The organism is Streptomyces spongiicola (assembly GCF_003122365.1).
GTDB classification, from domain to species: domain Bacteria; phylum Actinomycetota; class Actinomycetes; order Streptomycetales; family Streptomycetaceae; genus Streptomyces; species Streptomyces spongiicola.
Genome location: NZ_CP029254.1, coordinates 3,420,344 through 3,477,677 on the forward strand (window position 1 = coordinate 3,420,344; position 57,334 = coordinate 3,477,677).

The 57,334-nt window shown below is 70.5% G+C and carries 52 protein-coding genes, 3 tRNA genes and 1 pseudogene (2 of these 56 cut by a window edge); 35 read left to right on the forward strand and 21 right to left on the reverse strand.

Translation table 11 applies throughout. The features are described from left to right. Nucleotides 1-854: the 3' portion of a M28 family metallopeptidase gene (locus DDQ41_RS15025; protein ID WP_109294949.1), read on the forward strand. The gene continues 688 nt to the left of window position 1, outside the view; 854 of the gene's 1,542 nt are visible here — the last part of the coding sequence; the start codon falls outside the window, past its left edge; its stop codon occupies nt 852-854. Nucleotides 855-1,076: 222 nt separating this feature from the next. Here the strand turns inward: DDQ41_RS15025 and DDQ41_RS15030 are convergent, their stop codons facing one another. Next, entirely contained in the window at nt 1,077-2,726 is a 1,650-nt protein-coding gene (locus DDQ41_RS15030; protein WP_109294950.1) for a helicase HerA-like domain-containing protein, read from the reverse strand. Between the two features lie 109 nt (nt 2,727-2,835). Here DDQ41_RS15030 and DDQ41_RS15035 point away from each other — a divergent pair, with 109 nt between their 5' ends. After that, a complete protein-coding gene (locus DDQ41_RS15035; RefSeq protein WP_109294951.1) occupies nt 2,836-3,132 on the forward strand; it encodes a type II toxin-antitoxin system VapB family antitoxin in 297 nt (98 codons plus the stop codon). A 154-nt stretch (nt 3,133-3,286) separates the two neighbouring features. Further along, nucleotides 3,287-3,910 (forward strand): LytR C-terminal domain-containing protein, encoded by a 624-nt coding sequence (locus DDQ41_RS15040; protein WP_172607893.1) that lies wholly within the window; start codon nt 3,287-3,289, stop codon nt 3,908-3,910. 346 nt (nt 3,911-4,256) lie between these two features. On the opposite strand, the gene upp is transcribed toward DDQ41_RS15040, so the two are convergent. Continuing rightward, complete coding sequence (gene upp, locus DDQ41_RS15045; RefSeq protein WP_109294953.1) at nt 4,257-4,892, reverse strand: uracil phosphoribosyltransferase; 636 nt, start codon at nt 4,890-4,892, stop codon at nt 4,257-4,259. A gap of 87 nt (nt 4,893-4,979) precedes the next feature. On the opposite strand from upp, the gene DDQ41_RS15050 reads away from it, so the two are divergent. From DDQ41_RS15050 to DDQ41_RS15075, 7 genes and pseudogenes are all read left to right on the forward strand, one after another. Then, the gene (locus tag DDQ41_RS15050; protein WP_109297747.1) at nt 4,980-5,186 is read left to right on the forward strand and encodes a hypothetical protein; all 207 of its coding nucleotides are present in this window, start codon (nt 4,980-4,982) and stop codon (nt 5,184-5,186) included. A gap of 182 nt (nt 5,187-5,368) precedes the next feature. Next, nucleotides 5,369-5,884, forward strand: coding sequence for a tRNA adenosine deaminase-associated protein (locus DDQ41_RS15055; protein WP_109294954.1), 516 nt, complete (start codon nt 5,369-5,371; stop codon nt 5,882-5,884). A 35-nt stretch (nt 5,885-5,919) separates the two neighbouring features. Continuing rightward, nucleotides 5,920-6,342 (forward strand): annotated as a pseudogene (gene tadA, locus DDQ41_RS15060) (tRNA adenosine(34) deaminase TadA); the annotation flags it as partial. 201 nt (nt 6,343-6,543) lie between these two features. Further along, nucleotides 6,544-6,628: transfer RNA gene (locus DDQ41_RS15065), tRNA-Ser, on the forward strand. 297 nt (nt 6,629-6,925) lie between these two features. Further along, entirely contained in the window at nt 6,926-7,090 is a 165-nt protein-coding gene (locus DDQ41_RS31690) for a hypothetical protein (protein WP_167450258.1), read from the forward strand. Nucleotides 7,091-7,544: 454 nt separating this feature from the next. Further along, a complete protein-coding gene (locus DDQ41_RS15070; protein WP_394342142.1) occupies nt 7,545-8,372 on the forward strand; it encodes an RNA polymerase sigma factor SigF in 828 nt (275 codons plus the stop codon). A gap of 234 nt (nt 8,373-8,606) precedes the next feature. Next, nucleotides 8,607-9,545, forward strand: coding sequence for an RNA polymerase sigma factor SigF (locus DDQ41_RS15075; protein WP_109294957.1), 939 nt, complete (start codon nt 8,607-8,609; stop codon nt 9,543-9,545). A gap of 656 nt (nt 9,546-10,201) precedes the next feature. Here DDQ41_RS15075 and DDQ41_RS15085 read toward each other — a convergent pair. Further along, a complete protein-coding gene (locus DDQ41_RS15085; RefSeq protein ID WP_109294958.1) occupies nt 10,202-10,417 on the reverse strand; it encodes a hypothetical protein in 216 nt (71 codons plus the stop codon). Between the two features lie 223 nt (nt 10,418-10,640). Between DDQ41_RS15085 and DDQ41_RS15090 the strand changes: the two genes are divergently transcribed. Together DDQ41_RS15090 and DDQ41_RS15095 are read left to right on the forward strand one after the other, a co-directional pair. Continuing rightward, nucleotides 10,641-11,108 (forward strand): MarR family winged helix-turn-helix transcriptional regulator, encoded by a 468-nt coding sequence (locus DDQ41_RS15090; RefSeq protein WP_109294959.1) that lies wholly within the window; start codon nt 10,641-10,643, stop codon nt 11,106-11,108. A gap of 69 nt (nt 11,109-11,177) precedes the next feature. After that, nucleotides 11,178-13,769, forward strand: coding sequence for an MFS transporter (locus DDQ41_RS15095; RefSeq protein ID WP_109297748.1), 2,592 nt, complete (start codon nt 11,178-11,180; stop codon nt 13,767-13,769). 261 nt (nt 13,770-14,030) lie between these two features. Here the strand turns inward: DDQ41_RS15095 and DDQ41_RS15100 are convergent, their stop codons facing one another. The 6 genes from DDQ41_RS15100 to DDQ41_RS15125 all read right to left on the reverse strand — a co-directional run bounded on the left by DDQ41_RS15100 (nt 14,031) and on the right by DDQ41_RS15125 (nt 22,925). Next, entirely contained in the window at nt 14,031-16,289 is a 2,259-nt protein-coding gene (locus DDQ41_RS15100; RefSeq protein ID WP_109294960.1) for an ArnT family glycosyltransferase, read from the reverse strand. Next, nucleotides 16,286-18,055 (reverse strand): bifunctional glycosyltransferase family 2/GtrA family protein, encoded by a 1,770-nt coding sequence (locus DDQ41_RS15105; RefSeq protein ID WP_262508468.1) that lies wholly within the window; start codon nt 18,053-18,055, stop codon nt 16,286-16,288. The genes DDQ41_RS15100 and DDQ41_RS15105 overlap by 4 nt, the downstream gene beginning before the upstream one ends. Nucleotides 18,056-18,080: 25 nt before the next feature. Next, nucleotides 18,081-19,598 (reverse strand): sensor histidine kinase, encoded by a 1,518-nt coding sequence (locus DDQ41_RS15110; RefSeq protein WP_109297749.1) that lies wholly within the window; start codon nt 19,596-19,598, stop codon nt 18,081-18,083. A 192-nt stretch (nt 19,599-19,790) separates the two neighbouring features. Next, nucleotides 19,791-20,531: a response regulator transcription factor gene (locus DDQ41_RS15115; RefSeq protein WP_172607687.1), complete on the reverse strand. Its 741-nt coding sequence runs from the start codon at nt 20,529-20,531 to the stop codon at nt 19,791-19,793. A 117-nt stretch (nt 20,532-20,648) separates the two neighbouring features. After that, nucleotides 20,649-21,695 carry an amidohydrolase family protein gene (locus DDQ41_RS15120; RefSeq protein ID WP_109294962.1) on the reverse strand — a complete coding sequence of 349 codons (1,047 nt, stop codon included), beginning with the start codon at nt 21,693-21,695 and terminating at the stop codon, nt 20,649-20,651. A 324-nt stretch (nt 21,696-22,019) separates the two neighbouring features. Next, on the reverse strand, nt 22,020-22,925 hold the full coding sequence (locus DDQ41_RS15125; protein WP_109294963.1) for a DUF2797 domain-containing protein: 906 nt from the start codon (nt 22,923-22,925) through the stop codon (nt 22,020-22,022). A gap of 304 nt (nt 22,926-23,229) precedes the next feature. Here DDQ41_RS15125 and DDQ41_RS15130 point away from each other — a divergent pair, with 304 nt between their 5' ends. Further along, nucleotides 23,230-24,096: a GNAT family N-acetyltransferase gene (locus tag DDQ41_RS15130; protein WP_109294964.1), complete on the forward strand. Its 867-nt coding sequence runs from the start codon at nt 23,230-23,232 to the stop codon at nt 24,094-24,096. Nucleotides 24,097-24,603: 507 nt separating this feature from the next. Here DDQ41_RS15130 and DDQ41_RS15135 read toward each other — a convergent pair. After that, nucleotides 24,604-24,676, reverse strand: a tRNA-Arg gene (locus DDQ41_RS15135). A gap of 557 nt (nt 24,677-25,233) precedes the next feature. Further along, nucleotides 25,234-25,443, reverse strand: coding sequence for a helix-turn-helix transcriptional regulator (locus DDQ41_RS15140; RefSeq protein WP_017946204.1), 210 nt, complete (start codon nt 25,441-25,443; stop codon nt 25,234-25,236). 336 nt (nt 25,444-25,779) lie between these two features. On the opposite strand from DDQ41_RS15140, the gene DDQ41_RS31310 reads away from it, so the two are divergent. The 8 genes from DDQ41_RS31310 (at nt 25,780) to DDQ41_RS15165 (ending at nt 30,805) form a co-directional block, all read left to right on the forward strand. After that, a complete protein-coding gene (locus DDQ41_RS31310; protein ID WP_017946206.1) occupies nt 25,780-25,950 on the forward strand; it encodes a hypothetical protein in 171 nt (56 codons plus the stop codon). Next, nucleotides 25,947-26,366, forward strand: a complete 420-nt coding sequence (locus tag DDQ41_RS15145) for a hypothetical protein (protein ID WP_109294965.1) — start codon at nt 25,947-25,949, stop codon at nt 26,364-26,366. The genes DDQ41_RS31310 and DDQ41_RS15145 overlap by 4 nt, the downstream gene beginning before the upstream one ends. Then, a complete protein-coding gene (locus tag DDQ41_RS31315) occupies nt 26,366-26,521 on the forward strand; it encodes a hypothetical protein (protein WP_162602687.1) in 156 nt (51 codons plus the stop codon). The genes DDQ41_RS15145 and DDQ41_RS31315 overlap by 1 nt, the downstream gene beginning before the upstream one ends. Nucleotides 26,522-26,621: 100 nt before the next feature. Then, entirely contained in the window at nt 26,622-27,203 is a 582-nt protein-coding gene (locus DDQ41_RS15150; RefSeq protein WP_174720288.1) for a hypothetical protein, read from the forward strand. Then, nucleotides 27,200-28,270, forward strand: coding sequence for a hypothetical protein (locus DDQ41_RS15155; RefSeq protein ID WP_109294966.1), 1,071 nt, complete (start codon nt 27,200-27,202; stop codon nt 28,268-28,270). Before DDQ41_RS15150 ends, DDQ41_RS15155 begins: the two co-directional genes overlap by 4 nt. Further along, nucleotides 28,270-28,446, forward strand: coding sequence for a hypothetical protein (locus DDQ41_RS31695; RefSeq protein ID WP_167450259.1), 177 nt, complete (start codon nt 28,270-28,272; stop codon nt 28,444-28,446). The genes DDQ41_RS15155 and DDQ41_RS31695 overlap by 1 nt, the downstream gene beginning before the upstream one ends. Then, complete coding sequence (locus tag DDQ41_RS31320; protein WP_162602688.1) at nt 28,443-28,592, forward strand: hypothetical protein; 150 nt, start codon at nt 28,443-28,445, stop codon at nt 28,590-28,592. The genes DDQ41_RS31695 and DDQ41_RS31320 overlap by 4 nt, the downstream gene beginning before the upstream one ends. A gap of 89 nt (nt 28,593-28,681) precedes the next feature. Next, nucleotides 28,682-30,805 (forward strand): P-loop NTPase family protein, encoded by a 2,124-nt coding sequence (locus DDQ41_RS15165; RefSeq protein ID WP_109294968.1) that lies wholly within the window; start codon nt 28,682-28,684, stop codon nt 30,803-30,805. Nucleotides 30,806-31,063: 258 nt separating this feature from the next. Here the strand turns inward: DDQ41_RS15165 and DDQ41_RS15170 are convergent, their stop codons facing one another. Then, the gene (locus DDQ41_RS15170) at nt 31,064-31,375 is read right to left on the reverse strand and encodes a MazG-like family protein (protein ID WP_167450320.1); all 312 of its coding nucleotides are present in this window, start codon (nt 31,373-31,375) and stop codon (nt 31,064-31,066) included. A 161-nt stretch (nt 31,376-31,536) separates the two neighbouring features. Between DDQ41_RS15170 and DDQ41_RS15175 the strand changes: the two genes are divergently transcribed. From DDQ41_RS15175 to DDQ41_RS15200, 6 genes are all read left to right on the forward strand, one after another. After that, nucleotides 31,537-32,187, forward strand: a complete 651-nt coding sequence (locus DDQ41_RS15175) for an HAD family hydrolase (protein ID WP_017946215.1) — start codon at nt 31,537-31,539, stop codon at nt 32,185-32,187. 123 nt (nt 32,188-32,310) lie between these two features. Further along, nucleotides 32,311-33,510, forward strand: a complete 1,200-nt coding sequence (locus DDQ41_RS15180) for a helix-turn-helix domain-containing protein (RefSeq protein ID WP_017946216.1) — start codon at nt 32,311-32,313, stop codon at nt 33,508-33,510. A 144-nt stretch (nt 33,511-33,654) separates the two neighbouring features. Then, entirely contained in the window at nt 33,655-34,083 is a 429-nt protein-coding gene (locus DDQ41_RS15185) for a hypothetical protein (RefSeq protein WP_162602689.1), read from the forward strand. Between the two features lie 322 nt (nt 34,084-34,405). Further along, nucleotides 34,406-34,747 (forward strand): DUF6415 family natural product biosynthesis protein, encoded by a 342-nt coding sequence (locus DDQ41_RS15190; protein WP_162602690.1) that lies wholly within the window; start codon nt 34,406-34,408, stop codon nt 34,745-34,747. Continuing rightward, nucleotides 34,744-35,484, forward strand: coding sequence for a phytanoyl-CoA dioxygenase family protein (locus DDQ41_RS15195; protein ID WP_109294973.1), 741 nt, complete (start codon nt 34,744-34,746; stop codon nt 35,482-35,484). Before DDQ41_RS15190 ends, DDQ41_RS15195 begins: the two co-directional genes overlap by 4 nt. Continuing rightward, nucleotides 35,481-35,909 (forward strand): hypothetical protein, encoded by a 429-nt coding sequence (locus DDQ41_RS15200; protein ID WP_017946220.1) that lies wholly within the window; start codon nt 35,481-35,483, stop codon nt 35,907-35,909. The genes DDQ41_RS15195 and DDQ41_RS15200 overlap by 4 nt, the downstream gene beginning before the upstream one ends. Before the next feature lie 65 nt (nt 35,910-35,974). Here DDQ41_RS15200 and DDQ41_RS15205 read toward each other — a convergent pair whose 3' ends face one another. After that, nucleotides 35,975-37,225, reverse strand: coding sequence for an MFS transporter (locus DDQ41_RS15205; protein ID WP_109294974.1), 1,251 nt, complete (start codon nt 37,223-37,225; stop codon nt 35,975-35,977). A 108-nt stretch (nt 37,226-37,333) separates the two neighbouring features. Between DDQ41_RS15205 and DDQ41_RS15210 the strand changes: the two genes are divergently transcribed. Next, nucleotides 37,334-38,188, forward strand: coding sequence for a serine/threonine-protein kinase (locus DDQ41_RS15210; protein WP_109294975.1), 855 nt, complete (start codon nt 37,334-37,336; stop codon nt 38,186-38,188). A 63-nt stretch (nt 38,189-38,251) separates the two neighbouring features. After that, a complete protein-coding gene (locus DDQ41_RS15215; RefSeq protein WP_109294976.1) occupies nt 38,252-38,947 on the forward strand; it encodes a class I SAM-dependent methyltransferase in 696 nt (231 codons plus the stop codon). Between the two features lie 27 nt (nt 38,948-38,974). On the opposite strand, the gene DDQ41_RS15220 is transcribed toward DDQ41_RS15215, so the two are convergent. Beyond that, the gene (locus DDQ41_RS15220) at nt 38,975-39,298 is read right to left on the reverse strand and encodes a hypothetical protein (protein ID WP_017946224.1); all 324 of its coding nucleotides are present in this window, start codon (nt 39,296-39,298) and stop codon (nt 38,975-38,977) included. Nucleotides 39,299-39,507: 209 nt separating this feature from the next. After that, nucleotides 39,508-39,885: a hypothetical protein gene (locus DDQ41_RS15225; protein ID WP_017946225.1), complete on the reverse strand. Its 378-nt coding sequence runs from the start codon at nt 39,883-39,885 to the stop codon at nt 39,508-39,510. A 475-nt stretch (nt 39,886-40,360) separates the two neighbouring features. Here DDQ41_RS15225 and DDQ41_RS15230 point away from each other — a divergent pair, with 475 nt between their 5' ends. From DDQ41_RS15230 to DDQ41_RS15240, 3 genes are all read left to right on the forward strand, one after another. Continuing rightward, a complete protein-coding gene (locus DDQ41_RS15230) occupies nt 40,361-43,831 on the forward strand; it encodes a helicase-related protein (RefSeq protein WP_262508469.1) in 3,471 nt (1,156 codons plus the stop codon). A 79-nt stretch (nt 43,832-43,910) separates the two neighbouring features. Then, on the forward strand, nt 43,911-46,772 hold the full coding sequence (locus DDQ41_RS15235) for a DUF1156 domain-containing protein (RefSeq protein WP_262508470.1): 2,862 nt from the start codon (nt 43,911-43,913) through the stop codon (nt 46,770-46,772). Continuing rightward, a complete protein-coding gene (locus DDQ41_RS15240) occupies nt 46,772-50,185 on the forward strand; it encodes a Swt1 family HEPN domain-containing protein (protein ID WP_109294977.1) in 3,414 nt (1,137 codons plus the stop codon). The genes DDQ41_RS15235 and DDQ41_RS15240 overlap by 1 nt, the downstream gene beginning before the upstream one ends. A gap of 248 nt (nt 50,186-50,433) precedes the next feature. Here the strand turns inward: DDQ41_RS15240 and DDQ41_RS15245 are convergent, their stop codons facing one another. The 5 genes from DDQ41_RS15245 to DDQ41_RS33050 form a co-directional block, all read right to left on the reverse strand. Next, nucleotides 50,434-50,829 carry a hypothetical protein gene (locus DDQ41_RS15245; RefSeq protein ID WP_017946229.1) on the reverse strand — a complete coding sequence of 132 codons (396 nt, stop codon included), beginning with the start codon at nt 50,827-50,829 and terminating at the stop codon, nt 50,434-50,436. Between the two features lie 110 nt (nt 50,830-50,939). Next, a complete protein-coding gene (locus DDQ41_RS15250) occupies nt 50,940-52,544 on the reverse strand; it encodes a hypothetical protein (protein WP_109294978.1) in 1,605 nt (534 codons plus the stop codon). 211 nt (nt 52,545-52,755) lie between these two features. Beyond that, nucleotides 52,756-53,544, reverse strand: coding sequence for a BRO family protein (locus tag DDQ41_RS15255; RefSeq protein WP_109294979.1), 789 nt, complete (start codon nt 53,542-53,544; stop codon nt 52,756-52,758). Between the two features lie 72 nt (nt 53,545-53,616). Then, entirely contained in the window at nt 53,617-53,985 is a 369-nt protein-coding gene (locus DDQ41_RS15260; protein WP_109294980.1) for a MerR family transcriptional regulator, read from the reverse strand. Beyond that, nucleotides 53,985-54,251: a helix-turn-helix transcriptional regulator gene (locus DDQ41_RS33050; RefSeq protein WP_394342143.1), complete on the reverse strand. Its 267-nt coding sequence runs from the start codon at nt 54,249-54,251 to the stop codon at nt 53,985-53,987. The genes DDQ41_RS15260 and DDQ41_RS33050 overlap by 1 nt, the downstream gene beginning before the upstream one ends. 65 nt (nt 54,252-54,316) lie before the next feature. Here DDQ41_RS33050 and DDQ41_RS15270 point away from each other — a divergent pair, with 65 nt between their 5' ends. Further along, the gene (locus DDQ41_RS15270) at nt 54,317-55,087 is read left to right on the forward strand and encodes a hypothetical protein (protein ID WP_109294981.1); all 771 of its coding nucleotides are present in this window, start codon (nt 54,317-54,319) and stop codon (nt 55,085-55,087) included. Nucleotide 55,088: 1 nt separating this feature from the next. Further along, nucleotides 55,089-56,597, forward strand: coding sequence for a tyrosine-type recombinase/integrase (locus tag DDQ41_RS15275; protein WP_109294982.1), 1,509 nt, complete (start codon nt 55,089-55,091; stop codon nt 56,595-56,597). Nucleotides 56,598-56,660: 63 nt separating this feature from the next. Here DDQ41_RS15275 and DDQ41_RS15280 read toward each other — a convergent pair. Beyond that, nucleotides 56,661-56,751 (reverse strand) — tRNA-Ser (locus DDQ41_RS15280). 233 nt (nt 56,752-56,984) lie between these two features. On the opposite strand from DDQ41_RS15280, the gene DDQ41_RS15285 reads away from it, so the two are divergent. Beyond that, on the forward strand, nt 56,985-57,334 hold the 5' portion of the coding sequence (locus DDQ41_RS15285) for an SSI family serine proteinase inhibitor (RefSeq protein WP_109294983.1). It continues 187 nt past the right edge of the window; 350 of the gene's 537 nt are visible here — the first part of the coding sequence; its start codon is at nt 56,985-56,987; the stop codon falls past the right edge of the window.

Below are 57,334 nucleotides of genomic sequence, written 5' to 3' on the forward strand. Positions count from 1 at the left end.
CCGAGGACCTGGCCAAGGGCCCGGTGAGCATCGACTTCGAGATCCGCCAGCTCCAGGAGAAGCGCACCACGCGCAACGTCGTCGCGGAGACCCGGCGCGGAAACGCGGCCAACACCGTGATGCTGGGCGCCCACCTCGACTCCGTGACGGCCGGCCCCGGCATCAACGACAACGGTTCCGGCTCGGCCGGCCTGCTCGAGGTGGCCCTGGAGTTCGCCAAGGCCGAGAAGCGGCCCGCGAACAAGGTGCGGTTCGCCTGGTGGGGCGCCGAGGAGAACGGCCTGCTGGGCTCCGAGCACTACGTCGCGAACCTGAGCGACCTGGGCAAGAAGGAGATCAAGCTCTACCTGAACTTCGACATGATCGCGTCGCCGAACTACGGACTGTTCGTCTACGACGGCGACGACTCCGACGGCGTCGGCGCACCGGCCGGTCCGGAGGGTTCGGCCCAGCTGGAACGCGACATCAACGAGTTCATGGACCGCGTCGGCGCACCCCACGAGGGCACGGACTTCACGGGCCGCTCCGACTACGGCCCGTTCGTCGAGGCCGGCATCCCGTCCGGCGGCACGTTCACCGGCGCCGAGGGCATCAAGTCAGCCGCGCAGGTGGAGAAGTTCGGCGGCACGGCGGGCGTCGCCTACGACGCGTGCTACCACGCCGCGTGCGACGACATCAGCAACATCAGCATGAAGGCGTTCGACGTCAACATCGACGTCATCGCCAACGCCACCGGCACCTACGCACACGACCTGAGCTCGCTGCGCAAGCCGGTCGTCACCGTCCCCACGGACGGAGACACGGGCAGCGGTGGCGGTCTGCACGACGGCCACGACCACGAGGTCACCGAGTAGCGGCGGGGACTCCGTCCGCCGGGCCCGCTCCGCACGACCTGCGGGGCGGGCCCCACCCACGGCACCGGCGGGCCTCACCGAAGCCCGGCCGGCGCCACCACGTCCCCGCCCGCGCATCACGCCGCCCCCGTCCCCGCCCCGTCCCCGCCCCGTCCCCGCCCGCGTCACCCCGTCCCCACCGCGCGACAGGCCGCTTCCCGGCCCCTCCGGCCCCGCCCCCCACTACCGGCGGCGCCTGCGGGCCGTGCCGAAGAGGGAACGGGAGATCTCCCGCCCGAGCTGGGTGCCGACCGAGCGGGCCAGGGACGTGAACAGACCGCTGCCCATCCCCTGCCCGGCCGGGGAGTCCGCCCGCCGCGACGTTCGGGAGGCGGGTTCCGCACCGCGGGCGGCCTCTTCCGCCTCCCGCGCGGCCTCTTCCGCTTCTCGCGCGGCATCCGCCTCCCGAGCGGCACGCAACGCCGACTCCTCGGCCGCCTGCTGCTCCGCCGTCAGCCTCTCGTACGCCGACTCCCGGTCCACGGCCTGCGCGTAGCGCGGGTACAGCACGGAGGACCTCGCCGCGGCGTCCAGCCCGGTGTCGCCGAGCGGACCCATCAGCGACTGCGGTGCCCGCAGCCGTGTCACCGCGACGGGGGTCGGCGCGCCCGACTCGTTCAGCACCGTGACGACCGCCTCTCCCGTACCCAGCGAGGTGAGGACCTCCTCCAGGTCGTACGCGGAATCCGGAAAGGTCCGCACCGTCGCCTTCAGCGCCCTGGCGTCGTCCGGGGTGAACGCCCTCAGCGCGTGCTGCACCCGGTTGCCCAGCTGCCCCAGCACGTCACCGGGCACGTCGCTGGGGGTCTGCGTCACGAAGAAGACCCCGACGCCCTTCGAGCGGATCAGACGCACCGTCCGGGTGACCGCCTCCAGGAACGCCTTGGAGGCTCCGTTGAACAGCAGGTGCGCCTCGTCGAAGAAGAACACCAGCTTCGGCCTGCCGAGGTCGCCGACCTCCGGCAGATCCGCGTACAGGTCCGCGAGCAACCACATCAGGAAGGTGGAGAAGAGCCGCGGCCGGTCCTGCACCCCGGGGAGTTCCAGCACGGACACGACCCCGCGTCCGTCGGGCGCCGTCCGCAGCAGCTCGCCCGTGTCGAACTCCGGCTCGCCGAAGAAGTCGCTCGCACCCTGCTGCTCGAAGAGCGTGACGGCCCGCAGGATCACCCCGGCCGTGGCGGTGGACAGCCCGCCGATACCCTTCAGCTCCACCTTCCCCGGGTCCGACACCAGGAACGCGACCACGGCCCTCAGGTCCTTGAGGTCCACCAGCTCCAGGCCCTTGGCGTCGGCGTAGTGGAAGACCAGCCCGAGGGACTGCTCCTGCGTCCGGTTGAGCTGGAGCACCTTGGACAGCAGCATCGGCCCGAAGTCCGTGACGGTGGCGCGGACGGGGATGCCGTGGCCGATGCCGCCCAGCGCGTAGAACTCCGCGGGGAATCCCCCGGCATGCCAGTCCTGGCCCACCTGCGCGGCTCGCTCCTCCACCTTCTCCCCGCCCTGGCCGGGCGCGGCGATCCCGGAGAGGTCGCCCTTCATGTCGGCGAGGAAGACGGGGACACCGTTCGACGACAGCTGCTCCGCGAGGAGCTGGAGCGTCTTGGTCTTGCCGGTGCCGGTCGCGCCGGCGACCAGACCGTGGCGGTTGAGCATGCCGAGCGGGATCCTGACGGGAGCTCCGGGAAGGCACCGGCCGCCGTCCAGCAGCGCGCCCAGCTCGAGAGCGGGTCCGGGGAAGGCGTAGCCGGAGGCGATCTGCCGCAACCCGCCGGAGGGATCCGCCGGCCCGGACGGGTCCGCGGACGGCGTCGGCTGCTCGGGCTCAGTCATGACACGGCCCCCATCTTCCGGGTTTGCGAGGCTTTTGCGGGGTTTCACACAGCATCCCATCGGCACCGCCTGGCTGCGCCGACCGCCGCTCGCCCGGTAGGCTTTCCGTGTGATCTTCAAGCGCATCGGCAACGGGCGGCCGTATCCCGACCACGGCCGGGAAAGCACCCGGCAGTGGGCGGATGTAGCGCCGCGCCCGGTCCGCCTCGATCAGCTCGTGACCACCAAGGGCCAGCTGGACCTCGAGACCCTCCTCGCCGAGGACTCGACCTTCTACGGCGACCTCTTCGCCCATGTCGTGAAGTGGCAGGGCGACCTCTATCTCGAGGACGGGCTGCACCGCGCCGTGCGCGCGGCACTCCAGCAGCGGCAGGTGCTGCACGCCCGGGTGCTGGAGTTCGACTGACCCGGACCGACCGCCGCGCGCGACCCGTTCGGGCCCCTCAGCGCCCCCGTACGGCGCAGCCCCGCGACCCGTAAGGCGCTGCTTCACGTCCATACGGGCGCAAGCGGATGATCGTTAAGTAGGCATAGCCCGCGGACCGCACTACGCTGCGCCCATGAGCATGCTCACTCCCCCAGGCATGGGCGGAAAGTACCGCATCACGGGCAATGCGTATCCGCGTATGCGCCGTCCTCGTCGCCGCCGCAAGGTCGTGATCGCAGCCGTCGCAGCCGTGGCCGTCCTCGGCCTCGGCGGGTGGGGAACGCTGCAGCTCATCGACGCCTTCTCGGGCGATACCAGGAAGGCAGCCGCCAAGAGCCAGGCCGCGGCGTGCAAGCCCGGGGCCGCACCGTCCGCCGTGCCCGCGCCGCCCAGGCCCGCGCAGATCACCGTCAACGTCTACAACGCCACCCCGCGCAGCGGACTGGCCAAGGCCACCGCCGACGAACTCCAGAAGCGCGGCTTCAACATCGGCAAGGTGGGCAACGCGTCACCGGAGTACGACAAGAAGGTGCCCGGCGCCGGGCTGCTGCTGGGCGCGCCGGACGCCTACGAGGGACCTTTCGGCGTACTGGGCACCCAGCTCGCCGGCGCCCAGCTCAAAGCCGACACCCGCACCTCGGCCGACGTCGACCTGATCATCGGCACCGCCTTCAAGGAGCTGAACAGCAAGCCGGTCGCGGACAGGGCGCTCGCCGCGCTGGCCCAGCCCTCGCCGGCGCCGGGCGAGTGCAACTGAACCCGGACACACCGGGTGGGTCCGGCTCGGCCTGAACACCGGGCGGGTGCGGTCGCACCCTCCTCCCCGTCGAGGCGGGGACCTCCGCTCACCTCGCGCGACCGCTCCGGGAACGGATTCCGGGGACAGACGCGAGCACCCCGCACCCGGCGGCAGAGGTGCCCGAAGCCCCACGGACGGGGCCGCGGTCCGGGACCAGGACCGCGGCCGGGTGCCTCCCGGCGGCCGCCCGGCAGCGCGCTGCCCCCCGCCCGGCCCCCCTGCCCTGCCGGTTGCTCCGCCCTACTGGTTGCTCTGCTCTACTGCTCTGCCCTACTGGTTGCTCTGCCCTACTGCTCGGCAGGCCCTACTCCGCGGCGCCGTACATCCGATCTCCCGCGTCGCCCAGGCCGGGAACGATGTAGCCGTGCTCGTTGAGCCGCTCGTCGACGGAGGCCGTCACCACGGTCACCGGGGTGCCCGCGAGCTCGCGCTCCATCACCTCGACACCCTCCGGCGCCGCCAGCAGCACCACCGCCGTCACATCGTCGGCGCCGCGCTTGATCAGTTCCCGGATCGCTGCGACCAGCGTGCCGCCCGTGGCCAGCATCGGGTCGAGAACGTACACCTGGCGGCCCGAGAGGTCCTCCGGCATGCGCGTCGCGTACGTCGACGCCTCCAGGGTCTCCTCGTTGCGGATCATGCCGAGGAAGCCCACCTCGGCCGTCGGCAGCAGTCGGACCATGCCGTCGAGCATGCCGAGGCCGGCCCGCAGGATCGGCACCACCAGAGGCCGGGGGCGGGAGAGCTTCACCCCCGTGGTCGCCTCCACCGGCGTCCGGATGTCGATCTGCTCGGTGCGCACATCGCGCGTGGCCTCGTACGCGAGCAGGGTCACCAGCTCGTCGGCCAGGCGCCGGAAGGTCGGGGAGTCGGTGCGCCGGTCGCGCAGGGTGGTGAGCTTGTGCGCCACCAGGGGGTGGTCGACGACATGGATCCGCATGGACCCCACAGTATCCGGGGCTGGCGTGGACGCCCCCTCCGGAGGGAAGGTGGCACGTATCCTTCCAGCGCCGAGGTGGTGTGGCCGATGCGGGAGCGGGATCAGCAGGACCGGGAGCAGCGGCGGGAACCGCGGCCGGAAGAGGAGGAGACCGACGTCGAGCGAAGGCGGCGGCGCGCCCAGTTCCTCCGCGAGCTGCACGAGGCGAAGGCCCTGCGCGACCGCGTCCAGCCCAGGCGCGCCCGCGCGGCGCGGATGCGCCAGGCGATGCGCATGCGCTCCTTCCGCTGGTAGGTCCCGGTGTCCCCTGGACGGCCCCGTACGGCGCCGTCAGGTGGGCCCTCTCACTGAACGCGTGCACGACGCAAGGCCCGAAGACCTCTCGCTGAGCCGCTGTTTCTGCCACGATTCCGAGTGGGCGGGGCACGAGCAGCGCTCCGTCGGTCGTCACAACTCTGATCAGTGGGAGAGTCACGGTGTACTTCGCCGCACTGCTCGCGCGCACCGAAGACGGGTGGGTAGCGAGCGACACAGAGCTCGACGATGTGGAGTCCCTGTCGGATCTGGCCGACTTGGCCCGCGACGCCTCGGTGAACGAGGACACGGTGATCGCCTTCATCGAGCAGGAAGACACTTGGTTCGGCATCGTCCGGGTGGACGGCGAGGAGGATCCTCGCGTCTTCGTCTCGGACGCCGCCTCGGCAGCACGCTCCTCCTACGGTGCGATGCTCACGGACGAGCTGCTCGGCAAGGACGAGGAGGATGACGAGCTGGACTCGCTCGACCTCGACGGCACGGAGGACGGTGAGCCGGAGAGCGAGGACGAGCCGTCCGAGGACTCCGAAGCGGTCCCGGTCGGACCGCTCGGCGACTCGGATCTGCTCGCCGACCTCGGAATGTCCGCGAAGGAGCTCTGCGCGCTCAGCTCCGAGGCGCTCACCGAGATCGCCGACACCCTCGGCGCCTCCGAGATGCTGGAGGCCGTCCGCTAGTGACGGACCCCGTGCGGGCGCCGTGGGAGGCGCCGATGCGGCTCGCGCTGGAGGAGGCCGCACGCGCGCCGCTGACCGGGGACGTTCCGGTCGGTGCAGTCGTGCTGGCCGAGGACGGCGCGGTCCTGGCGACCGGCCGCAACGAACGGGAGCTGACCGGAGACCCCACCGGCCACGCCGAGGTGCTCGCGCTCCGGCGCGCGGCAGCGGCGCGCGGCAGCTGGCGGCTGACCGGCTGCACACTCGTGGTCACGCTGGAGCCGTGCACGATGTGCGCGGGTGCGCTGGTGCTGTCCCGGGTGGACCGGGTGGTCTACGGCGCCCGCGACGAGAAGGCGGGCGCGGCGGGCTCGCTCTGGGACGTCGTGCGGGACCGGCGCCTCAACCACCGACCGGAGGTGATCCAGGGAGTGCTGGAAGCGGAGTGCGCTCGGCAGCTCACGGCGTTCTTCCGGGACGCTCGCGGGGGTGCGGCGGAGACACTCGGCCCGCGGACACCGGGTTCTCAGGACCCCGGCCGACAGACCCCCGGCTCGCAGTCCGCCTGCCCGCAGACCCCCGGCCAGCGGGCCGCCGGACAGGGGCCGGGCAACGGCCTTCCGGAGCGCTGACCGATACCGATTTCGGAGCACGGCACACCTTGGGCTAAGCTCTCTCCCGGTAGCGTGTCCGAGCGGCCGAAGGAGCTCGCCTCGAAAGCGAGTGTGGCGCAAGTCACCGAGGGTTCAAATCCCTCCGCTACCGCTGACAGACGAGAGGGTGGTCCCGACAGGGCCGCCCTCTCGTGTTCTTGCGTCTCGGTTTCCGTCTCACTCCGGCGGTCTCACGCGTCGCGCCGAGCCTCCCGCCACGCGACCAGCGCCGCTCCTCGGTCCGGCAGGACAGCCGGCCATCGACTCCGACTCCGGCACCGACTCCGGCGCCGCTGGTGAGGGCGCCTCTCACGGCCGGGCGGACGACCCCCGCGGCGAGGTCCTCCGCTCCTGACCGCTCGGTTAGACTCACGCGTCCGCAGAGGGGCTGCAGGGGAGGCAGGGACTAGTGGTGCAAGCGAAGAAGATCGCTCTCTATGTGGTCGTCGTCTTCGTGCTGTACACGATCATCAACTCCCCGGACCGGGCGGCCGACCTCGTCGGGCTGGGCTTCGAGGGCATATCGAGCGCCGCGCAGGGCGTCGGCGAGTTCATGACGGAACTCGTCAACTAGTTCCGCGGAGAGTTCCGGCGGTGCCGGCGACTGCCAGGTTCCGGGGGGCCGCAGGCCCCGGGGGATTCCGGGGGATTCCAGCGGATTCCAGGGGGCTTCCGTTTCCGGCGTTTCCGGCGCTTCCGGGCGCTTCCGGTTCCGGACACGGCACCGCCTCGGCGGCCGCCCGGGCGACCCGCCCGAGGGCCGCAGACCGGCGGTGCGAGGTGTCCGCACACGGGTGACGGCCGCCGGAGAGCGCCGAGCCGCCTCCTCCGCCCCGGCCCTTCAGCCCCCACCGTAACGGTGAGGGGCTTTTTCACTTATGCACCAACTTGCCGTCAACACGATGTCATGGGGTGCTTGAACACAGTGGACCTGTGTTGTGATGCTATGACCGCTTTTGATGGCTGAGTTGACCCGGCGTTGACCCTTGGGGTTGACGCCGTTCGACCCGTGAAGGGGTGGCGTGACCGTGCCGGCCAGTACTGCGCCTCAAGTGCCACCCCAGAACGAGAGCGAGGGCCGGGCCAAGCAGAGCCGGGGCGCGGACACCAGGGCGCTGACCCAGCTGCTCTTCGCCCAGATGAAGGACCTGGAACCGGGTACGCCGGAGCACACCCGTGTCCGGGCCGCGCTGATCGAGGCCAATCTGCCGCTGGTGCGGTACGCGGCGGCACGCTTCCGCAGTCGCAACGAGCCGATGGAGGACGTCGTCCAGGTCGGCACGATCGGCCTCATCAACGCGATCGACCGCTTCGACCCCGAGCGGGGCGTGCAGTTCCCGACGTTCGCGATGCCGACCGTGGTCGGCGAGATCAAGCGGTACTTCCGCGACAACGTCCGGACCGTGCATGTGCCACGCCGGCTGCACGAGCTGTGGGTGCAGGTCAACGGCGCGACGGAGGACCTGACCACGGCGCACGGGCGGTCCCCCACGACGGCCGAGATCGCCGAGCGCCTGAAGATCTCCGAGGACGAGGTCCTCGCCTGCATCGAGGCGGGCCGGTCGTACCACGCGACGTCACTGGAGGCCGCACAGGAAGGCGACGGCCTGCCGGGCCTGCTGGACCGGCTGGGCTACGAGGACCCCGCGCTCGCCGGGGTCGAGCATCGCGACCTGGTGCGCCATCTCCTCGTACAGCTGCCCGAGCGCGAACAGCGGATCCTGCTGCTGCGCTACTACAGCAATCTGACGCAGTCCCAGATCAGCGCCGAGCTGGGAGTCTCGCAGATGCATGTGTCAAGACTCCTCGCCCGCAGCTTCGCGCGACTGAGATCCGCAAACAGGAACGAGGCATAACCGAATCGGGTAGACCCCTTTCAGCCCATTTCGAGGGGGACGAATGCCGTATACCCCCTTTTTCCTGCGCCGATCTGACGCTCTGTTGTCGACATGTCACTACAGCGCGTTGGCGACATGTGACATTCTGCGGGAACCGCGTTTGCCGCGGCCCCGCCTCCGGTATTCAGGTGGAGGCTGCGTTCCTCCGATGGTCGCGGCCGACGCGACCGTCCGCGACCTCCAGGGGGTGGCATGTCCGCAGAACAGGGCAGCTCGAAGGTGCTCACGCTCGCGCAGAGCGCTCCCTCGACCGACGCGCTCCCGGCGCCCGATCCGGTCTCCGGGCCCATGCCCGTGGACCTGTCAATGGACATGTCCACATCGGCGTCCGTGGACGTGTCCACGGACCTGCCAGCGGGTGCCACCGGGGCCCTCGACACCCGCACGCTCTCGCGCTCGCTGTTCCTGCGGCTGGCCGCCCTCGACGAGGACAGCCCCGAGCGTACGTACGTACGCGACACCCTGATCGAGCTCAACCTGCCGCTGGTGCGCTACGCGGCCGCACGCTTCCGCAGCCGCAACGAGCCGATGGAGGACATCGTCCAGGTCGGCACCATCGGCCTGATCAAGGCGATCGACCGCTTCGACTGCGAACGCGGCGTGGAGTTCCCGACGTTCGCGATGCCGACCGTGGTCGGCGAAATCAAGCGCTTCTTCCGGGACACCAGTTGGTCGGTTCGCGTGCCGCGCCGGCTCCAGGAGCTGCGGCTCGCGCTGACGAAGGCGAGCGACGAACTGGCCCAGAAGCTGGACCGCTCCCCGACCGTGCCCGAACTCGCCGCGGTACTGGGCGTGTCGGAGGAGGACGTGGTCGACGGCCTCGCCGTGGGCAACGCGTACACGGCGTCCTCGCTGGACTCGCCGTCGCCCGAGGACGACGGGGGCGAGGGCTCCCTCGCGGACCGCCTGGGCTACGAGGACGGCGCCCTGGAGGGCGTCGAGTACCGCGAGTCCCTGAAGCCGCTGCTGGCCAAACTCCCCCCGCGCGAACGGCAGATCATCATGCTGCGCTTCTTCGCCAATATGACGCAGTCTCAGATCGGTGAGGAGGTCGGCATCTCCCAGATGCACGTCTCCCGGCTGCTCACGCGGACGCTGGCCCAGCTTCGCGAGGGCCTGATCGCCGACTGACGTGCCGCCCAGGCGGTACGGACGTCACGGACGGCACGGACGTCAAGGACGTCACGTCCGTCACGGCCGTACCGTCCGCCTCGCGGTCAACCGCCGCTCCCCGCGGCGGGGTTCCGCTCCGGCCGGACGCCGGGCGGACTGTCCCGATGCGACGGCGGACGGCGACGGCGATGAATCGGTTACGGGCTGGCGGGGGCCGCGCTCCGACCGGGCGGGGTAGTCGCGGCCTCCGGGTCCGACCCCCCGCAACACCCGCCGTCACCGCCGCCGGACCCGTCGCCGCAACCGCCGCGCGTACCCGCCCTGCCGGTGGTCGCAGAGGTGCGGAGGTACGGAGGTACGGAGGCATCCCGCGGACGGGCGGTGGTGCGAGAACGCCGCCGTGCGGTTCCGCAATGACGGTGGCGCAGCGGCGCGTCCGGTCAGCGTGTCGTCCGGCACGCACCTCATCGGCGTGCTCGGCACCGACCGGGCGACGATCCGTTCCACCCGGGGTCTCCCGGCGCCCGGCGCCGCGGGTGCGGCGAGGACGGCGGCGTACCGGCTGTGCGTGGGCTCCTGGCGCGTGCCGCCGGGCATGCGTGTGGAGACCGCGGGACGTGCGGGCGGAGCACCCGTCCTGACCGGACGGACATCGCGCAGCCGGTTTCGGAGGCTCAGCCGAGCGCGAGCCAGACGACCGTACCGAGGATCGCGACGGCGGCCGCGATGCCGACGATGAGCCCGACCCGGGGTCCGGCCGGCGCGGGCGCGGCGGCGCCGCGGCCTCCGTGCTGCGGACCGCCGTCGTCGACGAAGGCGCGGAACATCTGCGTACTGCCCGCGGGGTCGTGGCCCTCGGGGCTCTGGGGCGCTTGGGGGTTGTGTGCCATGAGTCAGGACCCTAGCGAACCCGGGTGAGCCGCCCAAGTCCCGGTCGGCCGCACCCCGCGACATGCCCGCAGGACGTCCGTACGTCTCCCGCCGGAATGGCCGGATCGTGACCACTCACCCGCAAGGCCTTTGGGGTTCCTTCACCCCGAAGAGCACCTTTTCGTTTGCCTGCGGCAACCAACTGCTTCTATGGTTGCCCTAAGCAATAAGATGGGGGAGGTCGTGGCCGAACGGAGTCAGTACGAGGAGCTGGCCCGCCAGCTCAGCGCCATGGGCGCCGTGAAGCGGAGGGTCGCACGCCTGCTGCCGGCAGAGTGCCCGTCCGGCTCCGCCGCCGTGCTGGCCCTCCTGGACCGGTACGGGGAGATGCGGATCAGCCGGCTCGCCGAACTCCTCGCGGTCGACATGTCCGTCACCAGCCGCCATGTGGCGCATGTCGCCGGGTGCGGCTGGATAGAGCGGTCACCAGACCCGGACGACGGACGCTCGCGCATCCTGCGGCTCACCCCCGCGGGGGTGGCCCAGCTCGGCGAACTCAGCCGGCGCACGACCGATCTGTTCGCCCACCACCTCGAAGACTGGTCCGACGACGACGTCGGACAGCTGAACGCGCTGCTGGCCCGTCTCCGCGCATCCGTCGGGGACTGCCGGACCGCCCGCACGCCCGCCCACGGCATGTTGCGAAAGTAGCTCAGCCCGCCCGCAGGGCAGGAGGGACTCTCGCAACACGCCATGGGAGACAAGGAGACAGGGAAGTACATGGCTACGACCACACCGGCCGGTGTGCGGGGCGGCCACGCCGGACGCGCAGGCGACTCGGCCGCCGGGGACACCTCCGCCGCCGGGGACACGGCACCCGCGGGCACCTCCGCCTCCGCCTCCGCCTCCGCCTCCGAGGACGGTGCGCCGATGACGCACCGGCAGATCATGGAGGCTCTGTCCGGACTGCTGCTCGGCATGTTCGTCGCCATCCTGTCCTCGACCATCGTCTCCAACGCCCTGCCCGAGATCATCAGTGATCTCGGCGGCGGCCAGTCCGCCTACACCTGGGTGGTCACGGCGGCCCTGCTGGCGATGACCGCGACAACCCCGCTCTGGGGCAAGCTCGCCGACCTCCTCAGCAAGAAGCTGCTGGTCCAGGCAGCCCTCGTCATCTATGTGGCGGGTTCGGTGGCGGCCGGGTTCGCACAGGGCACCGGCACACTCATCGCCTGCCGCGTGGTGCAGGGCATCGGCGTCGGCGGCCTCACCGCCCTGGCGCAGGTGATCATGGCCGCGATGATCTCCCCGCGGGAGCGCGGCCGCTACAGCGGCTACCTCGGCGCGACATTCGCCGTCGCCACCGTCGGCGGCCCGCTGCTCGGCGGCGTCATCACCGACACGGAATGGCTCGGCTGGCGCTGGTGCTTCTACGCCGGAGTGCCGTTCGCGCTCGTCGCGCTGCTCGTGCTGCAGAAGACCCTCGAACTCCCCGTGGTGAAGCGGCAGGTGAAGGTCGACTGGGCGGGCGCCCTCTCCATCAGCGCCGCGGTCTCGCTGCTGCTGGTCTGGGTCACCTTCGCGGGTGACACATACCCGTGGCTGTCCTGGCAGACGTACGCCATGACCGGCGGGGCGGCGGTCCTGGGACTGGTCTTCCTGGTCGTCGAGTCCCGGGCGAGCGAACCGATCATCCCGCTGCGGCTGTTCCGCAACCGGACCATCACGCTGGCCTCCCTGGCGTCGCTCTTCGTGGGTGTCGCGATGTTCGCCGGCACGGTCTTCTTCAGCCAGTACTTCCAACTGGCCCGGGGCGAGTCGCCCACGATGTCCGGCGTCATGACCATCCCCATGATCGTGGGTCTGTTCGTCTCCTCGACGGTCAGCGGCCTGGTCATCACCAAGACCGGCAGGTGGAAGGCATGGCTGGTCAGCGGCGGTGTCCTGGTCACCGGCGGGCTCGGCCTGCTGGGCACGATCCGCTACGACACCGAGTACTGGCGCATCGCCGTCTTCATGGCCGTCATGGGTCTGGGCCTCGGCATGATGATGCAGAACCTGGTGCTCTGCACCCAGAACCAGGTTGCCCCGCAGGACCTGGGCGCGGCGTCCTCGGTCGTCACCTTCTTCCGGTCGCTGGGCGGTGCCGTGGGCGTCTCCGCGCTGGGCGCGGTGCTCGCCGACCGCGTCACCCGCTACGTCGAGGACGGCCTCGCCGAACTCGGCCCGGGCGGCGCGCCGACGGGCCGCGGCGGCACCGTCGGCGGAGGCATCCCCGACCTGGACGCGCTGCCCGCGCCGGTCCGCACCGTGGTCGAGAGCGCGTACGGGCACGGAGTCGCGGACGTGTTCCTGTACTCGGCACCGTTCGCGCTGCTGGCGTTCCTGGTGACCCTGTTCATCAAGGAGGTGGCACTCAGGGGAACGCCGGCCGCCACCCCGGACACCGCCGTACGGGAGACCGGTGGCACCGCTGCCGTGGGCACGGCGCCCGTGGGCACCGCTCCCGTGAGCACGGGGCCCGCCGTGGCCGGCGTGACCGCCGTGCACGGTGTGGTGTGGGGCCCGGACGGCGCGGCCGTCGGAGGAGCCGCCGTCACACTGCTCTCGCCAGCGGGCCGGCAACCGGCCCGCACGGTGGCGCGCGGCGACGGCTCGTACACCCTGGACGCTCCGGGATCGGGCCCGTATGTGCTGATCGCCTCGGCCGACGGCTTCCAGCCGCGGGCCTCCACCGTGGCCGTCGGGGACGAGCCCCTGACCCACGACGTCCTCCTCGCCGGTACGAACGGGCCGAGTCGGCCGAGTGAGCCGAGTGCACTGCCCGGCCCGACCGGCCCGACCGGCCCGACCGGCCCGGGCATCCTGAGCGGCACCGTGGTCTCGGCCCACGGCGGCGCGGCGGTCGAGGGGGCGACGGTCGTCGTCACCGATGCACGCGGGGATGTGCTGGCCGCCGACACCTCCGGCCCGGACGGGGGCTTCGCCTTCACCGGGCTGCCGTCCGGCGGGGTGACCGTCGCCGTGAGCGCCCCCGGCTTCCGGCCGCTGGCCCTCCCCTCGGAGGCCGGCGGCCAGGACGCCACCCGGCTCGGGGCGTTCCTGCTCCCGGGTGCCGTGATCCACGGCATCGTCCGGGCCGGAGACATGGGAAGCCCGCTCTCCGGCGCACGGGTGACGCTCCTCGACCCGGCGGGGAACGCGGTCGCGACCGCGGCCACCGGCGAGGACGGCGCGTACTCCTTCACCGACCTCGACGCGGGCGCGTACACCGTCATCTCGACCGGCTACCCACCGGTGGCGAGCACGCTCTCCGTGACCGGTGGCGGTGTACACGGCCACGACATCGCACTCGCCCACGCGGGCGAGTGACCCGACCCCCGGGCGCCGCTCCCAGCGGAGGCGGCGCCCGGGCCGGGCGGCGGGCGTGGGACGGCCCGCCGCCCCCTGCGGCCGGCTCCGGTTCCGGGTCCGGTGGCCGACGGCCCGTTCCGGCCACCGGCCACCGGCTCCCGCGTCCGGCAACCGCATCCCGCAACCGCGTCCGGCGTCCGGCGTCCGGCGTCCGGCGTCCTTCGGGAGCGGTGGCCACGGGCGGCCTCCGGACGCGGCCGACGGGTGCGCCGTACGGCGCTACTGCGGCGAGGTGAGGTCGTACAGGGTGGTGCCGCCCACGGTGACCTTCGTGAAGTTCGCCGCGACCCACTCCCGGATCTCCCCGGAGCTATCGCCACCAGGGCCCCGGCCCCGGGCGCCGCCGCCCTCCCCGCCGTCGATGAACCAGTGGATCTCACCATCGGCCGCATACTGCTGGAACTGGGCGAGCGTCGGAGACGGGTCGCTGCCGTTGAACCCGCCGATCGGCATGACGGGCAGTTCCGTGGCGAGTTGGTAGGAGGCGGCGTTCTGGGAGCCGACGGCCGCGGCCGCCCAGGTGTAGGCGGAGGCGTTCTCGGTCAGCCTGGAGACGACGGCGGAACCCACCTCCGGCCCGTTGAGCAGCCCCCCGGCCTGGCCGCCGCCGCCCGGCCCCTCGCCACCTGCCCGGCGACCCTGGCCACCGCCGGGCTGCCCGCCCTGGCCCTGGCCCCGCCCCTGGTCCATACCCTGCCTGGGTCCCTGCCCCTGGCCCTGCCCCTGGCCCGGTGCCTGGCCCTGCCCTTGCCCTTGCCCCTGACCGGGTCCCCGGCCGGGTCCCTGGCCCTGGCCGCCCGCCGCCCCGGGCGGCATCATCCCGCCGCCGGCCGCGAGGCCGCCCTCCGCCGAGGGACCGCCGCGGGCGCCGGTGCCACCGCCGGGACCACCGCCGGGACCGCCCCGTGCGGACGCGGGTCCGGCGACCACCAGCGAGCCCTGGTGCCCGGTGCCCAACGTGGTGAGGGTGTACGCCACGGGACCGGCCAGCGACGCCGCGAGCCCGAGGCCCGCCGCACCCAGCGCGAGCCGGTGCCCGAGCCGCCCGGCGGACAGCAGTCCCAGCACGGCCACGAGCGCCCCGACCAGCACCGCCCAACGCAGCCACGGCACGAAGTCCGGAGTGCGTCCGAGGAGGACCCACGCCCAGACGGCCGTCACCGCAACCGCCCCCGCCAGCACCGCACGGGCCGCGGGTCGGGCACGCTCCTCCCACAGCACGGTGATGCCCATGCCGATGAGCGCCGCGATGTACGGGGCGAGCGCCACCGTGTAGTACTCGTGGAAGATGCCGGCCATGAAGCTGAAGACCACGAGCGTCGTGACCAGGGCCCCGCCCCAGACGAGGAACGCCGCCCTCGCGGAGTCGGTCCTGCCGGCGCGCCGGGTCAGCACCAGGCCGGCCACGAGCAGGATCAGCGCGGCGGGCAGCAGCCAGGAGATCTGCCCCCCGACGCTGTCGCCGAACATCCGCCCGATACCGGTCTCACCCCAGCGGCTGCCCCCGGCCCCGCCGCCTCCGGCCCCACCACCTCCGACGCTGCCGGTCTCGTTGCCGTTGATACGGCCGAGGCCGTTGTAGCCGAAGGTGAGTTCGAGGAAGCTGTTGTTCTGGGAACCACCGATGTACGGGCGGGAGGAGGCCGGCCACAACTCCACGATCGCCACCCACCAGCCTCCGGACACGATCAGCGCCAAGCCCGCCAGGGCGAGTTGGCCGATCCTCCGCCGCACCGGCGCCGGCGCGCACACCGCGTACACGAGTGCGAGCGGCGGCAGGACGAGGAACGCCTGGAGGGTCTTGGTCAGGAAGGCGAAACCGACCGCGACACCCGCCGCCACCAGCCAGCCCGTGCGAGCCCCTTCGACAGCGCGCAGCACGCAGTACACGGCCACCGTCGTCAGCAGCGCCAGCAGCGCGTCAGGGTTGTTGAAGCGGAACATCAGGGCGGCGACGGGCGTCAGCGCCAGCACCGCACCCGCGATCAGCCCCGCCGCGGCGCCGAAGCGCCTGCGAACCGCCGCATGGAGGACGGCTACCGCCACCACCCCCATCAGCACCTCGGGCACCAGGATCTGCCAGGACCCCAGCCCGAACAACCGGACCGACAGCGCCATCGGCCAGAGCGCGGCGGGCGGTTTGTCGACGGTGATGGAGTTCGCGGCGTCGGACGAGCCGAAGAAGAACGCCTTCCAGCTCTCGCTGCCCGCCTGCACGGCGGCGGAGTAGAAGGAGTTGGCGTAGCCGGAGGCGCTGAGGTTGTACAGGTACAGCGCCCCGGTCAGCACCAGCAGCGCGATCAGGGCGGGCCGCGCCCACGCCGGGTCCGCGGCCCGGGCCCGTCGCGGCCGGGCGGCCCGGCCGCGACGCGGCCGCGTCCCCGGCGGTCCGGGCGGCTCAGGTGCTCCAAGTGCGCCAGGCGCTCCCGGCACCTCGTTCCCGGGGGTCGCGTGGTCGTCGCGCGGTGCGGTCGTCATCGTCGGTCCCCCGTGGTCATGCCGGTCGTACGGTCATCGGAAGTCATGTCGGTCCCGCCGTATGTGCAGGTCCCGCCATCCGCGTAGGCCCTGCCGTCCGCGTAGGTCCCACCGTCCGCGTAGGTCCCACCGTCCGTGTACGTCCCGCCGTACACACCGGCCCCACCGTCCGCGTAAGCCCCGCCGTCCGTGTACGTCCCGCCGTACACACCGGCCCCGCCGTCCGCGTAGGCCCCGCCGTCCGCGTAGGCCCCGCCATCCGTGTAGGTCCCGCCATCCGCGTAAGCCCCGCCGTCCGCGTAGGTCCCGCCGTACACACCGGCCCCACCGCTCATGCCCGTTGCTCCGTACGCGCCGGTTGTGCCGGTCGTCCCGGTGGTGCCGGCCATTCCGTTCACACCGGTCATACCGTTCACACCGGTCACAGCATTCGCATAGTTCAACCCACTCGCGCCATTGGCATTCTTCGTACGCTCCTCGGTTCCCGTCCCGGCAGCGTGCCGCGGCAGGTCCCGGCGGTCGGGGAAGACCCAGGCGCGGTAGAGCAGGAAGCGCAGCACGGTGGCCGCGAGGTTGGCCACGACCAGGACGGCCAGCTCGGTACCGCGGGAGGGGTCGCCCGCGGCGGCCTCCAGCGCGGCGAGGGAACCGCTGGTGAGCACGAGGCCGACGCCGAAGACCACCAGTCCCTGCGCCTGGTGGCGGACCGCCCGCTCGCGTCCGCGCACCCCGAAGGTGAGTCTGCGGTTCGCGGCCGTGTTGGCTACCGCCGACAGCAGCAGTGCGGCGGCGTTCGCCGTCTGGGGCCCGACACCTGTGCGGAACACCGAGTAGAGCAGCAGATAGAGCAGCGTCGACAGCGCCCCGACCGCGCAGAAGCCGAGCAGTTGCCGGGCCAGCCCGCCGGGGACCCCGGTGATCCGGCCGTCCCTCGGGTCGTCGCCGAACGGCCGGGCCAGCCGGTCCAGCGGCAGTGCCCCGACCGCCAGCGCCCGCCCGACCCGCAGCACGCCCTTCAGGTCGTCGACGGCCGTGCGGACGATGTGCACGCTGGAGTCCGGGTCGTCGACCCAGTCCACGGGGACCTCGTGGATCCGCAGTCCGGCGCGCTCGGCCAGCACCAGCAGTTCGGTGTCGAAGAACCAGCCGGTGTCCTCGACCATCGGCAGCAGGCGCTCGGCCACGTCCCGCCGTATCGCCTTGAACCCGCACTGCGCGTCGGAGAAGCGCGCGGCGAGCGAGCCGCGCAGGATCAGGTTGTACACCCGGGAGACGAACTCCCGCTTCGCCCCGCGCACCACCCGCGACGACCGGGTCAGCCGGGAGCCGATCGCCAGGTCCGAGTGCCCCGAGATCAGCGGCGCGACCAGGGGCAGCAGCGCCTTGAGGTCGGTGGACAGGTCCACGTCCATGTACGCCAGCACGGGCGCGTCGGACTCCGCCCACACGGTTCGCAGGGCACGGCCGCGCCCCTTCTGCTCCAGCCGGCGGAACCGCACCTCCGGCACGGAGGCCGCGAGGGCCGCCGCCACCCGGGGCGTGCGGTCGGTGCTCGCGTTGTCCGCGACGGTGATCCGGAAGCCGTAGGGGAAGGTACGGGCGAGATGGTCGTGGAGCCGGCGTACGCACGGCTCGAGGTCCTTCTCCTCGTTGAAGACGGGGATGACCACATCGAGCACGGGCGGGCCGGCCGCATCCACGGGCAGATGCTCCCGTGCCGGCAGGGTGCCCGTGGCGGTGGTGCCCGCCGGGGTGTCGGTTCGCATGCTCCGACTCTCGACGGGCCCGCTGTCACGGCCGTGTGCCGACGCTGTGCGGCGTCTGTGAGTCGCCCGGCTCCCGCACCAGCGCCAGCCGCACGGAGAAGACCGTGCGTCCGGGGGCGCTCGCCACGTCCACCGTCCCCCCGTGCGCCGTGACCACGGCGTGCACGATCGCCAGCCCGAGGCCGGTGCTTCCGGCATGGCGGGAACGCGAGGCGTCGCCGCGCGCGAAGCGCTCGAAGACATACGGCAGCAGTCCTGGGGGAATGCCGGGACCGTCGTCCCGGACCTCCAGTACGACCGCGCTCCGGCAATCCGTGGTCCGTACGGCCGCGGTGACGGTGGTGCCCGGCGGAGTGTGGGTGCGGGCGTTCGCCAGCAGGTTGACCAGTACCTGATGCAGCCGCTCGGGATCGGCCCGCACCACCGCCGGGTCGTCCGGCAGGTCCAGGCGCCAGACGTGGTCCGGACCCGCGGCCCGGGCGTCGCTCACCGCGTCGACGACCAGCGGGGACAGATCGGTGCTCTGGTACGCCAGGGGCCGTCCCGCGTCGAGGCGGGCCAGCAGCAGCAGATCCTCCACCAGCCCCGTCATCCGGGTGGCCTCCGACTCGATCCGGTCCAGTGCGTGCCGGGTGTCGGGGCCGGGCCGCTCCCGGCCGCGCCGGGTCAGCTCGGCATAGCCCCGGATGGACGCGAGCGGGGTCCGCAGCTCATGGCCGGCGTCCGCCACGAACTGCCGCACCCGGGTCTCGCTCTCCTGCCGCGCGTGCAGGGCCGAGTGGACGTGGTCGAGCATCCGGTTGAGCGCGGCGCCGACCCGGCCGACCTCGGTACCGGGGTCGGCCTCCGCGTCCGGTACCCGCTCGTACAGCGCCACCTCGCCTCTGTGCAGAGGGAGTTCGGACACCCGGGTGGCCGTCGCCGCGACCCTCCGCAGCGGGCGCAGCGCGACCCCGACGAGGGTGCCGCCGGCCAGTCCGGCGGCGGCCAGTCCGGCGGCGGTCACACAGATCTCGACGACGACGAGGGTGCCCAGGGTGCTGTGCACCTCGGCGAGGGGGACGCCGACGAGGAACGCGCCGTTGGCGCCCATCCGGTACTCCACGCGGTAGTCGCCGAGGCCCGGCACCTCCACGGTGTGCGGCTCCAGGTCGCGTGGGACGGCCGTGAGCGCGGCCCGCTCCGCCCCGGTCAGCGGCCGGTCCATGACCCGCGGGCCCAGTGCGTCCGACTCCTGCTGGACCGAGACGGCCCCGTCGCCGAGGGAACCGTCCACCGCGACCTGCACGCCGACCGTCCCGAGCGGTGCGCCGCCGCTCGTGACGAACCGCAGCGACCCCGGCGACCGCGGGCCACCGCCCGGCTCGCCCGGCGGCGGCCCGGCCGCCCGCTGCGCGACGCCCTGCAACTGCTCGTCCTTCTGTCCGTACAGATAGGTGCGCAGTGCGAGCGTGGTCACGGTGCCGATGACCGCCGCGACCACCGCGATGAGCGCCACCGCGGACACCACCAGCCTGGTCCGCAGGGACCATCCGCCGCTCACCCGGTGCACCTCCCGGCAGGCTCCGCCCCGTCGCCCCGCACCCCGGCACCCCGCACCCCGGCACTCCGACACCCCGCACCCTCACCGGGTCGGCCGAAGGCCCCGGCGGCCCGGAAGCGAGGGGGCGCGGCCGGCCTGCCGTCGCGCGCGCCGGACGACGTTTCCGGACGGGTCGGCGCCACCGCCCGGGCCCTACTCACCGGGCTTGATCAGATATCCCGCGCCACGCCTGGTGTGGATCATCGGGGTGCGTCCGGCGTCGATCTTGCGCCGCAGATAGGAGATGTAGAGCTCGACCACGTTGGCCTGCCCGCCGAAGTCGTACGACCACACCCGGTCCAGGATCTGGGCCTTGCTCAGCACCCGCCGGGGATTGCGCATCAGATAGCGCAGCAGCTCGAACTCCGTCGCCGTGAGGTGGATCGACGTGCCGTCGCGGGTCACCTCGTGGCTGTCCTCGTCGAGCGTCAGGTCACCGACGACCAGCAGCGACTCGTCGCGCGCGGCCGCCGCCCTCCCCGAGCGCCGGATGAGCCCGCGCAGCCGGGCCACGACCTCCTCCAGGCTGAACGGCTTGGTGACGTAGTCGTCACCGCCCGCGGTGAGACCGGCGATCCGGTCCTCGACGGCGTCCCTGGCCGTCAGGAACAGCACCGGCACGTCGGGGAGTTCGCGGCGCAGTCTGCCGAGGACCGTCAGCCCGTCCATGTCGGGCAGCATCACGTCGAGGATCACGGCGTCCGGCCGGAAAGCACGCGCCGCGCGCACGGCGCCCGCCCCGTCACCGGCGCTGCGCACCTCCCAGCCCTCGTAGCGCAGAGCCATCGACAGCAGCTCGGTGAGGGAGGACTCGTCGTCCACGACAAGCACCCGTACGGGGCTGCCGTCGGTCCTGCGCAGTTCGGTCCGTCCCCGGGACGTACTCGTCGTCATGCAGCCCACCCTGGACCGCGGCGGTAAGAAGGACCTTTCGCTTCCCTGTGAATTCGCTGAGAACCGTCACGGGACGGGAGACCCGAGAGCGTCACCGGACGGAAGACCCGAGGACCGTCACGGGACGGAGAACAGCGCGGCCGCGTTGCCGTGGCAGACCGCCCGCAGCCAGTCGTCGCCCATGTCCAGCCGCTCCAGTGCCCGAAGCTGGTGGAGATAGGGGTAGGGGATGTTGGGGAAGTCCGTCCCGAGCAGCACGCGGTCACCCAGGTCCGCCAGGCGTGCCCGCTCGGCCGCCGGGAACGGGCTGAGGCGCTCGCTGAAGTCGGTGAACGCCATCGTGGTGTCCAGGCGGACCTCCTCGTGGCGCTCGGCCAGGTCGAGGAAGTCCGTGTACTCGGGCATCCCCATGTGGGCGACGATCAGCGGCAGCCGGGGATGGCGGGCGAGGAGGCTCCCCACCGGTCCGGGCCCCGTGTGCTTGCCGGGCGCCGGCCCGGAACCGCAGTGCATCACGACCGGTACGCGCGCCTCGGCCAGCAGTCCCCACACCGGGTCGAGGAGGGGATCGCCGGGGGCGTACGCACCGACCTGGACATGCGACTTGAACACCCGGGCGCCACCCTCGACAGCCGCGCGGACGTAGCGCTCGACGCCCTCTTCCGGGAACAGGGTCGCCGTCCGCAGGCAGTCGGGCGTCCGGGCCGCGAAGTCCGCGGCCCATCCGTTGAGCCACTCCGCCATTCCGGGCTTATGGGGATACAGCATGGAGGTGAAGCTCCCGACCCCGAACTCCCGGAGCAGCGCGACCCGCCTGCCCTCCTCCTCGCGGTAGGTGATGGGCCACGCCATGCCCGTCAGCGGTCCGGCGGAGTCGAAGTACGCCCACACCTTCTCCAGGACCCGTTCGGGCATGAAGTGGGTGTGCACGTCGATGAGCCCGGGCAGCCCCAGCCGCGTCCAGAAGGCCCGTACCGCCACGGCTTCGGAACCCTCGAGGCCCGCGGGGCCATCGGGACCCTCAGGACCCTCAGGACCCTCGGGAGCGTCCTGGGCCGGGCTCCCGGACGGTGCCGCCGTACCTTCTCGGGCCGTCTCCGCGGTATCCGGCGAACAGCACGGGGCGGTGGGTCGGTTCGCTTCCGTCTCGGGGTGATCGCTCATGCCCACAGCCTCAGGCGTCCCCCGAGGCGCTGTCCAGGCCCCGCGTGTGGCTCGGCCCGTCCCCCTCCGCGTCCGCAGATGGGCCGACGGGGCACCGGTACCCGACCGGCACCGGGCCCAGTACGGCACCGGGCCCAGTACGGCACCGGGCCCAGTACGGCTCCGGGCCCAGTACGGGTCCGATACCGGACCGGAGCCGCATCGCATCCGGTCCGCGCCCCGACCGGCGCAGGTCGACCGGTTCCGAGCCGGGCCGCCCCCGGCCTGGTCGTTGCCCCTGATCCTGGCGGCCCGCACCAGGCCCGGCACAGAGTGCGGCACCGGTCAGAACAGCCCGTCCTGAACACCCGTCGGCAACTCGTCCACCGGCACGGTCGGAGCGGGACGAGGATCGGCCGCGACCAGCTCCCAGCCGGACAGCAGTCGGGTGTCGAGGACCGTCATCCGGCCGTCCTGGCCACCCAGATGCAGATCGGGGCCCGCCGCCGCGACGAGCCGCCCGGCCACACAGCCGCCGTCCACCAGTTCCCGCACCACCCGCAGAGCGGACGGGCCCCCGCGCGCCGGCCCCGGGGGCACCGCACGGTCCAGCCCGAACACCCGGACGTGGTCCACCACCTCGAACGCGGCCCGTTCCAGCGCCTCGGGCCACCCCGGCAGCTCCACGGCTCGCGCGTACAGCCCGACGACCTCGGCGGCCCGCTCCTCCGCGGCTGCCGGAAGCACGGGGCGCACCGCCCGCTTCCGCGCGTAGGAGATCCGGTCCGGTACACCGAGAGCCGCACGCAGCAGTTCCTCCGTGCGGCGGGCGGCCATCAGCGGCCCGCGCCCCAGCCAGCAGAACACCACCGCACCCTGCTCCAGCAGACGGGCCGTGCCCCGTTCCTCGGCGGTGATCCCGACCTTCACCAGCCCGGGCCCGAACCAGGCCAGATAGACCCGGAACGGGCGCGGATCGCCGGCGACGGTGTCGGCCGCCACCGAATGCGCCCGGTCCAGCCGCGCGCACTCCGGGCACTGCCCCCCGGTACTCCTGCCGGGCACCACGGCCCCGAGCGGGCACACCTGCCCCCGCACCCCGGCGCACCTGCGCACCCCGGCGGCCCGGAAGGCGATCTCCTGCGCGTGGGCGAGCCGGCTCGTCCTCGTCCCGGTACCGCGCACCCACCGCAGTTCGGGAACTCCTCGCCCCCAGCTCAGCCCCCCGCACCGCCACCGCTCGCCGTCCATGCCTCCCGCACTCCTCCTCCCCACCCCAAGGACGGGGCCGGATCGATCGGTGGCGGTCATACCGGCCGGGCGACGCCCCAAGAGGGCACGGTCAGACAAGGCCGTTTGCTGTGATTGCCGTACTTCGCCGCTGTACCGCTACCACAGAGTGACACGGGAGTTCGGTCACGCCTCAATGCGCTTACTGGCCGTGCGCCCGTGGTTCCAAGCCTGACCGAGCGCGGCCTGACCTACGCGGTCGCGGTCGAAGCCACCACGACCGCACACTCCGGCGACGCCACGCCCGAGCGCTACGGTGCCGCTCATGTTCTTCCGCTGGGACTGGCTCCGGCCCCAACTGACCGCGCCGATCGTGCCGACTCTCGGTCCTGTCCACCCCGACGCCCTGACCGTCGGGATCTTCGAGGACGTCCTGCGAGCGGCCGACACCGGTGGCTTCCTGCCCTACGACAAGGACCGGCGCTGGGGCGGCGAGAAGGACGAGAGAGTCCTTCGCGACGACGTGGTCCACCAGCCCGAGCACACCCTCATCCCCACCCTGACCCGGCGCGGACGCGGCACTGTGAAGGTCTTCGCCTACGGGCTGGGTGACGGCGTCGTGGATGAGGCCGCCGAGCGAGCCGCGAAGCTCGCCGCCGGGCACGACGTGGCAGGCGCCCGGGTCGTACGCCCCCTCGGCCCCGAGAGCACGCATCCGCGCGGCACCCGCATCCAGCTGAAGGACTTCACCGCCGGCTCCTGCCCCGCCCCCGATGGCCCGGTCCGGCCCATCACGGCCTGGCCGACCGCCGTGCAGGAGTCCTTCGCCCCGTTCGCCGAGGCCATGGCCGGCGACGGCCTGTCCTTCCTCCACGCCCGGATGCAGGCCGGCCGATGCGGCCCGGTTCTCGCCGCCGCAATCGAGGACCGCATCGTGGGCGCGATCGGCCCCATGGAGATCCAGCCCGACGCCATTGGACACCCCCAGCTCATGCCCCAGTACTTCGCCGTCCTCCCCGAGGCCCGAGGCCAGGGCCTGGGACGTGTCCTGTGGCGGGCAGCCATGCACTGGGGCCAGTCCCACGGCGCCGCCTGCCAACTCCTCCAGACCGAGATCGGCGGACTTTCCGACCGGCTGTGCCAGGCCGAAGGACTCACCTCCCTCGGCTTCACCTACGCCATGTCCGCATAGCTCCGGACCGCGCCGCCTGCTCTGGTCGGCTGCCCCGTGCCGTTGGCGACCTCAGCCACGGAAGGTCAGCCACGACGGCGGGTGCGCCGAACAAGCACCCGCCACGGGTGCCTCCATCAACCACCCACCGGCCCCGGCCACGCTTCCCCAGTGCGTCACGGTCTCGGCCACGTTGCAGCCTGAGCGCGGCCGCCGGCCTCGCCTGATGGATGGGCGGGAGACCGATCGACGGGCCACGACTGGCTGACCGGCAACCCGCGGTGGCCGATGCGGACTTGGCAAGCGTCCCGTTCCTTCCGGCCCTGCTCGCCGGGGGGCAGCTGTCGGGGTTCTTCACGGGTCTGACTGCCCGCTTCTCGGGCTTCTGCGGCCCTGACGCCGGCAGGCGGATCACCCTTCACCCCGCAGGGGAGACCGACGCGATCGGGGCGGTTGCCCGTCAATCACCGCCGTCACGACACACGACAGAGGCCCTCAGGATCTCTCCTGAGGGCCTCTGGTCTGCTGTGCACTCGGCAGGATTCGAACCTGCAACCTTCTGATCCGTAGTCAGATGCTCTATCCGTTAAGCTACGAGTGCTTGTGAACCGGGCTCCTCGGCCCGGTCGGCGTTGCGGGAACAACATTACATGACCTGTGGCGCCAGGCGAAATCCATTGACCAAACCCTCTTTGACCTGCACGAATGCCCGGACGGCCGTATGGGCGCCCCGGCTGGGCCATGGTCGGCCGGCGTCCCCGACACAGGGGAGCGGACAGGGGCGTCCGCCGCGGACAGCCGGGGTGGGGGATCAGGGGATCGCCCGGGCGGGCTCAGCGGCGGCTCGGGTCAGGGGAAGCCGCGGGGCGGGCGGCGGGGGCACGGGGCATGCGCCGGGAACGACCGAAGCCCCGGCGGTCGGGCCGGGGCTTCGGTGATGGTGCGGAGGCGGAGGGATATGAACCCTCGATGGGCTTTAAGGCCCAAACCGCATTAGCAGTGTGCTGGGGTTCGTCCGAGCATGATCCACGCCGACCGGCGGCGAACCGTACGCCCTGCTCAGCACGGGCGGTTGCCCGGTCTGGACGGACGGCGCCCGAACGCGATCCACGCTCTTGGCGCCATCCGCGTGCCATCAGCACGGCCGGTTGGAGGGCACTACCCGAGGTCGGTCCGCGCCCCCTGACCAGGGCGTTGGAAGTTGATGATCGTGGCAGGCTTCCAGACGGGAGAGCGCCCGAAGACCGCATCCGGCTCGGGCAGCTCTCCGCGCCTTCGGGACCGGTACGTACGGATCGTCTGAGGAGTGACGCCCCAGTACCCGGCGACGTCCCCGATGGTCCAGTAGTCGGCGTTCGGGTCGGCCATGTCGCACCTCCTTGTCGTCATGAAGTGGACGAAGTCTATGTAGCCACCGACGTCGGGCCCACGCCACAACCTCGCCCCCTTGATGTTGACAAGGTTCGTGACCGAATCTAACTTCGTCCATCCAAGATGGACAAAGTTTGCGGTCCATCTACGCGACGGCCCCGGCTCGGTGCGTCCAACACCGGCCGGGGCCTGACGGACCAACCTGCTCAAGACAGGAAGACCCGCTGTGATCAACCTTCCCACGCCCCCTCGCGCCGCTCGTACGGTGCGCGGCCTGCTCGACGCCTTCCCGGCCGCCGAACAGATCCAGGTGGCCCAGGCGGTGACTGCGTGATGACGACCACCCCCGCCCCGGCCCCGGACGCCGACCACACGAGCGGCGGCCCGCGCCGCCTGGTCGCGGCCGGGATCATCGCTCGCCACCAGGACCGCACCTTCCTCATCAGCGTCACCGCCGCCGGTGTCACAGGGAGCCTGCTCCGCACCGAGGGAGGCAGGTCGTGACCGACCAGTTCCCCACCACCGACGACATCGCTTCCGTCTTCACCGCGGTCGCTGTCCACTTCACCGAGGTGCATCCCGCCGAGGCGCTGCACCCTGACTCGCTGCTGGTCACCATCAGCGCCGGGACGTACAAGCTCATCGGCCGGACCCTCGACGGACGGTCCATCGTCCTGTCCCGCGCGGTCGCCCAGACCGCGCCGGACGTCCCGGATGGGGCGACCCGAGGCGAGTACGCCGCCCTCCTGGTCGACGCCATCCCCGGCCTCGACCGCTTCGAGGACGACGGGGCCGGCCTCTGGGCGGCGGGCCCGGTCGTCCCCACCCTGCCCCGCCCCCGCACCGAACCCGGACCCGGACCGCGTACGAAACCCGGCCGTGCCCGCATCCCCGACCAGCCGAAGCAGCTGGAGGCGTGATGGCGGACGCCCCCGCTCGGTCCGAGACGGTGGCCGAGCTCCACGCGCAGGCGGCCCGGGAGTACGCCGAGGCCGAGGCGCGCCGCCGGGCGCAGGACCACCGTGACGACGCCGGCCTCAGCGCCCGCGGAGCCGAGGACGCTGCGGCCCGCTGACCCACCCCTCCGCGGGGTCCCGGGGCCGGCGTACGTCGTCTCCGGGCCCCCGCGGCCCCATCCTTCTGCGACCTCTCCACGATTCAGGGAGCACAGCTCGATGTACGACCACACCGCCGACCCGACGTGCCTGCTCTCGCAGGCCGCCGACGACGTCCGTTCCTTCAACCACGTCTCCCGCGCGACGGCGCCCGGCTGGGACTACCCGAGCCACGCGTACGACGCGCTCGGCGCTCTCTCCCGGCTGACGGGCATGCTTCCGCAGGCCCTGGAGCAGATCGTCCGGCCGGTGACCCACACCCACGGCAACGGCCGCGTGCTCATCGACGGAGGCGGCGACGCCGACGTGGCGGTCGAGTACCTCCGGGCCGCACTGTCCAAGGCCGTGCACGCGGCAGCCCAGCTGTCCGAAGCCGTCCAGCGGATGCACAGCGAGACCTCCCCCATGGGCCTCGACACCCGCGGCCTGCCGGCGTTCGAGGACAACGACCAAAACGACGAGGAGCCCGCAGCCTGCGCCCGCTGTCGCAAGCCGTTCGACCACGCCGACCTCCGGCACGACGGCGCCGGCCAGTACGCCTCCACCCCCTGGTGCCGCCGCTGTATCGACCACTGCCACGACGGCAGCACCGAGCACGTCTGCGTCATCTGCGACCCGGCCCGCTACGGAGGCACCCGATGAGGCCCAAGACCCGCATGGTCCGCCGGACCCGGCACGTGCCCGTCGCCCTCGGCGGCCGTACCCGCATGGGCACGCAGACCTACGAGGAAGCCGTACCCGTCGCGCCTCGTGACTGGGACTACGTCATCCTCACCGGCTCCACCGTCGCCGCCGCGGCACTCCTGGCCGTCTGTGTCGTGTGGACCACCGCGTCCGTGGGCGGTCTGCTCGCCCACGCGGTCCCGGCGTGGGTCGCCTACCTCGTGTCCGGCGGATTCGACCTGGTATGGATCATCTGCCTCAGCCTGGAATGGGTCGCCCGCTACGACGACGACCGGTCCGCATCCGTGAAGAAGGCCGGCCGGATGTTCCTCGCCATCGCCATGGCGGCGGTCGGCGCGCACGGGTGGATGGCCGGGAACCCGGCGGTCGGCATCGTCGGCGCCCTCGTCGCGCTGCTCGCCAAGGGCGCCTGGACCCAGGTGATGAACTACCACAGGGTGCCGCTGTCCGAGCCGGTCCGTGACGTCCTGGCGCAGGAGCGCGCGGAACTCGGCCTGGAGCTGGTCCTCGCCGCGCACCAGCGGCAGGTGCTCCGCACCCGCGGGCAGCTCGCCTCCTACCGTGCCGCTCTCGCCGCCCAGGAAGAGCCCGCCGTGAAGGTGTCCCAGATGCCACGCACGGTTCCGGGCGAACGCGCAGAGAGCACCGTCCGTGCCGCAGTGCGTGCCGCTCAGGCCGCGCTGCCAGACGCTGATGCGGCGGCGATCGTCGCCCAGCTTGATCACGCCGGGATCAGCGTGGACGAGGACACCGTCCGGGCCTTGATCGGGGAGCCCAGGACCAGCGGGGCAGAAGATGCGCATCGACCTGCTGCGCCCGCGCATCAGCAGGTCAGCGCCCTGAACGTGGTCACCGTCGAGGCCGCCGTCGTCGAGGCCGCATCCATCCTCGGCCCGGACGCATCAGCCCGTGAGATCGCCGAGTACGTCGCGCGTCACCGGCGTCTGGCCGTCACCGAGCCCTACGTCCGCACCGCCCTCTCCAGGGCTGCCAAGAAGACCGAGATGGACGGCGGATACGCGTGATGCGCTGGCTCCTCCTCGGTGCCCTGCTCGGGCTGCTCATCATGTTCCCCGCGCTCCTGACGGCAGTCGTGGGTGCCGCCACGGCGGCCGTCTCTGAGCCGGTCGTCACGGCATTCGTCATCGGCCTCACGGCCCCTCGCCGGCCGCCCCGGCTGGCTCTGAGGAGGACCCCGTGAAGGAGACGTTCCAAGACCGAATGTTCATGGGCAGTGAGGCCATCTATGCCCGCATCGAGGCGGGTGAGGAGTTCGACGTCACCGCGGCCCTCGGGGACGCCCGGCTACAGGCGTCCGTGACCAACGACGAACAGCCGCACCAGTAGCCACGCCCCGGGGGCGGCCGTCCAACCGCCAAGTCGCCGGCCGCCCCCGGGCCCATCCCCCTACCGAGTACGAGAACGGGACAGCAAGCATGACGGACAACGTGATCCGGCTCCACAAGGACATCCCCGACGAAGCGCTGACGGCGGCCGAGGAGAGGCAGGACGCCGAGCTGCGACAGACCGTCGTCGACGTCGTCGAGAACGCCGAACCGCGGCCGGTCGACAACCCCGAGCTCACAGCCCCGGAGGGCACGTGGCTGGCCCAGGTGCAGGCATACCTCGCCGAGGCCCCGCCGATCATCCCCACGTTCCTGCGCAACGGCGCCGAGTTCGCCGACGCCGCTCGCTGGACGGTCTCCTACTACGGGCACGTGACCGCGTTCCACGCCCTCCGCACGCCCGTCTACCTGACACGGCTGCTGATCCGGTTCCCGCGCGGCACCGGCCGGCTGATCGTCAGGTGGGGCCGGTGGGTGGCCGACACCGAGGCCCGCCCGGTCGAAGCCAAGACCGCCGCGTCCGCGGACATCGAGGCGTGGCTCGCCCTGTCCCGCGAGCACTCCCGCCGCGTACGCCCGCGCCGTATCGCCTCCCTCACTGTCGCCACCGCCACCGGCATCACCACCCTGGCCAGCGCGTTCCTCGTACCCGGCTGGACCCTCACCGCAGCCGTGGCGGGTGCCGCGCTGGCCGGCCTGAACGGCAAGAAGCACGACGGCAAACCGCTCATCACCCGCTACGTCGCCACGAACGCGCTGCGCCGCCTCGACTCCACCGAGGTCTTCGAAGCCCTCGCCGCGATCGGCATCGAGGGCAAAAAGGGCCGCCGCGGCGTGGAGTTCGCCGCCGAGGTGATGCGGGACGGGCCCGGCTGGCGCGCCGAAGTCGACCTCCCCGCAGGCGTGGAAGCCACCGCCGTCCTGGAGAAGCGATCCGCGCTCGCCGCCGCCATGCGCCGACCAATCAGCACCGTGTGGCCGGAGGCCGACCGCGCAGCCCACCCAGGCCGCCTCGTGCTGTGGGTGGCGCAGCGTGACCCCGCGAAGGCCGGGCGGAAGCTGTGGCCGCTGATGAAAGACGGCCAGGCGGACGTGTACGAGCCGCTGCCGTTCGGGTTCGACCCACGCGGCAACCTCGTCGAGATCACCCTCATGTACTCCAACCTCCTCGTCGGCGGCATCCCCGGCTCCGGCAAGACGAGCTGCGCCCTCGCGATCGTCCTCGGCGTCGCCCTCGACCCCACCGCCGAGCTGTGGATCTACGAGCTGAAGGGTTCCGGCGACCTCGACGCGGTCAAGCCCGTCTGCCACCGGTACGTCTCCGGCGACGAGGACGAGGACCTGGAGGCCGCCCTCGCCGGCCTGCGGTCCGGGATCGCCGAGTACCAGCGGCGCGCGAAGTTCATCAAGGCCCTGCCCGCCGGCGAGGTACCCGAGGGCCGCAAGGTGACCCGGGCCCTGGCGGAGAAGTACCCCGAGCAGCAGCTCGGGCCGCGCGTCATCGTCGTCGACGAGGTCCAAGAGCTGTTCACCCACCCCGACTACAAGGACGAAGCCGCCGCCCTGTGCACCTGGCTGATCAAGAAGGGCCGCGCGTACGGCCTGATCCTGATCCTGCTCACCCAGAACCCCGACGCCCCCTCCCTGCCCACCTCCGTCTCCTCCAGCGTCGGCACCCGCCTGTGCCTCGCGGTCATGGACTGGCGAGCGAACAACAACGTGCTCGGTACCGGCGCCTACGACCGGGGCCTGCGCGCCACGGACATCAGCGTCGACGAGCAGGGAACCGGCATCCTCGCCCGCGGCCGGGAAGGCACCACCGTGCGAGCCGCGTTCATCAAACAGACCGAGGCCGAGGAGATCGGCAAGCGAGCCCTGGCACTGCGCACCGCCGCCGGGACACTGTCCGGACAGTCGGCCGGACAGCGCGTGGAGGAGCACGACGTGGAGACGGTCCTGGACCACCTGCGGGTCGTATGGCCGGACGGCACCGAATCCGTGCACTCCCACCGGCTCGTCGAGGCCCTGGCCGCCTACCGACCGGACCTGTACAAGCCCTGGCTCGACATGGACGCCGCAGGCGCCTCGACCGCGCTCAGCGCAGCGCTGAAGCCGTTCAAGGTGGCCACCCGGCAGCTGACCATCCGCGAGTGCTGCGGGGGCGCGAAGGGCGTGCGGTGGGCAGATGTCCCGGCGGTCGACGACGGCGAGTAGGGCCCACGGGCCGGTTTCGAGTGGAGGTGGTGGTTTCACCCCCACCCGAAACCGGTTTCGCCCCCGATATCGGCCCTGAGCTGGGAAGTTTCGGGTTTCGGGGACCCGCCGACAACGCCGGAATCCCCGCAGAGTCACGTCGTCCCGTGTCCGGCTGGGCCGAATCCGCCCCGGAACGCCAGCCCCTCACAGACCGCGTCGGCCAACCGAGACGGTTCGTGTTCCCCATCGGGGGGCCGCCTGCTGCGAGTCCGCCTGCTACAGGGAACGGTCGGCGATCTGCCGCAGCCGCTCCTCGAACACCTTCTGCGCATCAGGAGTGAGCGTCGCGAGGGCTACGAGCGTGGTCAATGCGACGTCGCACAACTCCTTCTGGACGTCCTGCCAGGTGTGACTCGCCCCCTTCCGGGGGTTCGCCGCCCACGCCCCGTGCAAGGCCTCCGCGACCTCACCGAACTCCTCACCGATCTTCAGCACACGCAGCAGGCGCGCCTCGTCGGGCGACACAGGGCTCTCGGCGTCCAGCCAGTCCCGCAGCCGCTCAACGGTCTCCCAGGTGCTCGCGTCCAACGTCGTCACCTTCTCTTCTTGTGATCTCGTATCAGGACCGGGCGTTGCGGCTCCCGCAACATTGCTTTCGAGGGGAGAGCGGCCCGCCCCCATCACCGCTGGCTCGGGGGCGGGCGAGTACCTTCACGGGTGTTCAGATGTACCCGGAAGGTGGTGGAAGCGTGGCACATCGCAACGACAGTCGACCTCTCTATCAGGGGCTGATCCTGGACTTCGTGGGGGTGCTGACCGCCGGCGTGTTGGAGGCGCATCGGACCTGGTGTGTCGGCCAGGGGCTCGCTCCTAACGCCTGGCGAGCCACTTTGGAGGACCACCCCGAGGGGCGCAGCCTGTACGCCGCGCTGGAGTCGGGACAGCTGACCCAGGCTGAGTGGAACAGGCGTACGGCGCCGCTGCTGGGTGTGGATGAACACCACAACCTGATGGGCCGGGCGTGGTCAGCCGTGCGTCCGGCGGACAGCATGGTCGCCCTGGCCCGGGCGGCCCGGGCGGCGGGGATGCGGGTGGCGTTGTTGTCGAACTCCTTTGGCCTGGAGCCCTACGACCCGTACGGAACGCTGGGCGTGTGGGAGCTGTTCGACGTAACAGTGATCTCCGAGCGAGAGGGCATCGCCAAGCCCGATCCGGCGATCTACCAGCGCACCCTGGAACGGATGGGCTTGCCCGGAGAGGTGTGTGTGTTCGTGGACGACAACCCGGTGAACCTTCCTCCGGCGGCAGACCTCGGGATCACCACGGTCCATGCCGACGGCCAGGCCGACACTGTGAAACGCCTGTCGAATCTACTGGGGGTGCTTCCCGCCGCAGCGTGAGAGACACCGAAGGCAGGTCCGCCCCTCCTTGCCGAACTGGCAGGCGGGGCGGACCTGTTACGCGGCATCCCTGACGCGCGTACCGTCACCTGTGAGGCCAATCACAGGAATGAGGCTCAGGGCATGGGCAATTGGGACAGCTACACCACCGGGCAGCGGGTGAAACTCCTACGCGGCACGGACTTCACGCAGGAGACGCTGGCCGAGGCCGCTGGGGTCTCAGTCGGTACCATACGCAAGATCGAGCAGGGCGGTTCCGTGAGCCTGCCGACGCTACTTCGGGTCTCGGAGGCCCTTCACACCGACGTCTCGGTCCTCGTCGGCCAGCAGGCACCCCGCCGGGCCATGGCCGCTGCCGACCGAGCCGCCCTGCGGGGTCTGTCGGCGGCCGTGCACGACACAGCGGCCGGAATCGGCATCGATGCCGCGCCCCCGGAAGAGTCCGTGCACGCCGCCAAGCTGGCCGCGGCCTGGGAGCTGTACCAGCTTGGCGACTACACCGGTGCCGCACTGGCCGTGTCCCCGCTGGTACAGCAGGCAGCCGCGATGGTGAAAGCGATGCTGGCGGACCGGGTGTGCGCGGCGCGCGGCGTCCTGTCGGATTCCTACCGGCTGGCCGCGTACTGCGCGAACCTCATGGGCGCGCGGGATCTCGCCTATGCGGCGGTCGGGCACGCGCAGACGCAGGCGGAGCTGGCGTCAGATCCGCTGCGGGTAGCGCTGGTCGCCTCGGGCCGGTCGTGGGTGTACCTGCGGGACTCGCGGCTTGTTCAGGCGCAGGAGGTCGCGGAGCAGGCCGCGAACGCGATCGAGCCCCGGTACACAGACAGCGACCCGAAGAGGCTCGCGGTGTACGGGTGTCACATCGTGTTCGCGTCCGTGGTGGCGTCCCGCAGAGGAGACTCGGATCGTGCGGGGGATCTCCTCAGCCATGCGCACGCAGTCGGGGCCCGGATGGGGAACGACATCACCACGAACGGCGTGAGCTTCGGGCCGGTGTACGCGACTGCTCAGGCCGTAGGCATCAATGTGGCGCTCGGGCAGGCCGGGAAGGCCCTCACTCTGGGGAAGAGCCTGGGTGACCGGTCGGCGCTCCAGCAGGCGACGCAGAACCGGCTTGCGCTGGACCTGTCGATGGCGCAGTGCGAGGCTCGGATGTGGGACACGGCGCTGGACACCCTGATGTCGGTGTGCACCGAGCATCCGGAGTGGGCGCGGCACCAGGCGCTGACGGTGATCTTGGGGCGGCGTATCGGGAAGGCGAACAAGGGGGCGCTGCGGAAGCTGGGCGGCGTCCTTGGAGCAGACCTGCTGGCCGGCTGATGCTCGACTACCACGCCCCGTGGTACCACGAGCCATCTCGGTTTTCGGGGCGCTACGGGGCGTGGTGTTTACTCCGGGTACGACTTTAAGTAGTGCCACGCACCGTGGATTCACCAAGAGTGATCATTTGGTGACCCTGGATGCATGGTGAATGACTCTCAGACCGGCTCCAGAGTCCCGGTCGTCGTGTACGTGTGCACCGCCGAGGACGACGCGGCAGACCTGATCGCCGAGCACGTTCAGCAGTACGCGCACGCCCGGGACTGGCCAGTGGTGGAGACGGTCCGGGATCACGACCGGCTCCAGCCGCTCGACCAGCGGCCCGGATGGGCCCGCGTCCTCGAGCTGACCCCCGACCGGGCGCGAGGCATCGTCACCTTCTCTCCGCCGATGCTCACGGCCGACATCGCCGCGTTCGAGGCCCTGCGCCGCAAGGTCGCCGACCAGGGCCACTTCCTGGTGGCCACCCGCACGTCGGGCGTCCGGCCCCGCCGTACTGCCGCCGATGCGGCACGCCGACGCGACCTCGCCGCTGCCGCCTCGGGCTGGCTCCTCGACGCACCGCACGCCTGATCCCCCTTCTGGCCTGGCAGCCCTGACCCGCCGATCGCGATCCGCGATTCCCCAGGGCCATTCCCAAGCACCGCTGCCCGCTGCCTGTCCCCCTGTCGGGAACGGGCAGCGGCATCCCTGTCCAGCGACCTGGAGACCAGATGACCCGTCAGCAGGAGAACCCGCAGCTGCCCGTGACATTGCATGGCACGAGCGACCATCCGGGCCAACCGTCCGCTGCCCTACTGGAAAGGGCCCGGCACGGCTGGGACTCGTTCCTCGCTCGCTGCCAGGCCCCGGGGGAGAGCGGATCGGAGACAGATCCGGCCGGGGAGCCCGAGAGGTGAGTACGACTCAGCAGGTGCCCACGACCGTCGACATGGCCCGCGACAGCAACCTCGCCGTGACCCTGGCCAACTACGGCACACCCACCGGCCTCACCGCCGATGAGCTGCGCAAGCGCCTCCGCGGCTACATCGGCCTCCTGGCCGAGCCGACCGGACAGTACGCGGAAGCCCTGGGGGACAGCCGGGCGAAGGACATCGCACAGAACACCGTCGAGCACGCGCAGCGGGTCGCCGCCGACCGGGGCGGCAACCCGGAGGCGAATCTCCGGCTGCTCGGCAAGTCCGTGGCGCTTCTCCTGCGGTACGCCGGCGACCACCAGAGGAGGCAAGCGCAGTGAGCGAACTGACGCACCACGCCCGCACCGTGACCGGTCCGCTCGGGCACCGCGGAGTGCGCACGACCGTCGAGTGGGCGCCCCTGGGAGCGGCCCGCGCGCGTGCCGCTGCCCTCATCGCGGAGCACCGGGCGCACCAGACGGAGATCGTCCGCAACCCGCACCTCGACCAGGAGTGGGCCGCCGCCATGGTCCGGTCGCGCCTGCTGCTCGCCTCTGTGCGGGCGGTCCTCGGGCCCGACGTCGCCGTGGAGAACACCTTCCTCGTCGTGAAGTGGCCCGGCCGCGCCTTCGAGGTGCCGTGGCACCAGGACGGCATCGACGCCCGGATCGAACTCGATCCCGCGCGGTCCGTCGCCGCCTGGCTCGCGCTCACCGACGCGACCGTGGCCTCCGGCTGCCTCGACGTCATCCCCGGCTCACATCAGGCCGGCTACCTCCCGTACGGCCCGGAGGCGGTCACCGGGCAGGCCCGGGGCCGCGCGGACACCGTGAGCGTGGAACCCGAAGGCCAACTCCTCAGCGTGCCCGTACACGCGGGGCGCGCGGTGCTGATGGACATGCGCCTTCTGCACCGTTCCCGGTCCAACACCAGCGACGGCGCCCGCGTCGGGTTGAACGTCCGCTACGTCGCCCCGGGCGCCTGCCTGCGGCGCGACCCCACATGCCCCAGCCTCGTCCCGGTCAGTGGGACGGGCTGGTCATCCACACCCCAAGAGGGAAGGGAGAGCTCCACGTGAGCATCGTCAAGGAGTTCATCGACCAGAACGCGCCGACCCGCGTGCGCGTGCTGAACGGCGAGGACACCGACGCCGGCCGCCGCGGCGACAAGAAGCCGATCACCCGCAGCGAGTGCACGTACTACTGCCCGGACGAGGCCACCGGTCGCCGGGTCATCGAGGCGCTGGAGGAGTCGGACAAGCGGCTCCGCGAGCGTCCCGAGGAGCTGATGCTCTGGGACTGGCAGGCCACCTACTGGGAGGCCGAGACGGACAACCCGAACGGCGGCGGCACGGTGATCCTGGGCGTCGCCTGGTACGACCAGGAGTTCTTCGACGAGCGCCGCGACGCCTGGTTCGGCCGGATGCACCAGAAGATCTACCAGGACCTCGGCATCCCGCTGGAGAACATCGAGGTCTCGCACTGGGCGCGCCTCGCCGCGTGACCCGGTCCTGAACTGACAGTCGGGCCCTGTCTCCCCCGTGCCGGAAGACGGGGCCCGACCCGTGTTCAGTCGTGGGCGAGGGCCTTCTCCCGCTCTTCCACCGGTGTGTGGCTTCGGCCCGACCGCAGGGCGAACAGGGTCCCTGCCCCGGCGATGGTCACCAGCGCGAAGCCGCTGATCGGGAAGGACGCGACGGGCGTGGTCGCGGCGAGGCCGGGGATGACGAGCATCGAGAGGGTTCCGGCGGTGCGGATGACGGTGAGGTCGACGCTCATCAGCCGCAGCCGGGCTGCCGGCGGGAACGAGGACAGGTGCGTGCTGAGGGTGACCTGGAGGAACGGGTTCACCACGCCGAGGAGCGCGGAGACGAGCAGGAGGCTGGCCATCGAGTTCGTGAGGGCGATCGCGGAGAGCACGAGGCCGGAGGCGGCCCAGGTGCCGCAGTAGAACGCGGGGCGGTTCGCGGGCAGCCGGAGGTTCCCGGCGAAGCCGTTCGCCGCCAGGGCCCCGGCACCGGTCGCGGCGAGCGCGGCTCCGTAGGCCGCGGCGCCCGCGTCCAGCCGCGCGGCGAGGAACGCGGGCAGGACCAGGGCGACGGAGTGGGCGGCGATCCCGGCCCCGTGCACGCCGATGGCGACGGCCGTGTCCGGTCGCATCCGCAGCAGCGCACGGGCCTGCGGCCGGATCGTCGAGCCGGCCTCCTTGGTGTCACTGCTCGCGGCCGGCGTCGTCCTGGCGGCCAGCAGGACGAGGACGAGGGCGGACACGACGAACGTCGCTCCGTCGAGCCAGAACAGCGATTGCCTGGGCACGAGCGTGAGGAGGACGCCGGCGGCACCGGGACCGGCGATCCGGGCGATGCGGCCGGTGAGGTCCATGAGCCCGTTCACGGCCTGGACGTCGCGCTTGTCAACAAGCTCCGGCACGAGCGCGCCGAGGTTCGGGTCGAACAGTGCGCCGCTCATGCCGAGGAGGACCGCGCAGGCGAGCATTCCCGGGACGCCGAGCGCTTCCCACGCCAGCGGCAGTGCGGCCACGAGCCCGGCTCGGGCGACGTCGACGACCGCGAGGCGGCGCAGCGAGGCGAAGCGGGCCACCACCTTGCGGCCGACCGTCCCCAGGACGATGTACGGCACGGACTCGGCGACCGCGACCAGTCCCATCGCGGCGGCCCCGGCCTCCTGCCAGGCGATCCACATGATCGCCATGGCGTAGAGGCGGTCACCGAACACGCTCAAGGTCTGTGCTCCCCACAGGAGCAGAACCGGCCCCTGACGCAGCAGCCGTACGTAACCCAAGATCGATCTCCGCCCCATGGAAGCACGAAGCCCGGCGCCGAAACCGGCTGCCGGGAATGCCCGCCACCCTACGACACCACCGCCACCCTGTATCGCAAACGCACCCACGCCACCCGAGGAGAACCCGTGTCCCGAGAGCACCGCGCCGCCGAGGAACAGCTCTGCCCGTACGACGCAGTCCAGGCCGCCGAGGCCCTATGCGGGCCGGTCGTCCTGGAGCCGGTCACCGACCGGCGCGGATCGGCCGTGTGGCGAGCCGTCGGCCCGAACGGGGCGGTGGCGGTGAAGGCCGGAGAGGGGGACGGCGCGCTCGTGACCGCGCGGGAGGGCGAGGTCGCCGACCGCTTGGGGCTGCTGGGGACCCACGGCGTCAGCGACGGCGTCGCCTGGCTCGTGACCCCCTGGTTCGACGGACCGTCCACCCGGGAGGTCTTCGCCCCGGTGCGCGCCGGCGACAGCGACCGGGCTGCGGTCCGCGCGGCGGCGGTTGACCTCTGCCGCGCGGTCGCCGACCTCCACGCGCGCGGGTGGGTGCACGCCGACCTCCAGCCCGAGCACGCGATCCACACGAAGGACGGCGTAAGGCTGATCGACCTGTCGTGGGCCTGGCGGCCAGGGTTCGAGCCGAGCGAGATGTTCCGCGGCGGCATCCCGCATCTCCTCGCCCCCGAGCTGGCCGCAGCGGTGGTCGCCGGCGTCCGCCCGGCCGCGCCGAGCCCGGCCGCCGAGGTGTACACGCTCGCGGGTGTGCTGTGGACCTGCATCACCGGGCGCTGGCCGCTCGACTACGAGCGGGCGGGCCTCCTGCCGCGCGAGCTCGGAGCGGCGGGAGTCCGCGAGGCGATCGCTACGGGCGGGATCCCCCTGGACGCGGACCGTCCTTGGCCGGAACTGCAGCAGCTCCTCGAGGGCGCGCTACTGGCCCCGGCCGGAGAGCGGCCAACGGCGGCTGAACTCGCCGGACAGATCTCCGATGTCTGAGGTCGCTTCGTCCTGCACCAGCAAGTGAACGCCCCGTCTTCGACACGAGAGAGAACGATCGAATTGAACGCTTACGCAGCGAATGAGGAGAGCTGGGTCCGCTACGGACAGATTCAGTTGGACCGTGGCTACATGCCGCCGGTCCCCGACGTGATCAGGTGGGGGTTCTGGGACGGCGTAGGACCGGGTGCCGAAGTGCTCGGCCCAGTCCGCGGAAAGAGAGTCCTGGCCGTCGGATCGGGCCCCGGCCACCAGGCCGTCCACCTGGCCCGCAGGTGCGGCGCCCTCGTAGACGCTGTCGAACTGTCCCCGACTCAGCACCAGCGAGCTGTAGAGCACTTCGGCAACGAGTCCGGCGTCCAGTTCGTGAACGCCGATGTCGTGGAGCACCTACACACCGCCATCCCGTACAACGCCGCGTACGGCATCTGCACGCTCGGGTGCGCCGACCCCCGGTACGTTCTGCCGGCGCTCGCGAACGGGCTCTGTGCCGGCGCTCCCCTCGTCTTCTCCGCCCTGCACACCAACCTTCACGGGCACGGCCCTTCCTCCGTGATCACGCCCCGGGAGGAGCTGATCCGCATCGCTGGGCAGGAGCCGATCCCGGTGCAGATGTGGGTACTCACGCCACATCTGTGGGAGGACGTTCTCGGCGAATACGGGTTCCGTGTGGAGTCAGTCGAGGTGCTTCGGGCTCCCGACGCCGACAACCCGGTTGCCGTACAGCTTGTCCGTTCTCGCCGTGCCCCTGACGCGTAGCAGGCCGCCACTCCCGGGGTACGCCGTCTACGAGACGGCGCGGCCACGGCGCGGTCCAGAGGGACGGATCGAGGCCAGAGGGTGCACGCTCCTCTGCTCCGGTTCCGGCCTCTCCGTCTGTCCGTTGCCCGCCTGGAGGAGGTCGAGCACACCGGCGGGCAGGACAGTGAACATCGACTGGATCAAGGCGAGTTCGCAGTCGCAGAACGCCGGAGACTGCCCGAGCTTCTGGTGAGGCAGACGGCTGATGTTCTCCTCCAGCCACCGTCGCTTGCAGCGCAGCTTCTCGGCTGCTTCGCCGTAGTCGTAATTGCGGACCATCGTGCACTTGCAGTAGTCACGGCGAAGCATCGGACTCCCTTCAGGTACCCGAACAGGAACAAATAGGAACAGTAGCCCACCTTTCGGACGCCTCCTGTGCGTTGCGCTCCCCTGGAACGTGTCCGCTGTCGACGCTCTACCCACCCTCGAGCACCGTCGCGTTTCACGCGGACAACGGCCACCGTCGAGCGACCTCTCGGCATCTGCAGGAACAAGGGCCTCTTCCGCATTCCCGTGGCCTACAGCAGGCCGGAGAACAGCGCGCCCAGCAGCGGGTCCGTCCTGGCAGGGAGGGCGTTGTCGAGAGCCTTGCCGAGCGGACGGATGGCAGCCAGATAGCCGGGCTCCCTGCGGTCGACAATGCGCGCCAGGAGCAGACACAGTTCCCGCTGGACCTGGGCGCACGGGTCGTCGGCATCGACGCCCTCCAAGGCGCGCAGCACGGCGGCCACCAGCGGGCCGTCCGTACGCGGACCCAGGTCCTCGCGGTCACCCACGGCAGCGGCGAGCGCTTCGGCGGCGACGGCCGCGAGGGATGTCCCGCGCTCGGCGGCACGCTCGGTCAGCCGGGCATGGACGTACGGCGGCACGCGGGCGGCGACGACAATCGAGGGCATGGCGGGCCTTTCAAGAGCAAGAGAGCGGCAAGGAAGGTGTATACAGCGGCACCGGCTCTGACCAGGGCAGAGGTGTAACGCAACAAGGTCGCGAATTCACCGGACTGTAGCGTTCTGTCAGCTTTACAGCAGCTTTTGTCAGGGTGGCTGTGGGCGGGACGCCCGGGGACGGTCCGCCGGTCGCCGGAGCACGGGCGGACAGTGGCCAGGAGCAGGAGCATGTGGACACAGATCATCCCAATGAGCGCGTTCGCATCTGGAGCCGGAACAAGGCGGGTGGGCGGTGCTGGCTGACGCAGGAGGGATTCGCCAGTCTGGGATGAGGTCGACAGCAGGCCGTCGTCCGTGAGTGCCCTCCTTGATCCGTGTCGTCGATGGTTGTCTGATTTGGGCCAGCCCGCTCCAGAGGAGGAGTGAACTGGTTACGATCGAGGGCGACGGGGCCTCTCGGCTCTTGGCTGTGGGGAAGGATCCTATGCGCGCCGATGATGTCGAGCCTGGGGTTCGCCTGACCGGTCTGGCCTCTCAGCCGGTCACCGTCGTGGCTGTCGCGCCGGTCGGTGACGCTCTACAGATCACAGCCCGCGACGACACAGGGCATCTGTTCGAACAGGTGCTCTTCCCCGACGACATCGCTGGGCTGCGGCGTGAAGCGCCCAGATCACGATGGTCGTTCGACGCCGCCCCTGAGCAGTTCCGTCTGGCGGCTGAGGCGCTGCGCATGCGACACGCGGGGTTGTCGGACCCGATGCTGGCGGTGGAGACCAGCGACATCGACCCGCTGCCCCACCAGATCCGCGCCGTCTACGGCACCCTGCTGGCCCAGACCGGCTCCCTGCGCTTCCTGCTCGCGGACGACCCGGGCGCAGGAAAGACGATCATGGCAGGCCTGTACCTCAAGGAACTGTTGCTGCGCGGTGACGTGCAACGTTGCCTGATCGTCGCGCCCGGTGGGCTGGTCGAGCAGTGGCAGACCGAACTCGCGGAGAAGTTCGGGATCGAGATGGCGATCTTGACGCGCGACCTCGCGGAGGCCGACCGCGACGGCGACCCGTTCCGGCACAACCCGATGCTGATCGCGCGCATGGACCAGCTGGCCCGCAACCAAGAGTGGCAGACCGTACTTGCGGAGTCGGAATGGGACCTCATCGTGGTGGACGAGGCCCACCGCATGAGTGCCTCCTGGTTCGGCAACGAACTCAAGCGCACCCGCCGCTACGAGCTGGGGCAGCTTCTCGGAACGATCACCCGGCACTTCCTGCTGATGACCGCGACTCCACACTCGGGGTCAGAAGCAAGCTTCCAGACCTTCCTCGCGCTACTGGACCCCGACCGGTTCGCCGGCCAGTACCGACAGGGTGTGCACTCCACAGACACCACCGGACTGATGCGCAGGATGATCAAGGAGGACCTGCTCACCTTCGACGGCAAGCCGCTCTTCCCCGAGCGGTTGGCCGAAACCGTCGAGTACACGCTCTCCCCAGCGGAGATGCGCCTGTACGAGGAGGTCACCGAGTACGTACGCACGGAGATGAACCGGGCCGAGCAAGCCGACGGCAAGCGGCGCACCGTCGGCTTCGCCCTCACGGTCATGCAGCGGCGCCTGGCATCCAGCCCCGAAGCGATCTACCAGTCGATCCGGCGCCGCGCCGCCCGCCTGCGCACCCACCGCGAGCAGATACTGGCGGGCCCGTTCGTTCCGCCACCCGAGACAACGTCCTTCGACCCCGACGACTTCGACTCCGACGAGCTGGGCGCCGCCGAGCTGGAGCAGCTGGAGAGCGAGGTCCTGGACGCCGCTACCGCCGCGCGCACCGCGGCCGAGCTGGACGCTGAGCTCGCGGTCCTGGCACGTCTTGAAGAGGTCGCCCAACAGGTTCGTGCCTCGGGTGAGGATCGCAAGTGGCAGGAGTTGCGTTCCCTCGTCCTCAAGGCCCGCGAAGAGGGTCTGAGCGAAGACAGCCACGCCCCACACAAGATCATCGTCTTCACCGAGCACCGCGACACCCTCGACTACCTCGCAGGCCGTATCACCACCCTGCTGGGCGGCGATACGGATGTCGTGTGCACCATCCATGGCGGCACCGCGCGACAGGCTCGTCGGGAGATCCGCACCAAGTTCACCAACGACCCGCGCTGCCACGTCCTGATCGCCACCGACGCCGCCGGCGAAGGGCTGAACCTTCAGGCCGCGCACCTGATGGTCAACTACGACCTCCCGTGGAACCCCAACCGAATCGAGCAGCGCTTCGGACGTATCCACCGCATCGGCCAGCGCGAGGTCTGCCGCCTGTGGAACCTCGTAGCCTCGGAGACCAGGGAGGGCCAGGTCTTCCAGCGCCTGCTGACCAAGATCGAGCAGCAGCGCCGCGCCTACCGCGGCAAGGTCTTCGACGTCCTGGGCGAGAACGCCTTCGCGGACGAGCCGCTGCGTGACCTGCTCATGCGAGCCATCCGCTACGGCGAGCAGCCCGAGGTCCGCGCCTACCTGGACCAGGTCATCGACAAGTCCGTGGCCGACGGCCTACAGGATCTGATCAAGGAACGCGCCCTGGCCACCCCGGAGATCGGGCTGGAAGAGCTGGCCGAGCTACGCCGACAGATGGATGAGGCCCGCGCCCGGCGGATGCAGCCCCATTTTGTGCAGGCCTTCGTCATGGAGTCCCTGCGTGCCCTGGGCGGGCGCGCATCCAAACGGGAGAAGGACCGGTTCGAGCTGACCCAGGTACCCGCAGTCCTGCGCGAGGGTCGGCGTACGGTCAGCCCGCGTTATGGACGCATCACCTTCGAGCCCTCGGCCGTGGTCATGCCCGGCCGCCCGGACGCCGAGCTCATAGCGCCCGGTCATCCGCTGATGGACGCGATCATCACCGAGATCCTGAACAGGTACGGCGACGCCCTGACGCGTGGAGCGACCTTCCTGGACCGGACCGTCACCACTCCCCAGCTCGTGTTCGCCCTGCTGGAAGAACTCTCGGACGGGCGCGGCACTGCAATCAGCAAGAGGTTCGAGTACGTCTCCGTGCTGCCCGACGGAACCGCACAGCCGGCAGGCCCTGCCCCGTACCTCGACCTGTCCCTGCCCACAGAACTGAACCTTGAGCAGCACGCCGCACTGGCCCTTGCCATCAACTCCGAGCTGTCCTCGGCCTGGCTTGCCGACGGCGTTGAGAAGATCGCCCAGATCTGGGCGATCCAGCACGGCCTGCCCGAGCACCGAGCCGACGTCGTCGCTCGCGTCGTCCCGGCTGTCGAGCGGACGCGCAAGCTGGTGCGTCAGCGGCTGCTGGCCCAGATGAACTACTGGGACGGCGAATCGATCAAGCTCGCCGAGGCGCAGGCGGCAGGCAAGAAGATCCGTATCTCGCCGGCCACCGCACGTGATCGCGCCCGGGCGCTGGAGGCCCGGCTCGAACGCCGCCAAGACGAGCTCGATCGCGAAAACCAGGTCAACGTGCACCCGCCGCAGATCATCAGCGCAGCGCTCGTCCTACCCGCCGCGGTCGTTCCGGGTACCGCCGGCGAGCAGCCGACACCTGACAGCTTCGCCCTGGACACCACCGTCACCGAGCGTCGTGCCGTAGATGCCGTACTGGCTGCCGAGCGTCGACTCGGCCGGGTGCCTGAGGAGATGGCGCACTCCAACAAGGGCTTCGACATCCGTTCCAGCAAGCCCGACGGCCACCTGATCTTCATCGAGGTCAAGGGGCGTGTGCTGGGCGCTGACAGCTTCACTGTCACCACCAGCGAGGTCGGCTACGCCAAGAACGCCGAGCCCGACTACCGGCTCGCCCTCGTCGCCGTCGACCCCGACACCCCCGACGGGTCGAACGACCGGGTCCGCTATGTACTCAACCCCTTCGCCGACCTCGTCCTGGACAAGTACGTCGACGACCTGCGCCGCAAGTGGAAGGCCGAGTGGGACCGCGGTGTAGAGCCCCTCTGACACACAAGATCCACACGTTTCATCCGCTCGAACGCCACCCGAGGCACGGTTCGAGCGCCTCGGAATCTAGATTGAGCAGGTGAACACCGCAGTGCAGCCCGGAACGCCGTCAGGCTCTGTCCCTCGACGCAAGCTCATCGAGGTCTCCCTCCCTCTGGAGGACATCAACGCGGAGTCCGCCCGTGAGAAGTCGATCCGCCACGGGCACCCCTCCACACTGCACCTGTGGTGGGCCCGCCGGCCGCTGGCGGCGGCACGGGCCGTGCTGTTCGCCCAGCTCGTCGACGACCCGTCTTCGCATCCCGAGCTGTTCCCCACGGAGGAGGAGCAGAAGAAGGAGCGCGAGCGCCTACACGGGATCATCCGACGACTGGTGGTCTGGGAGAACATCAACGACGAGGGCCTGTATCGGGAAGCCCGCGAGGAGATCCTCAAGAGCACGGGAGGGAACCCGCCTGCAATCCTGGACCCGTTCGCGGGCGGCGGAACGATCCCGTTGGAGGCGCAGCGCCTGGGCCTGGAGGCTCACGCCAGCGACCTCAACCCGGTGCCCGTACTGATCAACAAGGCCCTCATCGAGATCCCGCCGAAGTTCGCGGGAAAGCCGCCCGTGTTCCCGGGAGCTGCGGAGACTCGATTGGGGCCTTGGCCGCGTGCCACAGGTCTGGCGGAGGACGTGCGCCGCTATGGCGCGTGGATGCGCGACCGGGCACAGGAGCGGATCGGGGACCTGTATCCGAAGGCGCAGGTGCCTGTGCTGGGAGGCGACGGCAAGCCCACGGGGAAGACGACCGAAGCCACCGTGATCGCGTGGATCTGGGCCCGGACAGTGATCTGCCCGAACCCGGCGTGCGGCATTCAAATGCCACTGGTGCGTTCTTGGTGGCTGGGCAAGAAGAAGGGCAAGGAAGCGTACGTCGTCCCGAAGGTAGTCGACGACGTGGCGGCGCGCGGCGGACGGCGTGTGGAGTTCAGCATCGGGCACGACCCGAAGCAGGCCCCCACGACAACGAGCGATGGAACCATGACGACGAGCAAGGGTGCTACTTGCGTCGCCTGCGGAGGGTTCGCCACTCTGGCTTACATCCGTTCCGAAGGAGCCTCCAGCCGGATTAGCGCTCAACTACTTGCCGTCGTCGCAGAAGGCAACCGTCGCCGCATCTACCTAGCTCCCGATGAGAAGCATGCACAGGCGGCAAATACCCCGCGGCCGGCGAACCCGCCCACCGGTTCTGTCGCGAATAATCCACGCTGGTTCTCTCCTCCCCAGTATGGCTTTACCGAGTTCTCCGACCTGTTCACAAACAGGCAACTCACGACGCTCACGACTCTGAGCGACCTCGTCAGCGAGGCCCGAGAACAGCTACATGCCGACGCCATCGCGGCAGGTCTCACTCGTGGTGAACCTCTGAGCAATGGCGGGGACGCTGCAGAGGCGTACGCTGACGCGGTAGCAACATACCTCGGGATGGCAGCAAGCCGTTTGTCTGACTACGGCGGAACGATCTCCACCTGGATGCCCGACCCAAAGAACGAAGGAATTCGAAACACTTTCGCCCGCCAGGCTCTCCCAATGACTTGGGATTTCGCAGAGGCGAACCTGTTTAGCGAATCTTCCGGCAACTTCGGGTTCATGCTTCGCGGAATTGCCCGCGTACTTGATGAACTTCCCGCACGGAACGGCGGGAACGCGGAGCAGGCCGACGCCGCCAGTCGCGATTACACGAATCTCCTGATTGCGACCGATCCACCTTATTACGATAATATCGGATACTCAGACCTATCCGACTATTTCTACGTCTGGCTGCGGCGTTCCCTACGCGACATTCACCCAGACTCGTTCGGCACAATGCTTGTTCCGAAGGCGGAAGAACTCATCGCCAACCCGTACCGCCATGGAGGAAAGGAGAGTGCGGAGAGATTTTTTGAGGAAGGTTTCGAACAAGTCTTTGCGCGGGCGCGGCAGGCAGCCTCGCCAGATTACCCGATCACTACCTTCTACGCCTTCAAGCAGGCCGAGCTAGAGAAGGAAGGAGTCGCTTCCACAGGGTGGTCCACCTTCCTGGAGGGCATGGTTCGCAATGGCTGGACGATCACCGCGACGTGGCCTGTTCGCTCGGAGCGTGGCGGTCGAATGATCTCGGTGGGTACGAATGCTCTCGCCTCATCGATCGTGTTGGCTCTCCGCCCCCGTGAGACAACCGCCCCGGCAACGGACCGCACGGGGTTCCTGGTTGCGCTGCACTCGGAACTGGAGGAGGCGCTACCTCGTATCCGTGAGGGCGCGATCGCTCCGGCGGACCTGCGTCAGACGATCCTCGGCCCAGGCATGGCGGTGTTCTCCCGCTTCTCCCGCGTGCTGGAGGACGACGGCTCCACAATGTCGGTGAAGACCGCACTGGCGCTGATCAACCAGACATTCGACGCGTTGCAGAACGAGCACGACGCCGAACTGGACGCCGACACCCGGTTCTGCCTGGACTGGTTCCGCTCCTACGGCTGGGACACCCGCCCCTACGGTGATGCCGAGTCGCTGGCTGTGCCCCTGGGCCTCTCGGTGGACGGAATCGCCCGCGGTGGAACCCTCACCTCCGGCGGCGGAAAGGTCGCGCTGATCAAGCCGCAGGATCTCGCCCCCGGATGGGATCCGGCCCACGATGACCGGCTGTCCCTGTGGGAGGTCACGTGCCATCTGGCACGCGCCTACGCCACCGAGGGGCGCGAGGAGGCCGCCAGGCTCATGGTCGGGGTGAAGGGGAGGGTGGACCTGGACGAAGTCAACCGCCTGGCCACCCGCCTGTACGAGCTGATGGAGTCTCAAGACTCCTCGACCGCTGGCCTGTTCAATGGGCTCGGCGGGGCGTGGGCCGATGTCTCCGCGACATCGACCACGATCCGCCCGGCCGCGGTGGCCGAGACGCTCTTTGGGGAGGAGATCTGATGGCGCTGACGAACAACGAGAAGGTACTGCGCGGATTCGACCAGCTGCTCGAGGGCATGCGGCCGTGGGTCGACATGCGTATGTCCGCCCAGGCTCCGCCCGGCAAGGACTGGATCGAGCTGATCGCCGCCGAGGACGTGGCGAAGTTCGGCACGGCCAAGACGTACTCGCGGGACGACGTGCGGTTCCTGCTGCGCATAGTCACTGAGCGATGGAAGGTCTTCGAGAAGGACCTCTCGCGCCCGCAGTCCGCGTTGGCCTCCGAACTGCGGGAGACGGCGAACGCGGCTCACCACGGGCAGAAGTTCTCCTCGGACGACACCTACCGTGCGCTGGACACGATCGAGCGTCTGCTGACGGTGATCGGAGCCGGCGACGAGGCCGATGCGGTCGCGAAGACGCGCATGGAGCATCAGCGGGAGGTCTTCGAGAAGCAGACCCGCAACCGGCTGACGCGTGAGGCGCAGGCCGTCAAGGTGGCCGGCATGCAGGCTGGTACGGCGATCAAGCCGTGGCGAGAGGTCATCCGGCCGCACGCCGACGTGATCCGTGGGCAGTTCTCCGCCGCGGAGTTCGCCGCCGACCTGTACGCGGTGGCCCATGGCCACACCGCGGCGCCGGAGTATCTGAACCCGGCTGAGTTCTTCTCCCGTACCTACCTCACCAGCGGTCTGTCCGACCTGCTGACTCGTGCGCTCAAGCGCCTCTCCGGGGACGCCGGCGCAAGCCCAGTGATAAATCTGCAGACCCAGTTCGGTGGCGGCAAGACGCACTCGATGCTGGCTCTGTACCACCTGTTCTCCGAGGGCCTGGCCACGAGCGCGCTGTCCCAGGCCGTGCAGGACGTCGTGCATGCCTCCCTGCCCACGGCCGAAGGCGACCCGCTGAGGTCGTTGGACGTGAAGCGGGTCACTTTGGTGGGCACGAAGCTCTCCCCGAGCCAACCGATCCCGAAGGACGACGGCACGCAGGTGCGCACGCTCTGGGGGGAGTTGGCCTGGCAGCTCGGAGACCGTGAGGCGTTCGACCGCGTCGCGATCGCTGATGCGACCGGCACCGATCCCGGCGACGCGCTGGACGCCGTCGTACGCGACGTCGTCGCCGGCGGCAAGAGCGTGCTGATCCTGATCGACGAGTGGGTGGCCTATGCCCGCCAGCTCGTGGGCCGCGACGACCTGCCCGGCGGATCCTTCGCTACGCAGCACACCTTCGCCCAGCACCTGACCGAGATGGCCAAGTCCATCCCGGGCGTCATGCTCGTGGTCTCCATCCCCGCTTCCGACTCCCTGGACAACGGGGGCGGCGGCTCGGCGCTGGAGGTGGGTGGCCCCAACGGGCACGTCGCTCTGGAGACCCTGCAACACACCATCGGCCGCAACGCCGACGACTGGCGGCCGGCCAACAACATCGAGTCCTTCGAGATCGTGCGGCGGCGCCTGTTCGAAGAACCCGATGCCGTGGCCCTGGCGGACATCGCCGCGGTGGCCAAGCAGTACGTGAAGTACTACCAGGAGAACACCGGGTTCTTCCCGCGTGAGACGACCACCGGCGGGTACGAGCAGCGCATCCGAGCGGCGTACCCGATCCATCCCGAGTTGTTCGACCGGCTCTACGAGGACTGGTCGACGCTGCCGAAGTTCCAGCGCACCCGCGGTGTGCTGCGTCTGATGAGCGTGGTCATCAACTCGCTGTGGGCCGCCAACGACACCACACCGCTCATCACCCCCGGCGCCGTGCCCGTCCACGACACCCAGGTATTCAGCGAGATCACCAAGTATCTCGACGACAACTGGAAGCCGGTGGTGGACAAGGACGTCGACGGCGAGGGGGCCACCCCCGTTCAGATCGACCGCGATCGTCCGTCGTTCGGGCAGCGAGCCCTTACCAGGCGGGTCGCCCGGTCGGTGTTCATCGCGACCGTCCCGACCCTGCGCTCGGCGCACAAGGGCGTAGACATCCAGCAGCTCCGCCTGGGCACTGCGGTACCCGGCGACGTCATCAACCACATCGGTGACGCGCGCGCACTGCTGGGCCAGCGTGCCACCTACTTCTACGAGGACGGCGACCGCTCCTGGTACGACCTGGCTGCTTCGGTCTCCCGCGTGGCCGCCGACCGCGCGGCCGGCTACAGCGAGGCCGACGTGCACGCCACGATCGTCGAACGCCTCAAAGCCACGGAGAGGGCATCCAGGGCTTCTTTCGGTGCCGTACATGCCGCGCCTCTCGACACCGGGGACATCCCCGACTCCGAGGTGCTCAAGCTCGTCGTCCTGCACCCGAAGTTCACCTGGGGCAAGGACGCCTCCACCGCCACGGACTTCGCCGCGCGTCTCCTGCGGGAGGCGGGCACCGGGCAGCGGCAACGCCGCAACATGCTGGTCATGGTCGCCGCAGATCGCGACACGTACCCCGAGCTCGAAGGGGTGGTGCGCGAGTACCGGGCCTGGAAGTCCATCGCCGACGAGGCCGAAGAACTCGAGCTCAGTGCCCAGCAGCGCAAGCAGTCCGTCACCCGCGCACGCCAGTTGGACGCGGCCGTAGACGACCGCGTCCGCGCGGCCTTCACCGCGGCGCTGATCCCGACCGAACTGCCCGGCCAGAAGCCGACCATCTCCTTCACCCGTGTCGCCAGGGACGGTGGTTCCCTCGCCGAGCGCGTCACCGCGGCGCTCAAGGCCAAGGGCTGGATCACCCCGGTGCTCGGCACCACGCTCGTGCGCATGGCTCTCGAAGGCGCCCTGGCCAACGCCTGGGGCAAGGGACACGTGAGGTTCGGCGACCTGTGGTCCTGGTACACGCAGTACCCCTACCTCAAGCGCCTGCCCAACCGGCAGGTGCTCGAACAGGCCGTACTCGGCGCTGCCGACGTCCTCCTCTGGCAGCAGGACGCCTTCGCGCTCGCCGACGGCTACGACGAAGCCACCGACGAATACCAGAACCTCTGGATCCATGGCGACAAGCCCGATCCCAGCTTCGTCACCAACGGCACGCTCCTCGTCCAGCCGGCACGAGCAGTCGCTCAGCGTGCACGAGTCGTCGCCACCCCACCGATCGAGCCGGTCACCCCGTCGGACGGCGACAACGGCAGTGAAGGCAGCACCCCGCCCCCCGGCCCCGGCACCAACACGCCTACCCCCGGCCCCGGGGCTCAGCCTCCGGTGCCGCCGGCCAAGAGGGTCACGCGCAGGTTCTGGGGCGTCAAGACCCTCAGGCCCAACCGCCCCGCCGCAGATTTCGCCAACATCCAGCAGGAAGTCCTCGCACACCTCGAGGCCGCCGACGGCGTCCAGCTCGAGGTCCGCATCGAGATCACCGCAACCACCGCCGACGGATTCACCGAACAGCAGGTGCGTACCGTCCGCGAGAACGCCGCCCAACTGAAGTTCGAAGACAGCGGTTTCGAAGAAAACTGAGCCGGACCTAACGACCCGCGCCAGTGGTTGGCATGCCGAGTATTGGTGTGGGGCTCATGTGGTCCACACCAATACGGGTCTTCAAAGTTGAGCGGTGTGTCGTCCCGAGTGGACTGACTGACTGTCACGTTGCGTGAGGGCCACGGGTGGTGGAGGTTGCCCTGACAGCAGGACGCCCGTGGCACTCACGGTGGCTTCTACGATGCGCGGGTCAGCTGCTGACTCGAGTGCCCACACTCGAAGTCGAGCTACTCGGCATTAATCTTCTCCGCCGTGAGGAAGCCCGACACCGAAGCCAGGAACTGCGCCGACGTGAAGTAGGGATTGTTCGTGCCACCGAGCACCTCGATGAGGATCGCTTCCCCGTCGCACTCCATGACTCGGTACTGGTCACCTGCCCGGATCGCGAGGCCTTTGCCGTCCTCGCCGTCGGACACGACGTCGAAGACCTGGCCCTTCGTCGAGCACGGGGCGTTCCGCTTCTTGGCAGCAGCCTTGACGGTCCGGAATACGTTCTTCCCGCCAGCTTCAACACCCCGGCCGATGGCCCACCCGCCCACGGCAGTGACGACGACCAGCACCCCGGGGCCGCCCACCTTCTTCGCCAGCGTCGTCATCGTCTGGTATCCCCCCAGATTGCCCACCCACGCCTCCTCGTTGGCCGCGCATCAGGGACAATCTTATGGAAGGTGGCGGCGTTGCTGTGGCCGGTCGCGATGAACGCCGAGATCTCGGGCCACCAGCAGTCGAGCGTTCACCGCTCTACGGCCCGTGTACGGCCGCGTACGGGTCCTTCGTGGTCAGTGGCTTCGCGGAGGGCCATCCGGATGTCTTCTTGGCACTCGCTGCACAGCGGTACCTCGGGCGGGGTGCCCCTGCCCAGGCGGCGGCATGTGGGCGTCTCGCACCGCCACGTGGCGCGCTGCTCCGGCAGGCCGAGCACGTCGTGCTGCTCCTGGTCCTCGAAGGCCGGCCTCGCCACACCTTCCCGTGCCTGCCGCGCAGCGGCCAGCCGCACCGTCTCCGTCTCCAGTCGGGTACCGAGGGCGGCGACGGCTCGCTCGGCCGCGCGGCCCTCACACACCGTGCACTCCTCGCCGGTCGTCAGCAGAATGCCCAGCTCGCATTCCGACCGGATGCACTCCTGGACGGTGAGGGCGGTCGCCAGGTAGCCGACGGGGCGCCGGATGGCGTCAGGGCCGTCGTAGTCCTTGGCGGCCCGTTCCGGGCCCTGGGCGCGGTACCAGCCACGGTTGATCCGGGCGAGGGCGTGTTCCGGCCTGCGCGGGTAGGCGTCGAACGCGGTGAGGCGGGCGTCTGTGTTGTGCCCGAGAAGTTGCCGGACGGCCTTCCGCAGCGTCGGCGGGCGGGTGTCGGGTCGGTTGCCCAGCTCGGTGAGAACGGGCTCCAAAGCGGCCCAGACGTCCTCCTCACCCGGGACCGGCCGGGCTTCGGTCACCTTCGTCGCCTTGCGCTGCTTCGGGGTCGGCGATGCTTTCCAGTCGACGGCGGAGCCGTCCTGCATGCTGTCCGCTTTCGGCTCCGCGCTGCTGCTCGCACCCGCAGGCACCAAACCACCCGCACCTTGGCCTCCGGCCGAACCCCCGTCAGTAGGTGTGGAAGAAGGCTCTCGACCACCGGCTTTAGATAGGGCGTCACCCATGACACCACCGGACGTGTCTTCCACGACGCCACCGGTAGCGTCCTCCGTGACGCCACCCCCCTCGTTTGCAGGGTCCTCAGGGGTAGCGTCATCGGTGACGCCACCCCCCTTCTTCGACTTCTTCCGACGGGCCCGCTCTTTACGCCGCTGCTCCGCCCGCCGCTCCTGCTGTCCCTGGAGCCTCGCAGTGTGGGCGGCCCGCCAGCCGGTCAGGTCGAAGTCGGGAGCGTGCTCCTCCATCCACGCCTCGATGTCGAAGCCAGCGATCGTGTGGCCGTACCGGGCGACGAGTTGCGGTGGGGTGTCCGCCGACGGCGGGACGCCTTGGATCAGCCAGGCGTCGAAGACCATGTAGAGGTTGGCGTCGTTCTCGTCCTCCTTGCCCTCCACCTTCCGGTGGACCACCCGGACGAGCCCGATCTCCTGTTCCAGGTACTTCGTGGCCCGGTCGATGGTCTGTTTCGTGCAGTCCAGGCAGGCCGCGAGCGCCTCGCGGTACGGGTAGCCCTGGCCGGTGTCGCGTGAGCTGACGTCCGCGAAGGACACAAGCAGGTCGTACAGCGGCTTGGCCTTGCCCTTGTTCAGCTCGGCGTCCGGGTCCCGGACCACACAGACGGCGAACATGCCGAACCGGAGGCCGGTGGAGCCGGGGCGGCTCACGCTCGGGCGGTGCGCGTTCGAGGGGCGCCGGGTCATCGGGCGCTCCTGGTGAGGCCCAGGCCGCACGCGACGGCGGCGGGGGCGGAGGAGACGGTCACCGGCCCGCTGGTGTATGCCAGAGTGTGCATTGGCGTCTTTCTGAGGGGTCGGGCCCCGGGTCTGCTTGGCGGTAGGTACCGGGGACCGGCACGGATATGGCGTCAAGGCCGTGCCGTCGGCGTCCCAATCGCCGACGGCACGGCCGTTCTCATGCCGCAGCGTCGTCGAGAGGGATCGGCGTGTGCCGACACCCCAGGTGATCGCGCAGCGCGGCAAGTCCCTTGGGGGTGATGCGGAGCTGCCAGGACGGCATCCGCTTGTTGGTGCGTGGATGGCGGTAGCTGGTGACGCGGCGTACGAGGCGCCCGGCGTCCACGGCTGCCTGGTAGGGCTGCCCCGAGGTGTCGGTCCAGCCGAGTTCGCGAAGGGTCCGCGCCAGCCTGTTCTGTCCCGTACGGACGCAGCCGTCGCGGTTGAGGAGCTGTGCAGCGGTGCGGAGCGAGTAGTCACCGACGCTGTCGGAGGCGAGGACATCCCACGCGGCGGCGGACGGCTCCAGCTCAGCGTTACGCCGCTCCAGTGCCTCACGGGCTTCGAGCGCGGTGACCAGGTCCCTGGCGAGCTCCAGCTTGGTCGGCTCCCGCCGGGCGACCTCGTACCGGCCGGAGGCGCGGACAGCAGGGATGACCTCGTGCGTCACCCACCGCTTGAAGGCCCGCGCCTCGGGCTTGCGACTCCGGAGGACGAGTGAGTACAGGCCGGCCTCGCTGATGACCGTGACGTCCTGCTCGCCGCCGGGGGTGCGGATAGTCTCCGTACCCTTCTCGTCGTCGTCGAGCGACCGCACGGCGTCGTGGGTCCGGCCGATGTCCAGCACAGCAGCCACGTCGGACGCGACCCACCAGAGGGAGCCGCCCCGCGCGAGAGCGCGCACCTGCTGACCAGTGACGGGGAAGGTGTGAACCGCGGGATGCGGTTCGTAGTGGATACTCAGCACGGCCTTCTCCTTCCGTGCGGCCTCCGGGTACCACCGGGGGCCGTCGTGCGTCGTGAGCGTCGGGCCCCTTGCTCACCTATGGGTCAGCGCGGTCGTGGTAGTCCGCCGAAGCTGGATCACCTCAGCCGGGGCAAGGATGCAACCGCATGAGTGATGCGGTTCGCTGGCCGTGACCTGCGGCGATGCGGCGTGATGGCACGCAGTTGGCACGACTGGGATCGGCGCGGTGGCGGCCTCGGGGACGTACAGATAGGCGATCAGGTCGCGCGTCGGGATCTTGATCCTCCGGCCGAGCCGGAGGACGCGGGTCATCGTCCACTCTCCGCGCCGGATCATCGCGTACACGATGTCCGCGTCGACGCCGACGATTGCCGCAGCGGTCGGCACGTCCGTCGTCGGCCCCAGCGCTTCGATCGCCTCACGTGACCAGTGGACCGTCATCAGCCAGCCCCCGTCTCGACGACCTGCGAGTCGAGCCATGCCTCGACGTCAGAACGGCGGTAACGGACGGGGGCGGTGACGCTCACACCCAGCTTGATGAAGCGCGGACCTCGACGGTCTCGACGCATGTTCGCCAGCGTCTGGAGAGCCAGCTTCGTCGAGCTGCTCACCTCTTCCGGCGTGAGGAGCTCCTCGATTTCGGAATGGGGTTCAGCCGTAACCGGGCGCCCAGTGAAGCCAGTTTTGATGGCATATCGCTCATTCACAGCTTCATACTGGTACTCACCGTGGGCACTCGTCAAGAATCCCCAGACGCCGATACAGTCGCTTCATGCCCCATCCACGACCCGAACCCGAACATCCTGCTGCTACACCCTTCGCTCAGGCTCTCGGTGAACGCATCCGCCAGGCACGGGAAGCCGACCAGCGCACTGCGGACAACATCGCGCACAGCGCCCGCCGACTCGGGCTTACCTGGCACCGCACGACCGTCGGGGCCACCGAGCGCGGCGAGCGCGCCATCACCGCCACCGAGCTTCTGATGCTGCCGCTGCTGTACCGGCGCCCTCTTCGCACACTTCTGCCGGACCCGGACGCCGGAACCACCCGGCTTACCGCCGTGGCCGCCGTCGACAACGACGAGCTTCACAAGCTTCTGGAAGAAGATCACAAGCCGCGGCCGAAGGCGTGGCAGATCGACGACGCCCACTGGTGGGACGAACTCCGCGAGTTCGCGCACGCCATCGGTGGGCTGCTCGCCCCTTGGCCGACGTCCTCGCCCGACCCGGCGCTCATGGCCGCACCTGATGAAGCGGAGTCGAAGGCCGCCAAGCGGCTGGAGACGACCGCCCACTTCGTGGCCTACGGAGCGCGCGCCCTCTGGGGCCGGGGCCTGGCCGCAGAACGGGACGCCCGCCTCGCCGAACGCCCCGATGCACCCGACATGACTGCGCGGGCGCGGCAGGCGGCTCGCGGTCACATCACCCGCACCCTCATTGGGGAGCTGGAACCGCTGATCCGCGACTACAACCGCCAGCGTGCCGCCGAACCCACTGTGACTTTCCGTCCTGCAACTGACCGCCAGACCGACGAGGGGGAATGACGTGAAGCCCTATAAGGCGTGTAGCTGCCGAGCCCCGGAGACGAAGAAGCTCCTCGGCAAGAAGTGCCCGCAGCTCAGCAAGAAGAACCACGGTGCCTGGTATGCCCGGTACGAGGCGCCGCACAGCGCGGACGGGAAGCGCCGGCAGCCTCGCGTCGGCCCGTACGCGACGGAGAAGGAGTGCAAGGAAGGGCTGATCAAGGTTCTCGGCCGCGCCAGCAACCCGAAGGCGCACGAGCAGCGGAACACGACGTTCGGCGAGTACCTCGACCGCCGCCTCGCCTGGCGGGTGTCGGAGGCTGAGACCGGCGAGGGCCTGGCGAAGAAGACGCTCGACGCGGAGCGCGAGGCCATCGACCTGTACGGCAAGCCCGGCCTCGGGCACATCAAGGTCATCGACCTCACCGACGAGCACTTCCGTGAGCTGTACGCCGCCATGCGGAAGATCAACAAGGCGGAGGAGAAGGAGGACCGGACCGAGATCCTGCGGCGGCTCGTCGGCGCGCGGGCGACGAGGGATGGCCGGCGGATCCACTCCCGTCCGATCTCGGAGTCCCGGATCAAACGCGTGCACGCGGTGTTCCACGGCGCCCTGACCGACGCCGTGAAGGTGTCGAAGATCCGGCTGGACAACCCCGTGGAGGGGCTGTGGCGGTCAAAAGGCGGCAAGCGCAGCAAGGGCCGCGCGAAGCCGCTGCTGTGGTCGGCCGAGCGCGTCGAGGCGTGGGAGCGCACGGGCGTCGTCCCGGCCAAGGTGATGGTCTGGACGGCGACGCAGACCGGCAATTTCCTCGACTTCGCGGAGGCGTCCGAAGAGCGGCTGTACCCGGCGTTCCACCTGACCTCATACTATGGGCCGCGCCGGAGCGAGCTCGTCGGCGCGGAGGACCAGCACCTCAGCCTCGAACGCGGGTGGCTGCACATCCTCCAGGCGCAGGCTGACGACGAGCTCGACGACACCAAGACCGAGGCGGGTTGGCGGCAGGTTCCCCTCGACGAGGAGACCGTGCGCGTTCACCGGGCGTGGCGGAAGCGGAAGCTCGAAGAACGGTTGCAGTGGGGCGAAGCGTACGAGGACTCGGGCCGCGTCTACTGCTACGAGGACGGCAAGGCGCTCAAGCCCGCGTACCTCTCCAGCCGGTTCGGGATCCTGATCGAGCGGTACGGCAACATCCGGAAGAGGGTCGGCAAGGGCTGGCCGGTCGAGCGGATCGCCCGGAAGTACCGAACGACGGAGGCCGCCGTGGACGTCGCGCTGCGGATGGTGCTCCCGCCCGTCCGCTTCCACGACCTGAGGCACGGCGCGGCGACGATGCTGATCGCCGCCGGGGTCGACGACAAGTTCGTGAGCGAGGTCCTTGGGCACGCCTCCGTGGCGTTCACGAAGGACGTGTACGCGGTCGTAGCCGAGGAGATGGCGGCGGACGCCACGCGCCGGATCGCGGCGTTCATCCCGCGTGCCAGCAGGCCCGCGACTGTTGGTGCCATCAGCGTGCCATCTGGAGGCTGAAGATGGCTCTGAAAACGACTCAGGGAGCCCGGCCGGAATCAGCCGGACTCCCTGGTCAAGGGGCGGAGGCGGAGGGATTTGAACCCTCGATGGGCTTTAAGGCCCAAACCGCATTAGCAGTGCGGCGCCATAGACCGGACTAGGCGACGCCTCCAGCACACTCGCGGCGTCGCGAGTGGTGCGTGCAGATGATGACACAGCCGGGTGGGGTGTCACCAATCGCTTCCCACGGTACTAGGCACGCAGGCTCCTGGGCAAAGCCCCGCACACACCCCGATCGGCCCAGCCGGGATTGCGCAACGCCCCGGAGCGCGGAGCGTTAGAGATGCCGGGACGCCGTCCCCGAAGCGGGGCTCCGCCCCCAGACCTTCGCTTCCAGGAGTACGCATGCTGCGCCGCCTCGTCCTCACCGCCGCCGCGACGACGGCTTCGCTCGCCGCGTTGGCCGCCGCCGTACCGACCGCGGGTGCCGTCCGCGCCCCGATCCCGCTGCCGCTGCTCGATACCGGCCCGCGGGAACAGGACGGCCGGTCCGTGCCCGGCGACCGGCTCACCGTGACCACCGCGGAGACCGGCAACCCCCGGGCCGACGGTACGTACGAACTGACGTGCGGCAGCGAGAACGGCCCGGCGGGCGGCTCGCACCCCGAGGCGCGGGCCGCCTGCGATCGGCTGGCGGAGTTCGCGACGGAGCGGCGGGACCCGTTCCGTCCGGTCGACGGCGACGCCATGTGCAC

Bases quoted from the DNA above. Each gene is read 5' to 3' on its own strand.
- DDQ41_RS15030 (WP_109294950.1), bottom strand. From the start codon at position 2,726: ATGACTGAGCCCGAGCAGCCGACGCCGTCCGCGGACCCGTCCGGGCCG.
- DDQ41_RS15040 (WP_172607893.1), top strand. From the start codon at position 3,287: ATGAGCATGCTCACTCCCCCAGGCATGGGCGGAAAGTACCGCATCACG.
- upp (WP_109294953.1), bottom strand. From the start codon at position 4,892: ATGCGGATCCATGTCGTCGACCACCCCCTGGTGGCGCACAAGCTCACC.
- DDQ41_RS15050 (WP_109297747.1), top strand. From the start codon at position 4,980: ATGCGGGAGCGGGATCAGCAGGACCGGGAGCAGCGGCGGGAACCGCGG.
- DDQ41_RS15075 (WP_109294957.1), top strand. From the start codon at position 8,607: ATGTCCGCAGAACAGGGCAGCTCGAAGGTGCTCACGCTCGCGCAGAGC.
- DDQ41_RS15085 (WP_109294958.1), bottom strand. From the start codon at position 10,417: ATGGCACACAACCCCCAAGCGCCCCAGAGCCCCGAGGGCCACGACCCC.
- DDQ41_RS15095 (WP_109297748.1), top strand. From the start codon at position 11,178: ATGGCTACGACCACACCGGCCGGTGTGCGGGGCGGCCACGCCGGACGC.
- DDQ41_RS15100 (WP_109294960.1), bottom strand. From the start codon at position 16,289: ATGACGACCGCACCGCGCGACGACCACGCGACCCCCGGGAACGAGGTG.
- DDQ41_RS15105 (WP_262508468.1), bottom strand. From the start codon at position 18,055: ATGCGAACCGACACCCCGGCGGGCACCACCGCCACGGGCACCCTGCCG.
- DDQ41_RS15115 (WP_172607687.1), bottom strand. From the start codon at position 20,531: ATGACGACGAGTACGTCCCGGGGACGGACCGAACTGCGCAGGACCGAC.
- DDQ41_RS15120 (WP_109294962.1), bottom strand. From the start codon at position 21,695: ATGAGCGATCACCCCGAGACGGAAGCGAACCGACCCACCGCCCCGTGC.
- DDQ41_RS15125 (WP_109294963.1), bottom strand. From the start codon at position 22,925: ATGGACGGCGAGCGGTGGCGGTGCGGGGGGCTGAGCTGGGGGCGAGGA.
- DDQ41_RS15130 (WP_109294964.1), top strand. From the start codon at position 23,230: ATGTTCTTCCGCTGGGACTGGCTCCGGCCCCAACTGACCGCGCCGATC.
- DDQ41_RS15140 (WP_017946204.1), bottom strand. From the start codon at position 25,443: ATGGCCGACCCGAACGCCGACTACTGGACCATCGGGGACGTCGCCGGG.
- DDQ41_RS31310 (WP_017946206.1), top strand. From the start codon at position 25,780: ATGACGACCACCCCCGCCCCGGCCCCGGACGCCGACCACACGAGCGGC.
- DDQ41_RS31315 (WP_162602687.1), top strand. From the start codon at position 26,366: ATGGCGGACGCCCCCGCTCGGTCCGAGACGGTGGCCGAGCTCCACGCG.
- DDQ41_RS15150 (WP_174720288.1), top strand. From the start codon at position 26,622: ATGTACGACCACACCGCCGACCCGACGTGCCTGCTCTCGCAGGCCGCC.
- DDQ41_RS15155 (WP_109294966.1), top strand. From the start codon at position 27,200: ATGAGGCCCAAGACCCGCATGGTCCGCCGGACCCGGCACGTGCCCGTC.
- DDQ41_RS31695 (WP_167450259.1), top strand. From the start codon at position 28,270: ATGCGCTGGCTCCTCCTCGGTGCCCTGCTCGGGCTGCTCATCATGTTC.
- DDQ41_RS15165 (WP_109294968.1), top strand. From the start codon at position 28,682: ATGACGGACAACGTGATCCGGCTCCACAAGGACATCCCCGACGAAGCG.
- DDQ41_RS15180 (WP_017946216.1), top strand. From the start codon at position 32,311: ATGGGCAATTGGGACAGCTACACCACCGGGCAGCGGGTGAAACTCCTA.
- DDQ41_RS15185 (WP_162602689.1), top strand. From the start codon at position 33,655: ATGGTGAATGACTCTCAGACCGGCTCCAGAGTCCCGGTCGTCGTGTAC.
- DDQ41_RS15205 (WP_109294974.1), bottom strand. From the start codon at position 37,225: ATGGGGCGGAGATCGATCTTGGGTTACGTACGGCTGCTGCGTCAGGGG.
- DDQ41_RS15220 (WP_017946224.1), bottom strand. From the start codon at position 39,298: ATGCTTCGCCGTGACTACTGCAAGTGCACGATGGTCCGCAATTACGAC.
- DDQ41_RS15225 (WP_017946225.1), bottom strand. From the start codon at position 39,885: ATGCCCTCGATTGTCGTCGCCGCCCGCGTGCCGCCGTACGTCCATGCC.
- DDQ41_RS15230 (WP_262508469.1), top strand. From the start codon at position 40,361: ATGCGCGCCGATGATGTCGAGCCTGGGGTTCGCCTGACCGGTCTGGCC.
- DDQ41_RS15240 (WP_109294977.1), top strand. From the start codon at position 46,772: ATGGCGCTGACGAACAACGAGAAGGTACTGCGCGGATTCGACCAGCTG.
- DDQ41_RS15250 (WP_109294978.1), bottom strand. From the start codon at position 52,544: ATGACCCGGCGCCCCTCGAACGCGCACCGCCCGAGCGTGAGCCGCCCC.
- DDQ41_RS15260 (WP_109294980.1), bottom strand. From the start codon at position 53,985: ATGACGGTCCACTGGTCACGTGAGGCGATCGAAGCGCTGGGGCCGACG.
- DDQ41_RS15270 (WP_109294981.1), top strand. From the start codon at position 54,317: ATGCCCCATCCACGACCCGAACCCGAACATCCTGCTGCTACACCCTTC.